Here is a 51,359-nt window from a genome sequence, read left to right on the forward strand (position 1 = left end):
CGTCGACTCCACCGGGACGTCGGACTGGGGCTCGCTCTTTGCCATGTCGACGCTGACGGTGCTGCCAATCTTCATCCTCTTCATGCTGTTCCAGCGACTGCTGATCGAAGGCATCGCGACAACCGGCATGAAGCGCTGACACCAACTGGAATTGAGAGATAGGGACGGAAACGATGACGACGCTGGCTTTGAGCAAGATCAAGAAGAGCTTTGGCAATCTCGACATCATCCGCGGCGTCGATCTGGCGATCGGCTCCGGAGAGTTCGTGGTTTTCGTCGGCCCATCGGGGTGCGGCAAGTCGACCCTTTTGCGCATGATTGCGGGGCTCGAGCCGATCAGCGGCGGCGAACTTTCCATCGGCGGCGAGCGCATGAACGAGAAGGAGGCGAGCCAGCGCGGCATCGCCATGGTCTTCCAGTCCTATGCGCTCTACCCGCATATGAGCGTCTACAAGAACATGTCCTTCGGTCTCGAAACGGCAAAGATGCCGAAGCCGGAGATCGACAAGCGGGTCCGCAAGGCCGCCGACATCCTGCAGATTACCCATCTGCTCGACCGCAAGCCGAAGCAACTCTCTGGCGGCCAGCGGCAGCGCGTAGCGATCGGCAGGGCAATCGTGCGCGACCCGAAGATCTTCCTGTTCGACGAGCCGCTGTCCAATCTCGATGCGGAGCTTCGCGTCCAGACGCGCGTCGAGATAGCCAAGCTGCACAAGGATATCGGCGCGACGATGATCTACGTCACCCATGACCAGGTGGAGGCAATGACGCTTGCAGACCGCATCGTCGTCTTGCGCGCCGGGGTCATCGAACAGCACGGCACGCCGCTCGAGATCTATAACCGGCCCGCCAACCGCTTCGTCGCCGGCTTCATCGGCTCGCCCAAGATGAATTTCCTCGATGCCGTCGCACGCGACATCCGCGACGGCGGTATCTCGATCGATGTTGCCGGCAGAATTGCGCGGCTCCCGATCGAGGAGCGCATCGCGGTTGGCACAAAGGTCAGCCTCGGCCTGCGGCCCGAACATATCGGTATCGACGCGACCGGCGGGCTCGAACTTGGCGCGCTGACGGTCGTCCATGTCGAGCATCTCGGCGGTCAGACCATCGTTTACGGGCGGCTCACCGACGGGCAGTCGCTGACGGTTGCTCTCGATGGCCAACGCCCGATCACTGCCGGCTCAACGCTGGACGTCCGGATTGCCGCGGAAAACTGCCACCTGTTCGACGGGGCCGGCGACCGCGTCGGCCATTGATCGCAAAGAGAGATCTCAAGGAACAAATCATGGAGGAGGAGAACATGATCAACAGACGCCATTTTTTGCGTAACGCCGCGCTTTTCGGGGCCGGCGCCACGCTCGCGACGATGCCCGCGATCCGCGCCTTTGCGGAGGATTCCATGCGCCTTTATTGGTGGGGTACACCCAGCCGCGCCGAGCGCACGCTTGGCGTTGCCAAGCTCTTCGAGGCGGCGCATTCCGGCGCCAAGATCGTCGGCGAAGTGGGCGGGAGCGATTACTGGGCCAAACTGACGACGATGATCGCCGGTGGGAACGCCCCGGACATTTTCCAGCTCGAGCCCAGCCGCTTTGCCGATTATAGCCGCCGGTCCACCAACCTGCCGCTCAACGACTATCTCGGCAAGGTCATCCGCACGGACAAGCTGGTGCCAGGTGTGCTCGATCTTGGAACGGTCGACGGCAAGGTGACCGGTATGCCGTTGTCGCTGAACGCCTTTGCCATGATCTACGACGCTGATGCGGTCACGAAAGCCGGGCTTATCCCGCCTTCGGCCAAAACCACCTGGGACGACTTCGCCAAGTTCTCGATCGACCTTACCAAGGCAATAGGCAAGAAGAACGTCTGGGCGGTTGGAAACGCGTCGCGCTACACATACGCCTTCGAGGCGTTTTTGCATCAGCGCGGCAAGAAGCTCTACACGGAAGCCGGAAAGCTCGGCTATGAGGCCAGCGATGCGGCCGATTGGTTCGGCTATTGGGAGAGCCTCACCAAGAACGGCGGCTGCGTCTCCGCCGAGATACAAGCGCTCGACAAGGTGCTGGTCGACAGCAACCCGCTGGCGACCGGCAACGCGGCCATCGCGATTGCCTTCTCAAACCAGCTCCCTGCCTTCCAGAAGATCTCCAAGAGCACGCTCGATATCACGTCGCTGCCGGTCAGCAGTGCGGATGGTCCCTCCGGGCTTTTCTATCGCCCCGGCTTGCACTGGTCGATCGCAAGCACCGCGAAGAACCCGGAACTCGCAGCGCAATTCATCGACTTTTTCGTCAACGACCTGGAGGCCGGCAAGATCCTTCAGGTCGAGCGCGGCGTGCCTGTAAACACCGACGTGCAGACCGCCGTTCTTCCCTCGATCGACGCCACGGCGAAAAAGACGGTCGACTATGTCAACGGCATTGCGGATCGCGTCGGCACCTACCCGCCGGCCGTGCCGCTCGGTGCTGGTGAACTTGACGAGCGCGTCTTCCGGCCGCTCGCCGACAAGGTCGCCTTCGGCCAGCTGACGCCGGCGGAAGCAGGCAACGAACTCGTCTCATCGGCCGACCGCATTCTCAAGGCCTGAGCATCCGCTCCACTTTGCCGGGCCGCGCGGGAAGTCATCCCCCCGCGCGGCAATGTTCGAACGGAAACCTTTGGCATGACCGACATGATCTTCCCCGAAACCCTGTTTAAACCGTGGGCGGGCAATCCGCTCAAAAGCCGCGCCGATGTCGAGGCCGCGCTCAAGGCGCTGGTGGAGCCGGTTGAACAATATCGGTCTGCCGGCGGCGCTCGCATCCGGCTGGATGCGCATGCGGCACATTTCGACCAGGCGTCCGCCGACTTGGAGGGCTATTCCCGTCTGCTCTGGGGCCTGGCACCGGCCGAGGTCGGCGGCGCAACGTGGATCGATTGGACGCCGATCGCGCGCGGTCTTGCCAATGGCTGTGATCCGGCCCATCCGGAATACTGGGGCGACCCGTTCGACCGCAGCCAGCGCCTCGTGGAACTCGCAGCGATCGGATTTGCACTGAGGCTCGTTCCAGACAAGCTCTGGGCGCCCCTGTCTACGGCCGAACGGCGAAACGTTGTTGCCTATCTGCTCAAAGGCCATGCCTGCGAATATAGCGACAACAATTGGAAGTTCTTCCGGTTGCTCGTCAGCATGGGTTTGAGACATGTCGGGGTCGATTGTGATCGAGAACTCGACGACCAGTACCGGCAGGAACTCGACGCGTTCTACCTCGGCGATGGCTGGTATCACGATGGGGATACGCGCCGCGCCGACCACTACATTCCCTTCGCCTTTCACTTCTATGGCCTGATCCTGGCGGCCCTCGATGGCGGCGACTGGACGAAAAGGTATCGGGAGCGGGCCCGACTGATCGCCGGAGACATGGCGAGATGGTTTGCCGATGACGGACCGGCGCTCTGCTTCGGTCGCTCGATGACCTATCGTTTTGCCATTGCCGGCCTCTTCGGCGCCATGGCGCTCGCAGGCGACGAGGAGATCCCCTTCGGACAACAGAAGGGTTACTTCCTGCGTCATCTGCGCTGGTGGGCGAAGCGCCCCTTCGCCGCGCGCGATGGCGTGATGCCCGTCGGCTACGCCTATCCCAACCTCATCATGTCGGAACCGTACAATTCCGCGCAATCGCCCTATTGGGCGCTGAAGGCCTTCCTTCCGCTGATGCTGCCGGCGGACCATCCGTTCTGGGCGAGCGATGAGGACGCCTGCCCACAGCGATCCGCCGTCTCCACGCAGCGCCATATCGGTTTCCTGATCGCCAATCCGGCAGGGGATGCCATTGCGCTCTCCTGTGGCCAGCACACGAGCGCCGAGAACACCTTCATCCGCTTTGCGCCTGAGAAATACGCGAAGTTCGCCTATTCGGGGCGATACGGCTTCAGCATCGAGAACGATCTCTGGCGGTTCGACAATTCCGTGATCGAATCCATGATCGGCTTCAGCGATGACGGCGTGCATTTCCGCGTGCGCGAAACCAACGAAGAGGCGCTCGTCGCCGACAACCTTCTCTATGCGCGTTGGCGGCCCTTCGCCGATGTCTTGGTCGAGACCTGGCTTTACTGGGACGGCGATTACCAGGTTCGGCTTCACCGCATCGACACGCCGCGGACGCTCGCCACGATCGAAGGCGGCTTTGCAGTCGGGCGAGACGCCGGCGAAGTTTGCAAACAGGGTGCCGGCCGCGCTGTCGTTGCCACGGCGACGGACCTGTCAGCCATCCTCGACATCGGTTCGACGAACCCTCGTGAGGGCCGCTGCCATATCGCTGCCCCAAACACCAACCTGGTTTCCGCAAAAACCTTGGTTCCGCAATTGCGCGGTACTGTTCCAGTCGGCGTCAGCACGCTCGCCGTCGCCGTGCTTGCGCAGGCCGATGCGACAGAGGGGACAAGGAAACTATCCCGCTTGCCTGCAGCACCCGACGTCGGAGCGCTGCGACGGCGCCTGTCCGAGACGGGGACAACCGTAACGCTGATGCGCGGCGTACCGCTCTGACATCCTCGATCCTGCCACAACGACCGAAAGACTTGATATGACGATCCCCGATTTTACATCCCGCCACGCCATCGATCCGCTTGCTGCCGCAGCGATGGGAACCGACGAGCTGCGTCACAATTTCCACATTGGCGGTCTGTTTGCGAGCGATCGCGTCAACCTCACCTATACCCATTACGACCGCATGGTGATCGGTGGGGCGATGCCGGTCGAGGCGGAGCTAACGCTCGAAGCCATCAAGCCGATGGGAACGAAGACGTTTCTCGAGCGCCGCGAGCTGATTGCCGTCAACATCGGCGGGCCGGGGCGGGCCGTCGTTTCCGGAAAGAGCCATGTGCTCGGTCCCCGTGACATGATCTATGTCGGCATGGGGTCGGACGTGGTGTTCTCGTCGGACGACCGGTCGAAGCCGGCAAAGTTCTATCTGTTGTCAGCCCCCGCGCACCGTACTTACCCGACAGCGCTTTTGACGATCGCGGGCGCGAAACGTCTCGATCTCGGCAGCCTGGAAACATCGAACGAACGATCGATCTTTCAGTTCACCAATGGGATCGAGACCTGCCAGCTGGTCGTCGGAATGACGGAACTGAAAGAAGGGTCGGTGTGGAACACGATGCCGGCGCACATCCATGATCGACGCATGGAGGTCTATCTTTATTTCGACCTTCCGGAGCCGGCGCGGGTTTTCCATTTTTTCGGAGAGCCTTCCGAAACCCGCCATATCGTGATGGCGAACGAAGAGGCGGTGCTGTCGCCGGTGTGGTCTATACATTCCGGTTGCGGCACCTCCAGCTATGCCTTCATCTGGGCGATGGCGGGGGACAATGTCGACTACACCGACGCCGACCCGGTCCCGATGGAGACGTTGCGATGAGCGATCTCTCGGCCTTCAGCCTCGACGGCAAGCGCGTGCTGGTTACGGGTGCCAACACCGGGATCGGCCAAGGCATCGCGGTATCGGTGGCCCGGGCTGGCGGCGAAGTGGTCGCGGTCGGACGCTCGTCCATGGCCGAAACAGTCGAAAAGGTCGAAGCGGCGGGCGGCCGGATCCAGCCGTTTGCCTGCGATCTTGGCGATGGAGAGGCGGTCAAAACGTTGCTTGACCGCGTCTGGGGACAGTGCGGCCCATTGGATGGACTGGTCAACAATGCCGGCATCATTCGTCGGTCGGCCTCCACCGAGCTCTCGGAGGCCGACTGGGATGACGTGATCGACCTCAATCTCAAGGCGGCCTTTCTTCTTTGCCAGGCCTATGGCCGAAAACTCCTGGACGAAAAGCGAGCCGGGCGGATCGTCAATATTGCCTCGTTGTTGTCCTTCCAGGGCGGCATTCGTGTCGCATCCTATACCGCCTCAAAACATGGAGTGCTGGGCATTACCCGCATCCTTGCCAACGAATGGGCAAGCAAGGGCATCAACGTCAATGCGATCGGGCCTGGCTACATCGTCTCCAACAACACCGAGGCGCTGCGCGCGGATGCGAACCGCTCAGCGGCAATCCTGGACCGCATCCCGGCCGGTCGCTGGGGCACGCCCGATGATATCGGCGAGGCTGCCGTTTTTCTCTTGGCGCCGGCATCCCGCTACATGCATGGCGCGGTCGTCCCGGTTGATGGCGGCTGGTTGGCGCGATGAATTGCGTTGCTGCCGTCCGGGTAGCGATCAGGCCGGCGCAGAGGTTAGCCTGCGGGCAATGTCGAAAAAGGCGCTGACCAGTTTCCCGTTGCTGCGCTCGCGCAAACAGATGAGTGCTTCGTCCATCAGCATCTCGGGCGCTTCGATCTCGATGGGAATGAGGCGGCTGTCTTGCCCGAACTCCGCCGACGAAACGAAGCCGACCCCGCCGCCGGCGGCGACGATCTCGCGCACCGCCTCACGACCTTCGGCTTCGATGAGCGGCGTCAGTTGCACGCCACATTGCTGCGACATCGTTTCGAGCTTTTGGCGGGTCTTGGAGCCTTGCTCGCGCATGACCAAGGGGTGCTTCACGAGTTCAGCGAAAGTCACCTTTTTCTTGCCTTGCAGCGGATAGTCACGGCTCGCAAAGGCTATGATCGGCGTGGAGTTGAGTTTCAGGATGTCGAAGTCGCTCGATTGCGGGATCTCGCCGAGAACGCCGATGTCTGCCTCATAGGCGTGCAGGCTGGTGATGACGGTTTCGGTGTTGCCGGAATCGATCGACACCTGGACGGTCGGATAGGTGCGCCGGAAAGCGGCAAGGATATGCAGCAGGTGATGGGCGGCATCGGCAACGATCCGTAGTTTTCCCGCTCTCAGCGCCCGTGATTCCGACAAAAGATCCAGGGCCTGCTGCTCGACGTCGAACATGCGGCGGGTGACTTCCAGGAGCTGTTGGCCCGCCTGGGTCAGCGTCACCTGCTTCTTGTTCCGGTTGAAGAGGAGGACATCATATTCCTCCTCGAGCTTGCGCACCTGATCCGAGACTGCCGGCTGAGTGAGGAAGAGCGCTTCGGCGGCACGCGAGAAACCGCCGTGGATGGCCACGTTATGAAAGGCGCGGAGCTGGACATAGCGCATGCGTACGACGCCTTCTTGAATAGATTTGAACGATAGTTTGATTAAAACGAACGATTTGATTTATGTAAAGCGGGCGCGGATAGTTTTCGGATTCCACCTGTATCCGGAGCGCGCCTCATGAACCTCCCGGCCGTCGTCCTCGAGCTTGCCGCCGCCACCGTCCTCTTGCTCTACGCCGTCAGCCTCGTGAAGAAAGGTGTTGAGGCGGCGGCAGGCGACATCGTCGCGCGTACCGTCGGTGGCGCCGGTGGACGACCGCGTGCGGCCATCTGCGGCTGCGCGGTTGCCATTGCGCTGCAAAGCTCGACGGCGGTCGCCATGCTTGCCGCCGGTTTTGCCGTCAGCGGCGCGCTGGCGCTTGATACCGGCCTGGCGGTGCTGCTTGGCGCCGATCTCGGCTCGGCGCTTGTCGTCAAGATCCTATCCTTCGACTTGCATTGGCTGGCGCCGCTTCTGATCGCCGTTGGCGGTCTCGCGCATCTGAAGGCATCGACCCGCAAGTCCGTCGAGACCGGGCGTGCAGTGCTCGGCATCGGTCTGCTGCTCCTCTCGCTGCAGATGATCGGCCATGCGACGCAGCCGCTCTCTCAGAGCCCGATGCTGCCTTCCGTCGTCGCTTTCGTCGGCAAGGATGCCTTGAGCGTGATGATCCTTGCCGCCTTCTTCACTTGGGCGCTGCACTCCAGCGTGGCAGCGATCCTGCTGATCCTGACCTTTGCCGTGAAGGGCATCGTGCCCCTGGACGTCGGCATTCCCCTGGTGCTCGGCGTCAACATCGGCGGCGGGCTCATCGCGCTGTGGCTGACCCGCGGTCTGCCGGTCGAAGGCCGACGCCTGCCGCTTGGTAATCTCCTCTTCCGCGCCCTGTTCGCCGCAGCGATCTTCGGACTCTTTTCGCTGCATTCCCCGTTCGACTGGCTTCCTGGGGAGACTGTGGCCGGCAAGCTGGTCAATCTGCATGTGCTCTTCAACGCTGCCCTGGTTCTCGTCGGGGTGATTTTCTGCGGCCCGATGGCGCGCCTCGTTCGGTTGCTCATGCCGGAGGCCGCCGGTGCCAATGATCGTGCGGCTCATGTCAGCGCGCTCGACCCGGCGCTGATCGACAAACCGGCGCAGGCGCTCGCGGCCGCGGCACGCGAGGTGTTGCACATGGGCAATCTTATCGCCCGGATGCTGGAGCCCGTCATGACCGTCATTCACGCGCCGACACCGCAGGCGGTCAAGGCGCTCAGAAGCATCGATGGCGACATCCACGTGGCCCATAGCGCAATCAAGCTCTACATCGCCGCCGTCAACCGCGGCATCCTGACCGAAGAGCAATCGCGGCGCGGCATCGAACTCACCGAGGCAGCGATCCATCTCGAATATGCCGGAGACGTCGTCGCAAAGAGCCTCCTGCAAATGGCCGAGGAGCGGCTTGCGGGCGCAGGGACCTTCTCGCAGGAGGGATGGCGTGAACTCACCTTGCTGCATGCGGCCGTGTCTTCCAACGTCAGGCTGGCGGCCAATCTTCTCGTCTCCCCGGACCCGGTGATCGCGCGCGAAATGGTTCGGCAGAAGGAACATGTGCGTCGCCTGGTCGAAGAAAGCAGCAAGTGCCATCTGGAGCGGCTTCGGCAGGGCATCGCGACCAGCATCCTGTCGAGCGACATGCATCTCGAGATCGTTCGGGCGCTGAAGGAGGTCAATTCGCTGGTGACGACGATGGCCTATCCGCGCCTGCGCGAGAGCGGGGACCTCCTGGAAAGCCGGCTCGTACCTGCTGCGTAGACATATAAATTCAAGCGATAGGTTGATACAAAAGAACGATTTTACAGATAGATGTTTCCGCCCCATTGTCGTTCTCGAACACGCCAACCGCGAGGACGGACAATGCCAAACACCGCTTCTGAAAGAACCATCGCGCCCCTGGAAACACCGAGGCTGGGCGAGCCTTATCTCTTGACGCCCGGCCCGCTAACCACGGCCTATCGGGTGAAGGAAGCCATGCTGCGGGACTGGGGTTCCTGGGATGGCGATTTCCGGGCAATGACCGCCAAGCTTCGCCAGGAACTGCTCGAGATTGCCGGCGATGCCAAGGGCGAGTTCGATTGCGTGCCGATGCAAGGCAGCGGTTCGTTTTCGGTCGAGGCGATGCTCGGCAGCTTCGTCCCGAAGGACGGGAAGGTGCTGGTGCTGATGAACGGCGCCTATGGCAAGCGCATCGCCCAGACGCTTTCCTATCTCGGTCGTGACCATGTGACGATCGACAAGGGCGACTACATGCCGCCACGCGGTCCGGAGGTTGCAGCAGCGCTCGATGCCGACCCTGGGATCACCCATGTCGTGATCGTCCATTGCGAAACGAGCTCCGGCATCCTCAACCCGTTGAAGGAGATTTCCGACACAGTCTATTCCCGCGATCGTAAGTTGCTCGTCGACTCCATGAGCGCCTTCGGCGCAGTGCCGGCCGGTATCGGCGATTTCCGCTACGAGGCGATCGTTTCTTCCGCCAACAAGTGCATCGAGGGTGTGCCGGGCTTCGGCTTCGTTATCGCCCGCAAGAGCGAGCTGGAGGCAGCCAAGGGGCGCAGCCATTCACTCAGCCTCGATGTGCATGCCCAGTGGGACTACATGAACAAGACCGGCCAGTGGCGCTTCACGCCGCCGACCCACGTTGTCGCGGCTTTCCTGGAGGCCTTGCGTCTGCATCGGGAAGAGGGCGGTGTCGCCGGTCGCGGAGCCCGTTATGCCCGCAACCGCGACGTCATGGTCGCCGGCATGCGCGAGGCCGGTTTCGAGACGTTGCTTGCCGACCAGTGGCTGTCGCCGATTATCGTCACCTTCTTCAGCCCGGCCCACCCGGCCTTCGCCTTCGACCGCTTCTACGACCTGATGAAGGACAAAGGCTTCATTATCTACCCGGGTAAGCTGACGGTGGTCGACAGTTTCCGCGTCGGCTGCATCGGCCGCATGGACGAGCATGTCATGCGCCGCGTGGTCGAGGCCGCGCGCAACTCACTCTCCGAAATGGGCGTCGACAGCGCCGCTCCCCCGGCCGTCGCCCTTGAAGAACGTCGCCGTCTCGCTGCCTGAACTGAGGAAATTACGATGAACAAGATGTCCAAGATCACCGTTACCGCCAACCGTCGCACCTATCCCTGGCCGAATGTCCCGGCCATCGCCATCTGCCTCGACGGCTGCGAGCCGGCCTATCTCGACGAAGCCATCAAGGCCGGGCTGATGCCGACGCTCGAGCGCATCCGCAAGACCGGGACGGAGCGCACCGCGCTCAGCGTTATCCCGAGCTTCACCAATCCGAACAACCTTTCCATCGCTACCGGCCGGCCGCCGGCGATCCACGGCATCTGCGGCAACTATCTCTACGAACCGCAGACGGGTAACGAAGTGATGATGAACGATCCACGCTTCCTGCGCGCCCCGACCATCTTCAAGGCTTTCTACGATGCTGGTGCGAAGGTCGCCGTGGTGACGGCGAAGGACAAGCTCAGGGCGCTGCTCGGCCACGGGCTGAAGTATGACGAGGGCAGGGCCATCTGCTTCTCGTCTGAAAAGGCGGACAAGACGACCGAGGCGGAAAACGGCCTCGACAATGCCTCGGCCTGGCTCGGTCGCGCCGTACCGGAAGTCTATTCGGCCGATCTCTCCGAATTCGTCTTTGCCGCCGGCGTCAAGCTGCTCAAGGAATTTCGGCCGGATGTCATGTACCTGACGACCACCGACTATGTGCAGCACAAATATGCGCCGGGCGTACCCCAGGCGAACGCCTTCTATGAGATGTTCGACAAGTATCTGACCGAACTCGACGCGCTCGGCGCGGCCATCATCGTCACGGCCGACCACGGCATGAAGCCGAAGCACAAGGCGGACGGTTCGCCGGATGTCATCTACGTGCAGGACCTGCTCGACCAATGGCTCGGCAAGGACGCCGCGCGCGTCATCCTGCCGATCACCGACCCCTATGTCGTGCATCACGGCGCGCTCGGCTCGTTTGCCACGGCCTATCTGCCCGAAAGCGCGGACAAGGAGGAGATCATCGAGCGGCTGCAGGCGATCGAAGGCATCGACGTCGTGCTCTCCCGCCCGGAAGCCTGCGTACGCTTCGAGCTGCCCGACGATCGGATCGGCGATCTCGTGCTGATCTCCTCGGAAAACAAGACGCTCGGCACCAGCGAACATCGCCATGATCTGGCGGCGCTGAACGAACCGCTGCGCTCGCATGGCGGCCTGACCGAACAGGCGGTGCCTTTCATCGCCAACCGCAAACTGCCCGAATTGCTGACATCCGCGTCGTTGCGCAATTTCGATGCGTTCTACTACGCGCTCGTCGCAGCCGCCCAGACAACGCACTAGGGAGGGAGCGATGACCAAGGTGGAAACAGCATTTGCAATTCGCCACGAGCCCATGCGGATCGCCGGCAAGACAGTCGATACCGAAGGGCGCATCGAGGTGCGCTACCCTTTCAACGATGCGGTGATCGGCACGGTGCCTGCGGGCAGCGCCGAGCATGCGCGCAAGGCCTTCGAGATCGCGGCCGCCTACCAGCCGAAGCTGACGCGTTACGAGCGTCAGCGCATCCTGCTCAAGGCTGCGGACCTGCTCGTTGCCCGCAAGGAGGAGATCTCTGATCTGATCACGCTGGAGCTCGGGATCTCCAAGCAGGACTCGCTCTACGAGGTCGGCCGCGCCTTCGACGTGCTGACGCTCTCGGGCCAGATGTGCATTCATGACGACGGCGAGATCTTCTCCTGCGACCTCACACCACACGGCAAGGCGCGCAAGATCTTCACCACGCGCGAACCGCTCAACGCCATTTCGGCGATCACGCCGTTCAACCATCCGCTCAACATGGTGGCACACAAGGTCGCGCCGGCGGTTGCGACGAACAATTGCGTTGTGCTCAAGCCGACAGAACTGACGCCGATGACGGCGCTTATCTTCGCCGACATTCTCTATGAGGCCGGCCTGCCGCCGGAAATGCTCTCGGTCGTGACCGGCTGGCCCGCCGATATTGGCATGGAGATGATCACCAATCCGAACTTCGACCTCATCACCTTTACCGGCAGCGTTCCAGTCGGCAAGCTGATCGCGGCCCACGCCCACTACAAGCGGCAGATCCTGGAGCTCGGCGGCAACGACCCGCTGATCATCCTCAACGATCTGTCGGACGACGATCTCGCAAGAGCCGCGGATCTGGCCGTTGCCGGCGCGACGAAGAACTCCGGCCAGCGTTGCACCGCTGTGAAACGCATCCTCTGCCAGGAGAGCGTTGCCGACCGCTTCGTGCCGCTGGTGCTCGAGCGAGCGAAAAAGCTGAGGTTCGGCGATCCGATGGACCGGGCGACGGACCTTGGCACGGTCGTCCATGCCAAGGCGGCGGAAGTCTTCGAGCGGCGGGTGCACCGGGCAGCGGAAGAAGGGGCGGAGATCCTCTACGATCCCGGCCGTAAAGGCGCCCTCTTGCCGCCAATCGTTGTCGACCGCGTTAAGCATTCGAGCGAACTGGTGATGGAAGAAACCTTCGCGCCGATCATACCGATCGTGCGCGCGCCCGATGATGACGACGCGCTGATCGCGCTCTCGAACTCAACCGCCTTCGGCCTTTCTTCCGGCGTCTGCACCAATGACTTCCGGCGAATGCAGAAATACATCGCCGGGCTGAAGGTCGGCACGGTCAACATCTGGGAAGTGCCGGGTTACCGGATCGAGATGAGCCCCTTCGGCGGCATCAAGGATTCCGGCAACGGCTACAAGGAAGGCGTCATCGAGGCGATGAAGAGCTTTACCAACGTCAAGACATTCTCCTTGCCATGGTGATTTCAAGCGTTTCCCCCGCTGATTCACCCCTCTGGGAGCCGCCATGGCGGCTCCCTTTTTATTTGCTCCCGCAGCGTCGCGGGGCTCTGCGCGACGCGCAATCGTAGATCTGCTCCTTCATCCGGCAGATTGTGCGAAATCGTATCGAAACCTGCCGCCGCCTTGGTCAAGCGCGGTTTCCATGCCCAGTTCTGCGGCAGAACATCCATAGTTTTTTTCTTCTAATCGATAAGAATAATAAATTTTACTTACAGGAAACCGCTGCGCAGAATGTTTCCCGAAGCCGATCACAACAGGGCAACGACAAGATTGTCCGCCGCGCTTCCCCGGTTTTACCAGGACCTCAGAGGAGAACTTCAATCATGAACAGACGCATGCTCTTTGTGCTTGCCGGCGCCGTTTCCGCTGTGCTTCCTGCCATCGCTGCCGCTGAAACGCAGCTCACCGTCTACACCGCCGTCGAAGCCGTCGACCTCGACCGCTACAAGGCGACCTTCGAAAAGGCCCACCCGGACATCAAGATCAACTGGGTGCGCGATTCCACAGGCGTCATGACCGCCAAGCTGCTTGCAGAAAAGGACAATCCGCAGGCCGATGTCGTCTGGGGGCTCGCTGCAACCTCGCTGCTTCTCTTGAAGACCGAAGGCATGCTGGAACCTTACCAGCCCAAGGGCGTCGAGACGCTCGACCCGAAATTCGTCGACAAGGACACGCCGCCGAGCTGGGTCGGCATGGACGCCTATGTCGCGGCTCTTTGCTACAACACGGTCGAGGGCGAAAAGCTCGGCCTCAAGCCGCCGACGAGTTGGAAAGACCTGACGAACCCCGAATACAAGGGCCACGTGGTGATGCCGAACCCGGCATCCTCGGGCACCGGTTTCCTCGACGTCTCCGGCTGGATGCAGATGTGGGGCGAGGAGAAGGCCTGGGACTACATGGACAAGCTCCACGAGAACATCTCCGCCTACACCCATTCCGGCTCCAAGCCGTGCAAGATGGCAGGCGCCGGTGAAGCCGTCATCGGCGTGTCCTTCGAGTTTCCGGGCGCCAAGGCCAAGAGTGCCGGTGCACCGATCGACATCATCTTCCCCGCCGAGGGTTCGGGCTGGGAGGCCGAGGCAACCGCAATCATCGCTGGCACGGCAAACCTCGAAGCCGCAAAGACGCTCGTCGACTGGTCGGTCACCAAGGAAGCGAACGAAATGTACAATGCCGGCTATGCCGTCGTTGCCTATCCGGGCGTCGCCAAGCAGGTCGAGCACCTGCCCGACGACATCGCTTCCCGGATGATCGTCAACGACTTCGAGTGGGCCGCAAACAACCGCTCTGACATCCTCAAGGAATGGCAGAAGCGTTACGACGCCAAGTCTGAACCGAAGAGCTGAGCCTGATCGGCCGGGCGCAGCGCCTTTGCGCTGCGCCCGATCGCATTTCTCGGAAAGAAAATCCCTCAAGCCAGCGGAGCTTGCAGATGAGGCATGCCCTGTCGATCGAACCGACGCCCACCAGCCGTCAGCACTTCGCCGATGACGCGGCCGCGGAGCCGGCCCCCTACTTGCAGATCTCGGATCTCTGGAAGACCTATGGCGATTTCGTCGCGCTTCGCGACATTTCGCTGTCGATTGCCAGGGGCGAGTTCGTCTGTTTTCTCGGCCCGTCCGGCTGCGGCAAGACGACGTTGCTGCGAGCCATCGCCGGTCTCGACCTGCAGACGCAAGGCACCATCCTGCAAGACGGCCGCAATATCTCGACGCTGCCGGCTTCCCGCCGCGACTATGGCATCGTCTTCCAGTCTTATGCGCTCTTTCCCAATCTGACGATCGAGCAGAACATCGCCTTTGGCCTGGAAAACACCGGCCGATCGAAGGCGGGGGTCGCATCCCGGGTCGCCGAACTCTTGGAAACGGTCGGCCTTTCGGCGCACGGCAAGAAGTATCCGGCCCAGCTTTCCGGTGGCCAGCAACAGCGCATCGCGCTTGCCCGCGCCATCGCCATCTCGCCGGGGCTATTGTTGCTCGACGAGCCGCTGTCGGCACTCGACGCCAAGGTTCGCGTGCACCTTCGCCATGAGATCAAGGCGCTGCAGAGAAAGCTCGGTGTGACGACCATCATGGTGACGCACGACCAGGAGGAGGCCCTCGCCATGGCCGACCGGATCGTCGTCATGAACCACGGCGTCATCGAGCAGGTCGGCTCGCCGACCGAAATCTACCGTCATCCCGAAACGCTGTTCGTCGCCGACTTCATCGGCGAGACCAATCAGTTCGAAGCCCGGGTTCTTGGAGATGGCGAAGTCGAGATCGGCCACTCCGCCTTTTGCTGTTCGACGGAGGATTTTTCCGCCGGCCATGCGGCAACGGCGGTCGTCCGCCCGGTTGACATCATTCCCCACGGAGCCGATGCCCATGCCGTCAACGCCAGCGACCGGCCGGCCACACCGCAGAACCTGATCGATGCCGAGGTGCGCGAGATGGAGTTCCTCGGCATGTTCTGGCGCACGCGCCTGACGGCCCCGCGTCTCGGCGAGCGCACGCTGGTTGCCGACTTCTCCGTCAACGCGGTGAGACGCCTCCGGATCGAAACCGGCGGCGCCATCCAGGTGGAGATCCCGCGCGAACGCCTGCTGCTCTATCCGAGGGGGGCTGGACGATGAACATGGTTCTGGAAGCACCCCACCTTCCCCTGATCGGCAAGCGGCTGCGCCAGGAATCCTCCAAAGACGACCGCATCAAGCTCGGCTTCATGGCGGTCATCGGGCTATATCTGGTCGTCGCGCTTGGCGCGCCGCTCTTCGTCATGCTGTCGAAGTCGCTGTCGACCTACCGGTTCGAGCTTTCGGCTTTCGAGTTCCAGGTGAGCGACGAGACGGGGGCGAACTGGGGGCCGGTCGTCACCGCCGAAGACCTGAACCGGGAACTCGGGGCGGTGACGGAAGCCGAGCTTTCCAGCAGTTCCGACGGACGGCTCACGGCCACAAAATTCTTCCCGGATTTCAAGTTCCGCAGCCCCGTTCACTACCGTATTCGCGGCACGAACGACGATGCCGCCTTCCTGGTCGGCTCCACCCTCGAAAAGGGGACTGAGTGGCGGGACTATGATTCCGGTACCTTCCGGCGCGTCGTGCTGCGACCCGCGCGCGCTCTGGGTTTTACGAACTTCACGACCTATTTCTCGACGCCGGCGCTTGCGCAGTCGATCTACAATTCCGTGCTGATGGCGGTGATCAGCACGGTGTTCACGATCTCGGTCGCCTTTGCGCTTGCCTACGGCCTGACGCGCAGCTGCATGCCGCTCAAAGGGCTTTTCCGCGGCATCCTGACGATCCCGATCCTGGTGCCGTCACTCTTGCCGGGCATTGCACTCGTCTATCTCTTCGGCAATCAGGGCATCTTCAGGGATTGGCTTTTTGGCTATTCGATCTACGGGCCGATCGGCATCGTCATAGGCTCTGTTTTCTTCACCCTGCCGCATGCCTTCCTGATCATCCTGACGGCGCTCTCGATTGCCGATGCTCGCCACTATGAGGCGGCCGCATCGCTCAAAGCCAGCAAATGGCGGACCTTCACGACCGTCACGGTGCCCGGCGCGCGCTTCGGCATCGTCTCTGCGGCCTTCGTCGTCTTCACGCTTGTCATCACCGATTTTGGCCTGCCCAAGGTGATCGGCGGACAATACGGCATGCTCGCCGTCGACATTTACAAGCAGGTGATCGGCCAGCAGAACTTCGAGATGGGCGCGGTCGTTTCCGTCATCCTGCTGGTGCCGGCGGTGCTTGCCTTTTACGTCGACCGGCACATGCAGAAGCGGCAGGTAGCGCTTCTGTCGGCGCGCGCCGTGCCCTATCAGCCGAAGCCCAATGCCCGCATGGACGGTCTGTGCTTCACCTTTGCCTGCTTCGTCAGCCTCTTCATCCTCGGCATGATCGCCATGTGCCAGATCGCAGCGGTGGTGAAGTTCTGGCCCTATGACCTGACGCTGACAGCCAAGAATTTTGCCTTCGACCTGATGGACGGTGGCGGCTGGGCCGCCTATGGCAACTCGATCCGGCTCGCGCTTTTGACGGCACTCTTCGGTTCGATCGTCGTCTTTGCCGGCGCCTACATGGTGGAGAAGGCCGATGGCTTCCGCTTCGGCCGTGGCCTCTTTCACTTCCTGGCGATGATGCCGATGGCGGTGCCCGGCATGGTGCTCGGCCTTGCCTATATCTTCTTCTTCAACAACCCGGCCAATCCGCTGCACCCGATCTACGGCACGATGACGATCCTCGTCGTCTCGACCGTGACGCACTTTTATACCGTCGCGCACCTGACCGCGCTGACGGCGCTGAAGCAGATGGACCCGGAGTTCGAATCCGTCGCCGCGTCGCTGAAACAGCCCTTCCACCGGCTGTTCTTTCGGGTCACGGTGCCGGTCTGCCTGCCGGCGATCCTCAACATCGCTATCTATCTCTTCGTCAATGCGATGACGACCGTCTCGGCGGTGGTGTTTCTCTACTCGACCGACACCAAGCTCGCGTCAGTCGCCGTGCTAAACATGGACGACGCCGGCGATATAGCGCCGGCCGCGGCCATGGGCATGATGATCTTTTACACTAATGTTGCGGCCAAACTTGTCCACGCGCTGATCGCGCGCGGTCTGCTCGCGCGCACCCAGGCTTGGCGCTAACCCGCAACCAGCCCTTCGCAAAGCGCCGCCGTCCTTCGTTCTGAAGGACGGCGGCGCTTTTGTCCGCGTCACTCTACGCCACCCGGAGCTCCGCCATCACCACTTTGCGGTCGTTTCCTGCGCGCAGGCGCTCCATCTCGTTGAGACGCGAACGCTGCGGCGTAAGGCCGTAGCGTTCGCGGTAGGTGCGGGAAAAGTGCGAGGCGGTGGAAAAGCCGCAGGCGACCGCGATTTCGATGACCTGAAGCGACGAGGTTATGAGCAGCAGGTGAGCGCGCTCGAGCCTGAGGTCGAGATAGTAGCGCGCCGGCGTGCGCCCCATTTCTCTTCGAAACAGGCGCTCGATCTGGCGCCGGGAAAGTCCGGTCGAGGGCCACATGTCGGCGAGCTTCAATGGCTCGGCAAGATTTGCCTCCATCTTTTCGATGACACGAATCAATAGAGGGTTGTCGATGCCGAGACGTGCCTGCAACGGTAATCGCTGGCGCTCGCCGGTCTCACGCAGCCGCTCGCAGAGTGCCGCCTCGCAGATACGGGTGGCCACGTCCCGACCAAGGTCCTCTTCGATGATGTGCAGGAACATGTCGAAGGGCGCGTTGCCGCCGGCGCAGGTATAGATCCCGCCGTCGATCTCAAAGGCGGTCTGGCGCGGGTCCGCGATGAAGAACCGCTCGGAGAAGTCTGGAAAGTGTTCCCAGTGAACGGCGCAGCGACGCTCATCGAGCAGCCCCGCGCGCGCTAGGCAGTAGACGCCGCCGCCAAGCCCGGCGAGGCGCGCGTTGCTGCGAGCGCCTGATCGCAGCCAGGCCTCCAGGGCCCTGTCGGCCGATGGCTTCTTGCGGCCGCCACAGATGACGATGAAGCCCGGATCTGCATCGCGGCCAAACCGGTTGCGTTCGGCCGAGAGCGGCGCCGCTACCGGAATGCCCGTGCCGCAGGATGAAACGGCGGGTGCTCCATCCGCCGCTACAAGGTGCCACCCGTATACCGGGCGGCCGGCCACGTCATTGGCGAGGCGTAGCGCTTCGATCGCCGCGGAGAAGCCATGGAGGGTAAATCCATCGAGCAGGTAGAAGGTGAAGTGGCGAGCCTGCGTACATGGCTGTTGCATTGTCTCTTCCTGAGGGCGTCGAAGTGGTGCGCGGAAAGAATAGTTACATTATGCAACATATTGGACCGTTGCCAATCCCGTTAAAACGAGGATCCGAAGAAATCCGCTCGAAATCCGTGCGGATGAGGGGCCACTACGCGTGCGCTGCGGCGTGGACAGCCGTTGCAGCTTGTCAAATGGACAAAAATGGACACAGATAGGCACATGTCAGAACAACAAAACGCCCGCGCTCTTGCTCCACGCCGTCACGGCGAGATCCTCAGGCGGCTTGCAGCCGACGGTACCGTTGGTATCACCGAGCTTGCGGATTTCTTCGATGTTTCGCGTCAGACCATCAGGCGCGATCTGAAGCTTCTTGCCGATCGCGGCCAGCTCGATCTTGTCCATGGCGGCGCCACCCTGTTCGAGCCGACGGAAGCGGCCTTCGTCGAGCGGCGGGAGGAGAATGCCGGGCCAAAAGCGCTGATCGGTCGTGCAGCAGCAGGTCTCGTGCGCGACGGCATGGTGCTCTTCCTTGATTCCGGCACGACGACGCTTGCTGTGGCCCATGCCCTGACTGGGCGAAAAAACTTAACGATTTGCACGACTTCGCTATCGATCGCCTTGCTGATGTGCCGACAGCCCCAGGTGCGCGTTCATATGCTCGGCGGCGAAATCGATCCGGATGAAGAAGCGGCCATCGGTATCGATGCGCTCGAGGCGATCAGCCATTTCCGCGTCGACGTCGCGTTCTTAGGCGGCGGGGGCCTGTCGCCCGATGGAGAGGTGACCGACTTTACCCGCAGCGGCGCCGAGCAGCGCTCGCGCATGGTGGCAACGGCGGCCAAAGCCTATTTCGTACTCGACAGTTCCAAGTTCGGACGGCTGACGCCGCTTCGCATTCCCCGCTTCGAAGCCGCCGCCGGAGTGATTGTTGACCGACATCCGCCGGAGGCGATCCGCGAGGCGCTCGAGCGCAAAGGTCCAGCCCTGGTCGTTGCAGAACAACAAATGTAATCTTTTGTACCTTTTTGTCTTGTCCTTTGTCCGCGTTTTGTTACCGTGCGGCCTTCCATGGGTTCGGGAGGTCGTTTCATGGCGCAGGAATTTCCAACACAGGCACAGGTCGTCATCGTCGGCGGCGGTATTATAGGCTGCTCGGTCGCCTATCACTTAACCAAGCTCGGCTGGAACGACGTCGTTTTGCTGGAGCAGGGGCAGTTAAGCGGCGGCACCACCTGGCATGCGGCTGGTCTCGTCGGTCAGTTGCGCAGCCACGCCAACATGACGGGCCTCATCAAATATTCGACCAAGCTCTATAGCGAGCTTGAGTCCGAGACCGGCCTTGCCACGGGCTGGAAGAATTGCGGTTCGCTCTCGGTTGCCCGCACGCAAGACCGCATGACCGTGTTGAAGCGCACGGCGGCCTCTGCTCGCGCCCAAGGCGTCGCGATCGAGGTGATCTCGCCGAAGCAAGCGCAGGAGCTCTGGCCGGTCATGGCGATCGACGATCTCGTCGGCGCCGTCTGGCTGCCGGGCGACGGCAAGGCCAATCCAACAGACCTCACGCAGTCGCTCGCCAAAGGCGCCCGCAATCGCGGCGCCCGCGTGATCGAGCGCGTCCGGGTCACAGGCATTTCGACCAAAAACGGCGTCGTCACCGGCGTCGAAACCGATCGGGGGGCCATTGCCGCGGAGATCGTCGTCAACTGTGCCGGTCAATGGGCACGCAAGGTCGGCCAGATGTGCGGCGTCACCGTGCCGCTGCACTCGGCCGAGCACATGTATATCGTCACCGGCCGCATCGAGGGCGTACATCCTGACCTGCCGGTCATGCGCGATCCGGACGGCTACATCTATTTCAAGGAGGAAGTCGGCGGGCTCGTCATGGGTGGCTTCGAGCCGGAAGCCAAGCCCTGGGGCATGGCAGGCATTCCCGACGATTTCGAGTTCGCCCTCTTACCTGACGATTGGGATCAGTTCGAAATCCTGATGCACAATGCGCTGCAGCGCGTGCCGCAGCTTGAAACATCCGAGGTGAAGAAGTTTTACAACGGCCCGGAGAGTTTTACCCCGGACAACAATTTCATTCTCGGCGAGGCGCCCGAACTGAAGAACTTCTTTGTCGGCGCAGGCTTCAACTCCATGGGGATTGCCAGCGCCGGCGGGGCAGGTCGAGCCCTTGCCGAGTGGATCGTAAACCGCGCGCCGACCATGGATCTTTGGCCGGTCGATATCCGTCGCTTCGCGGGCTTCAACAACAATCCGCGCTGGCTTCACGATCGCGTCAAGGAAACGCTCGGTCTGCACTATGCGATGCCTTGGCCGAACCGGGAGCTGGATACGGCACGCCCCTTCCGCCGTTCGCCTCTCTACGATCGGCTTGCCGCCAAGGGCGCGTGCTTCGGTTCGAAAATGGGATGGGAACGGGCCAATTGGTTTGCTGCGGAAGGCGAGCGCCCCGTCACCGAGTATTCCTTCGGTCGGCAGAACTGGCATGAAGCGGTCAAGCGCGAGATGAAGGCAACGCGCGAGGACGCCGGCATTTTCGACCAGACCTCCTTCGCCAAGCTGCTTGTGCAGGGGCGGGATGCGGCAGCAGCGCTTAACCGCATCTGCGCTGCCGACATCGACGGCGAGATCGGCCGTTCCGTCTATACCGGACTATTGAACGCGCGGGGCGGCTACGAGAGCGACCTGACCGTCATGCGACTTGCGGCCGATCGCTTCATGCTGATCACAGGTTCGGCCCAAGCGGTGCATGATGCGGACTGGATCCGCAAGAACCTTGCCGCGGACGCCCACGTGACTTTGACCGACGTGACGTCGTCCTATGCAGTCCTGGCGCTGATGGGACCGAAATCGCGCGACATCCTCTCGAAGCTTACCTCGGCGGACATCTCGAACGAGGGCTTTCCCTTCGCGACCATTCGCGAGATCGATATCGGTTACGCCACGGCCTTTGCCAACCGCATGACCTATGTCGGCGAACTCGGCTGGGAACTGATCGTGCCGACAGAATTCGCTGTCGGTGTTTACGAGGCGCTGCACGAGGTCGGTCGCGCCTTCGGCCTGACGGATTGCGGCTACTATGCGCTTGAGGCTTTGCGGCTGGAGAAGGGCTACCGCGCCTGGAGCCGGGAACTGACGCCCGACATCAACCCCTACGAGGCTGGTCTTGGCTTTGCGGTTGCTCTGGGAAAACCCGGCGGCTTTGTCGGCCACGATGCGCTCGTGGCCGCAAAGACCAAGGGCCTGCCCTCGCGCCGCATCGTTCAGTTTACCCTGGACGATCCCTTTCCCATGCTTTGGGGCGGCGAACTGATCCTGCGTGCGGGAAAACCGGTCGGCGAGGTCCGCTCCGCCGCCTACGGTCACACGCTTGGGCGTTCGGTCGCACTCGGCCTGCTTGAAAACCCTGAAGGCGTGGACAAAACGTTCCTCGAGGGGGAGCGCTTCGAGATCGATCTTGCAGGCATTCGCTATGCCGCGACGGTGCATCTGGCACCGGCATATGATCCGCGTGCGCTGAGGGTCAAGATTTAGACCATCTTTTCGCGATGCGACGAATTGCGCGTGTTGATCTTCCCGCGAGCCCGTCTAGGCGGGCTCGCGTTCCAGCAAGAGCTTTGCCGTTTGCCAGAGGTCCTCGACCCTGCGGCTGCGCGTCGCGGCGTGACGGTAAAGGCGAATTTCGAGGTCGAGATTCCAGCCCTTATCCGCAGAGGCGGGTACGAGGCCACCGGCATCGATCGCGTCACGGGCAAGGCTTTCGGGCAACCAGCAGACGCCGGCACCCGACATCGCCATGTTCATCAGTCCGGCACTGATCGTGTTTTCATGCGTCGTGCGGCGCCGGAAGGGCGGGCGCCGCAGCATGAGACGCGAAAGGGCGACCCCGAAGAACGAATTGAACCCGTAGCTCAGATAGGGAATGGCGAGCCGCGGCTGCGCCACAGCCCGGTCGAGAATATTCAGCCCCGGTAGCGTACCATCGGAGATAGAGACGTGTGCGGCGGCGAGCGGGATCAGCCGATCATGGGCGATCGTTAGCGACGAGAATTGTGCGCGGTCGAGATGGAATGGCACCTCCGAATGCGCATAAGTCAGGAAGAAATCCGCCTCGTCACCGATGAGGGCGTCAAGATTGGCCTCGATGCCGCCGCGGTCGGGCATCAGCGAGGTGCTGAAAGCGCCAGCTGCGTTTTCGAGCAGTTTGAGCCAGCCAGGGAAGATCGTTACCGTCAGCGTATGGAGCGCGGCAAAGCGGATGAGGCCTTCTTCGTGAGACGGGCGTAGCGATTCGCGCGCTGCATAGAAGGTTCGGATCGCCTCCTGCGCGATGGGCAGGAAATTGCGACCTGCCGGCGTCAGTTCCGCCGGCATGGTGGCGCGGTTGATCAGCGTTGCCCCGAGCCAACGCTCCAACTGTTTGATGCGGCGGCTGAACGCCGGCTGGGTCACGTTGCGCAACTCGGCAGCGCGCGAAAAACTCCACGTGTCGGCGAGGGTCACGAAGTCCTCCAGCCACTTGATCTCCATGCCCAGATCTCCCCTGCGTTGCAGCTGAGGGGATCATAAGTCGTTGGAAAGAAATCGCTATGCCGATATTGCATCAGCCTTTGCTAAAAGCGAATTAGCCAAACCCCGACAAACCTTCCACGTTGCGCCCAAGGCAAACAGTTCTGATTTCGAGGCAGCGAGGAGGCTCACGAAATCAGGCTGATAACAAAAGGGGGATTGTTAATGGCCTTCCAGCTTCACGCTGATCTTATTCTGCACAACGGCCGAATCTGGCGAGGCAGGGAGGAGGGGATCAGCGAGGCCGTTGCCATTTGGCAGGGCAAGGTTCTGGCCACCGGCAGCGATGCCGAGATGGCGAGCCTCAAGGGGCCCCATACCAAGGTGATCGATCTCGAAGGCCGTTTTGCCAGCCCCGGTCTTATCGACAATCACCTTCACCTGATCTCCACCGGCATCACCATGGGCTGGGTCGACGCGACCCCTGCCGCTGCGCCGACGCTTGCCGCCCTTATGGAGAAACTTGCCGAACGCGCGGCCGTCACGCCGAAGGGCGCATGGGTGCGGGCACGGGGCTATGACCAGGTCAAGCTCGATGTCGGCCGGCATCCGACCCGCGAGGAACTCGACCGCGCCGTACCGGATCATCCCGTGCTGCTGACGCGCGCCTGCGGCCATGTGGCCATCGCGAATTCGCTGGCGCTGAGCCTGGCGGATGTCGCCGAGGCGATGCCGGTGCCGGACGGCGGCGTAATCGGCACCACGGACGGGCGCCTCAACGGGTTCCTGGCGGAAAACGCGCAGAACCTCATCAAGACGGCTATTCCCGAGGTGATGACGGAGGAGTTGATCGACGGCATCGAGCGGGCAGGGCGCTATCTTCTGTCGCTCGGCATTACGAGCTGCATGGACGCGGCGGTCGGCCAACTTGCCGGCTTTGCGGAAATCCAGGCCTATGAGATGGCCAAGCTTTCCGGCCGCCTGCCGGTGCGCGTCTGGCTGACACTGCTCGGCGATCCCGGCGTCTCGATCGTCGAGGACTCTTGGCGTGCCGGGCTCATTTCCGGTGCGGGCGACGACATGTTGCGCGTCGGGGCCGTGAAGATCTTCCTCGACGGCTCGGCCGGCGGGCGCACCGCATGGATGTCGAAGCCCTATCTTGGTGAGCCCGACAATATCGGCGTACAGATGCTGCCGGATGCCGACGTCGAGGCGATCGTCAAATCCTGCCACGACCGGGGCTATCAGATGGCTTGCCACGCCATCGGCGACGGTGCGATCGAGCAGCTGATCACGGCCTACGAAAAGGCGCTGGCCGGTAATCCCGATCCGGATCGGCGCCATCGCATCGAGCATTGCGGCTTCTCGAGCCCGGAGCAAGATCGGCGCATGAAGGCGGCAGGCATCCTGCCGGCGCCGCAGATGGCCTTCATCCACGATTTCGGCGACAGCTACGTTTCCGTGCTTGGTGAGGAACGGGGCAAGGCCTCCTACCAGATCGGCACCTGGATGCGCATGGGTCTCAAGCCCTCGACCGGCTCGGATTCGCCCGTCTGCTCGCCCGATCCCTTCCCGAACCTTCACGCCATGATCACGCGCAAGACCGGCAAGGGTACCGTGATGGTGGAGGCGGAAAAGCTGAGCCGCGAGGAAGCGTTGCAGGCCTACACGGAATACGGCGCCTATTCTCAGAAGGCCGAAGACGTGAAGGGCAGGCTTGTGCCGGGACAATGGGCCGACATCGCCGTCTTCGACAACGACCTCTTGGAGGCACCGGCCGATACCATTCTCTCAGGCACACGCTGCCTGATGACCCTGCTTGCAGGCCGCGTCGTGCACGACGCACGCTGACGACCTGAAAGACCAATCAACACAAAGCCGAAAACGGCACGAGAGGGAAAACAGCATGCTGAAAAGATTGACATTGGCCGCAATGCTCGGCCTCGGGGTGGCAACCGGAGCGCTGGCTGCCGGCGAACGCCACGGCGGAACGCTCGTCTTTACCGCACCCTATGGCTCGAGCTTCGCCACGCTCGACGTTCAGGCAAGCCCGAACACCCAGGAGGAATTCATCACCCAGGCGATCCACCGCGCGCTCTACAGCTGGGATTCGATCCAGAACAAGCCGGTCCTGGAACTCGCTAGCTCGGAAGAGGTGTCCGAGGATGGTACGGTGCACACCTATCGCCTGCGCGAAAATGCCGTCTTCCACAACGGCAAGCCACTGACGGCCGACGACATCATCTACAGCTACAAGCGCATCGCCAACCCGAAGAACGCCTTCCCGGGCGCAAGCTACATTGCCGTCATCAAGGGTGCGGATGCGTTCATCGCCGGCAAGGCTGAGGAGATTTCCGGTCTCAAGAAGATCGACGACCACACGCTGGAGATCACCTATACCGGACCGATCAACCCCGGCTTCCCGCTGATGCAGAACACGACGGTGATCTATCCGTCTGATGTCAAGGATGAATCGAGCTTCGCCAAGACCCCCGTTGGCCTCGGCGCCTTCGTCTTCAAGGAGCACGTGCCGGGATCGCAGGTCGTTGTCGAAAAGTTCGACAAGTACTACGAAGAGGGCAAGCCCTATCTCGACCGCATCAACATCGTGCTGATGGCCGAGGACGCCGCGCGCGACGTCGCGTTCCGAAACAAGGAAATCGATGTCTCGATCCTTGGCCCGACCCAATATCAGGCCTATCAGGGTGAAGACGCCTTGAAGGATCACCTGCTCGAAGTTGCCGAGGTCTATACGCGCAACATCGGCTTCAACCCGGCCTTCGAACCCTTCAAGGACAAGCGGGTCCGCCAGGCGATCAACCATGCGATCAATGCGCCGCTGATCATTGAACGGCTCGTCAAGAACAAGGCCTACCCCGCCTCCGGCTGGCTGCCGCTGTCTTCGCCGGCCTTCGACAAGGACAAGGTGCCCTACGCCTTCGATCCAGAGAAAGCGAAAGCACTCCTGGCGGAAGCAGGCTATGCCGATGGCTTCGAGTTCGAAGTCACGGCGAGCCCGAACGAAAGCTGGGGCGTGCCGATCGTTGAAGCCATCCTGCCGATGCTGAAGAAGGTCGGCGTCACCGTGAAGCCGAAGCCGGTCGAAAGCTCGGCGCTTGGCGATGCCGTGACGTCGAACAACTTCCAGGCCTTCATCTGGTCGAACCTGTCCGGTCCCGACCCGCTCAATGCACTGCGTTGCTTCTATTCCAAGACGGCGCAGTCCGCCTGCAACTACGCGAGCTATGCGAGCCCGGATTTCGACAAACTCTATGAGGCGGCCCAGCAGGAACGCGACCCTGCCAAGCAGAGCGATCTGCTGCGCCAGGCCAACAACATCGTGCAGGACGATGCGCCGGTCTGGTTCTTCAACTACAACAAGGCGGTCATGGCCTACCAGCCCTGGATCCACGGCCTTGTCCCGAACGCCACGGAACTGGCGGTCCAGCCCTATGACGAGATCTGGATCGACGACACGGCTCCGGACGCACGCAAGTAAGCCCTGAGAGGTTCGGGGCGGTTTCGGCCGCCCCACACATCAGTTGTCCCACCCATCCGGGTGGCCAAAATGGAACCGCTCATGCTTCGTTTTACCCTGCGCCGCATTCTGCAGGTCGTCCCGACGATCGTCGTGGTGGCGCTGCTGATCTTCGTTATCTTCTCCGTCGTCCCCGGTACCTTCGCGGCCAGCCTCTTTGCCGACGGAAAGCGTGCCGCCGATCCGCAAATGATCGCTCGCCTCAATGAGGAATTCGGTCTGAACAAGCCGCTGATGGAGCGCTTCGTGACCTATGTTACGGATCTCGCCCAGTTCGATCTCGGCACCAGTTTCCGCACCCGCCAGCCGGTCATTGACCTCATCAACGACCGCATGGGCGCCTCGCTTCAGCTGGCCGTCGCCGCCATGGTCTTCGCCATCGTCGTCGGCGTGCCGCTCGGCTTTCTTGCAGCACTCAGGCCCGGTTCGATCCTCGATACGCTGACGATGATCGGGGCGGTTTCGGGCCTCTCCATGCCGCAATTCTGGCTCGGCCTTCTGATGATGTATCTCTTCGCCCTGCAACTGAACTGGCTGCCCAGTTTCGGTTACGGCGACGGCTCGTTTCGAAACCTCATCCTGCCGGCCGTGACCCTCGGCGTCACGCCGCTCGCGCTGCTGGCGCGCACCACCCGGGCGGGCGTGCTCGACGTTTTGAACGCCGACTTCATTCGCACCGCCCATTCCAAAGGCATGAGCGAGGCGAAGGTGGTGCGCTGGCACGTGGCGCGCAATGCGCTGGTGCTGATCGTCACCACGGTCGGCCTGCAGTTCGGCTCGCTGATCGGCCAGGCCGTCGTCATCGAAAAGCTGTTCGCCTGGCCGGGCATCGGCTCGCTGCTGGTCGATAGTGTGGCGATCCGCGACATTCCCGTGGTGCAGGGCACGATCCTCGTCATCGTGCTGTGGTTCCTGATCATCAACACCGCCGTCGATCTGGTCTATGCCGCGATCGACCCGCGCATCAAGCAGGAGTGACGACCGTGCGCCTCGGCTTCAACTTCTGGCTCGGTGCGACGCTGACTGCGCTCGTCATCTTCGCCGGTGTCCTTGCCCATTGGATCGCGCCCTTTGACCCCGTGCTCGATGCGGACTTGATGAACTCCGAACTGCCGCCGGACGCCACCTTCTGGTTCGGCACGGACGGGCAGGGACGGGACGTCTATACCCGCATTCTTTACGGCGCGCAGATCTCGCTGACTGTTGGCATCGTGTCGCAGGTGATCAACTCGATCATCGGCGTCACGCTCGGCATGACGGCCGGCTATTGGGGCGGCTGGTGGGACGATCTGGTCAACGGCCTGACCAACGTCATGCTCGCCATCCCCTCGTTGATCTTCGCGCTTGCCGTCATGGCGGTGCTTGGCCCCGGTCTGCCGTCGCTCTTGATCGCGCTTGGCCTCACCAACTGGAGCTGGACCTGCCGCATCGCCCGGTCTTCGACGCTCTCGCTGAAATCGCAAGGCTACGTGCAGGCGGCCCAGACGCTGGGCTATGGCGACCTGCGCATCATGTTCACGCAGATCCTGCCCAACATGATGGGGCCGATCCTCGTCATGGCAACGCTCGGCATGGGCTCGGCGGTGCTGTCAGAGGCGGCGCTCTCCTTCCTCGGCCTCGGCATCCAGCCGCCATTCCCGAGCTGGGGTTCGATGTTGACCGATGCCCGCCAACTCATCCAGCTCGCCCCCTGGGCGGCGCTCTTCCCTGGCCTTGCCATCTTTCTTTCGGTGCTCGGCTTCAACCTTCTCGGCGATGGTCTGCGTGACAGCCTCGATCCGCATATGAGGACGCGCAAGCCATGACCGCGCCGCTTCTCGACATCAAGAACCTGCAGCTTGGCGTTTCGCTCGGCCGTTCCAGCTACCATCCACTGCTCAAGGGCGTCTCGTTCCAGATCATGCCCGGCGAGGCCTATGGCCTCGTGGGCGAATCCGGCTCCGGAAAATCGGTCACATCGCTTGCCGTCATGGGCCTTTTGAAACGGCCGCTTGCCGTTACCAGTGGCGAGATATTGTTCAAGGGGCAGAACCTGCTGGCGTTGCCGAAACGCGAGATGCGGCGCCTGCGCGGCAATCGCATCGCCATGATCTTCCAGGAGCCGATGACAGCGCTGAACCCGCTTTCAACGGTCGGGCGACAGATCGCCGAGATGTTCGTGCTACATCAGGGAAAAAGCTGGGCGGAAGCCGAAAAGCTCGCCGTCGAAGCGCTCGGGAATGTCCGCGTGCCCAACCCCGATCGGCGCGCCAGGAACTACCCGCACCAGATGTCCGGCGGACTGCGCCAGCGGGTGATGATCGCGATGGCGCTTGCCTGCAGCCCGGACCTGTTGATCGCCGATGAGCCGACGACGGCACTCGACGTAACCGTGCAGGCCGAGGTGCTGCGCCTCATCAAGGAACTCTGCGCGGCGCGCGGGACGGCCGTCCTCTTCATCAGCCACGACCTTGGCGTCATCGCCAGCATCTGCCAGCGCGTCGGCGTGATGTATTCGGGCTGCCTCGTCGAGGAGAACGAGACGCGGGCGCTCTTTGAAAGCCCGCGGCACGAATACACCCGCGGCCTGCTCGGCGCCCTGCCGCGCCTTGGCAGCCGCAGCGAACATGGGCGGCAGCGGCTCGTCGACATCGACAGCATCATCGCCGACCGCTCGAAGCTGACGGAAAGCCGCTTCATCGCGCCACGCGAACGGGAAGGGAGCCAGCCATGACCGCGCCGCTGCTTCAGGTGGACGATCTCCATGTCCGTTTCCCCATTTCCGGCGGCGGCCTGCTCGGCAAAGGACGGCGTACGCTTCACGCCGTCAACGGCATCAGCTTCGAGCTTGCCAAGGGCGAATGCCTGTCGATCGTCGGTGAATCCGGTTGCGGGAAATCGACGACGGCGCTTTCCATTCTCGGCCTGCAGGAACCGACTGAGGGCATGATCCGCTATCGCGGTCAGCCGCTCGCGGGGCCCGCCGCGCCGCAACGGATGGACCGGGCGAAAGCGGTGCAGATGGTGTTCCAGGATCCTTATGCCTCGCTCAACCCCCGCCAGTCCGTGCGCACCTCGCTCGCAGCACCGCTGCGGCTGCACGGCATTACCGCCGCCTCGGAAATCGAAGGCCGCATCGAGGCGATGCTCAAGAATGTCGGCCTGACGCCCGAACAGGCCAAACGCTATCCGCATGAGTTCTCCGGCGGCCAGCGCCAGCGCATCGGCATCGCCCGCGCGCTGATCCTCGAGCCTGAGATCGTCGTGCTCGACGAGCCGGTCTCGGCCCTCGACGTGTCGATCCGCGCGCAGATCATCAATCTGCTGCTCGACCTTCAGGAAAAACTCGGCCTCTCCTATCTGATGATCAGCCACGATCTGAGCGTGGTGGAACACATGAGCGACCGGGTGCTGGTGATGTATTTCGGCGAAGTCGTGGAAGAGGGCGGCTGGCGCGAGATTTTCGAAGTCCCCACCCATCCCTACACGCGCCGCCTGATCGCCGCCATTCCCGATCCGGATGCTGCGCTGAACCCGGCGGAAAGGCAGGCGAGCGACGCCACCGTGCCGCAACTTGCCGGCCGCAGCTTCGTTTCCGATGGCAGCACCGCGCCGGATGTTTTTACCGCGCCTGTTCGATCCGAACTGATCGAGATCGGCGGGAATCATAGGGTTCGGATGGCTTTGGCCTAACCGATGGAATGCGCTGAGCGAAGCCCCGTTCCGCCCCGCGGCAAAGATAGGCTAGGTTGCTCAACGTCCGAACTTGGAATCATTGAAATCTAGGATGAACCCGATGAAACGCATGCCGAAGATCGCCGTGATCATGGATGAAAACACCAGTGCGGGCGGTGGACGCTATGACGTCTCGAGAAATTACTTTTCCGCCCTGCGCCGCGCCGGCGCCTTTGCCTTCGGCATCCCCTATGTTCCCGATCTCGTCGACCAGGTCGTCGAAGATTTTGATGGGTTCTTAAGCGTCGGCGGCCGCATCAACTTCCCGAAAAGCTGGTATGTCGAAGGAGACCAATCCCAGTATCCGCCCTCGGATCGGCTAGCCGTCGACATGGCATTGATGGAAAGTTTCCTTGCGCGCGACAAGCCTGTGCTCGGCATCTGCAACGGCATGCAGATGCTCGGCTGCCTCAACGGTTGCCGGATGGTTTCCGATGTCCATTCGTCGTGGCCCGACGCGCTCAATCACGACCAGGCCAATTTCTCGCATGACGTCAGCGTTGTCCCCGGCACCAGAATGGCCGACATCCTCGGCATCGAAACATTCACCGTGAACACGTTTCACCGCGAGGCGATCGTGGAGGTATCGGGCGCGGTGACCGTTACGGCCCGAGCCCCGGATGGTGTCGTTGAAGCGATCGAGATCGGCTCGCAGACCTTTGCCATGGGCCTTCAATGGCACCCCGAAATGCTGGATGCCGACAGCCATCCGGGCGCTCGCGTCTTCGACGCCTTCGTCGAGGCGTCAAGCCGACACCTTCGATAACCTGTTCCAAGGCCCTGCTGCGTTCTGTCGGAAGCACATTCTGCCCTCTCCCGATTGACGTTGGCGGCTCCAGCAAATAGGGCCAAGCCGACAAGCGTGCCAAACGCCAGCAAGACAGCAACAGGAGTGTATAGTGAGCGAACCGACCGTAGCAGAGGCAACAGATCGCATTTACGCATCGCTGCAGGCAGACAATGCCGACATCGATCTTCATATCGCGACCCTCAAGGCAGCATTGATGCGGGCAGGTTTGAAAGAGGCCGTATTCGACCCGACCAGGCTCGTGCAAAACAACCGTTCCGGACGGAAGCTGATGCAGGCGTACTTTCGGCAGCGCGGCGTAACGGTGAAATTCTCGGCCTAGCAAGGTCGTTCAATGATGCCAGAAAGGCCGCAGTCGGGTGGCCGAATGGGTGCCTGCCTGGTCGGACTGCGGTGGCTCACCGGGCTCAGCGATCCCGGTTTCCGCTCGTCGGCTGGCTGCCAAGGTGAACCTCTCGGCGCGCGACCCTTTCAACCGGTCAGGTCGCGCGCAAATGGGCTCTGGCCGCCTTTCGAAGCGGCAGTCCGGTAAGCTCACCAAGTTCGTGCTTCAACTCCGCGCTTTGGCGATGGCGTCCTTCAGTCCTTTTTCATCCAGAACGCCGGGAATGATCGCCGAACCGATGACGAAGGATGGCGTGCCGGCGAAATTGAAGGCGAGTGCCTGACTGTAGTTGCGGTCGAGCAGCCCGGAAATCTTGGCATTGTGCGTGTTCACGGCTGCGGTCAGCTCCTTCATCGAAAGACCCGCCCCGGTCAGCGCCTTCTCGATGTCGTCCTGCGACAGCCTCGCCTTGGTTTTCATCAGCGCCTCCATCGCCGGCTGGTATTTGCCGATCTGGGCGGCTCCAAGCACTGCCTGTGCGGCGAAGACGGAGGCTTCGCCCAAGATCGGCCAGTCCTTCAGCACGAGCCGCACGTTGCCGTCGGCCTTGACCACCTTCTCGACCGTCGGATGCACTTTCTTGCAGTAAGGGCACTGATAGTCGAAGAACTCGACGATGGTGACATCGCCCTTCGGATTGCCAAGGACGGGCGCGTCCTTGTCGAAAAACACCTCCTCCTTGGTCAATTGCTGGGCGAAGGATGATCGGCCTCCGACAAGCACGGCGGCGGCGGTCGCGACCGTGGCCGTCAGAACGGTTCTGCGGGTGAACATCAGATTTCTCCTTGTGCGAATGGATTGGGGCCGAGAGCGACGGCGCGTGCGGCGATTTCGAGGATCATGCCGCGCAGGCAAACGACGAAAGTCGGAAAGGCCGGGGCTGTCATTCTGCCTGCTTCCTGTCCTCAGATGCAAAGGCGGCGAGCCGTTCGGCGATTGCCTCGCGGGAGATTTCGCCGAGATGGGTGGCGGCGAGCGTACCGTCCGGGTTGATGAAAAGTGTGGCAGGAAGGCCGATCGCGCCGTAGTGCCGGGATAGGCCCGAGAAAGGGTCGAGAAGGATGGTTTCCAGGTCGACGCCTGTTTGGCGCAGATAGGATTCTATCGCCGCGCGGCTTTCGCCCTGGTTGGCGAAGAAAAAGTCGACCTCAGGATTCCTTTCGGTCATCTCCGCCATCATCGGCATTTCCCGCCGGCAGGGCGGACACCAGCTTGCCCAGAGATTGAGAACCGCCGGGCGGCCCTTGCGCTCGGCGATGGCGAGGCTCTCGTTACGTGCGAGAACGGCATAGGACGTTTCCGGGGCACGGGGTGCAGCGCCGCTATCGGTGAGGGTTGTGGCGACGACCCAGACGAAGAGGCCGGCCGCAAGCGGCAGGATCGCCCAAGGAGCGGCTTTCGGTGCGTTTCGCCAGAGCATCACTGCGGCGAGGAAAACACCGAGGAATCCGCCCGTCGGGGAAAAGCCGCCCTGCCAGATGGCGAGAACTCGCAACGGCTCCTGCAGGAAGCTCTCGGCATGGATGAGCACATGCCCGGCGCGCGCGCCGACAACGCCGAAAAGTGTGGCAGCCGTCGTAAAGGTGCCAAGCCGGTTGTGGATGCGGGCGGCAAGGAGCGAGCCGACAAGCATGAAGACGATCAACCCGGCGATGACCGAAAAGCGATCGGCGGAAAAAGCGAAGGGACCTATTGCGACGGCGTTCATTGCGCGCTGCCCTTGGCCATCCGTGCCGCCTCCGCAAGCGAGCCGGCCGTGATTTCTCCGACGAGGCGCGTACCGGGGGCCTCCTCTTTGCTGCGGTTGAAGAAGATCATAGTCGGCGGGCCAACGACGGCAAGTGATCGCATCAGTGCGCCATTCTCCGCATCGAGGGTGCTGACGTCGAGGCTGACCAATCGGATCCCGTCAAGGCTCGCCGCGACATCAGGCTTTGTCAGAACGGACCGCTCGATCGTGCGGCAGGTGACGCACCAGCCAGCGGTGACATAGACGAGGGTGGGTTGCCTCCCGGAGGCTGCGGTGTCGAGAAGGCGGGAGAGTGCGCCGGCCGAGCCGACCTTGGTAAAATCCGACTTCTGGATGGCGGCTGTTTGGTCAACACTCGCCGCCCTCTTGAGCGGGCCGAGCGGAGTGAGCGGATCGCTGGCTCCAAGGCCGAAGCCCACCAGCAGCAGACTACCCCAAATGAGCGAGACGACGGCGGTCAAGCGCGTCAGTACGCCGTAGCCGCCTGTGGACCGCAGCCCGTCGGGAGCGACCGCGTAGATGCCGAAGGCAAGGGAAAACACGGCCCAGGGCAGGAGGACGAAGCGCTCCGGCACAAGCGGCGTCGCAAGCCAAATCGCCGTTCCCAGGAATGCGAAGCCGAAGACGTGCCGGACACGTTCCATCCACGCGCCGGCGCGTGGAAGCGCCTTGCCGCCGATTGTCGCCATGATGATGAGCGGGATGCCCTTGCCAAGGCCAAGGGCGAAAAGGGCGAGTGCGCCGACCGCAATGTCACCGGTCCGGGCGATGTAGAGGAGGGCGCCGGCAAGCGGCGCGGTTACGCAGGGGCCGATGAGGAAGGCGGAGGAAAGACCGAGCAGGGCGGCGGCGGCGACCGAGCCGCCCTTCTGCCGGCCGCCGCTCAGGCGGTTGCCGATCACTGCCGGCAGCTTGATGTGGAAGAGCCCGAAGCTGGAGAGCGCCAGCAGGACGAACAGTGCCGCGACCACGCCGACAGCGACGGGCGATTGCATCACGATCTGCAGGTTTTGCCCCGACCAAGCGGCCACGATGCCAAGGAGACCGAAGGCGGACGCAAGGGCCAGCACATAAGCGGAGGCGAGCATGAAACCGCGTCGTGCCGTCAGCCCCTCTCCCTCGCGCGTGAGCATGGCCGCGACGATCGGATACATCGGGAAAACGCAGGGCGTGAAGGCGAGCAGCAGTCCGAAGCCGAGGAAGCCTGCAAGAAGCAGCGCAAACCCGCCACCGGTCATGAGCCGGTCGACCGCCGTTTCTCCGCCGTCAGCTGCGATGGAAAAACCTGTGTCCGGCGCTTCCACGGGCCGTGCGTCCTTGGCAGGCGCAAAGGCAAAACCACCGACCGGTTTGCTGATGGTCATCGCGGCGGTATCGATCGTCCGCGTTGTCGGCGGATAACAAAGCCCGCCATCCTGGCAGCCCTGATAGGTGAGGCGAATGAGCGGAGGCGCATTCGCGATCCGGGCCGAAGCCTTTTGGTAATAGACCTCGGTTGTGCCGAAGCCCGGATCGTCCTTGACTGTCCCCGGTTCGGTTTGCAGGGTGATCGGCCGGTTACCCTCATCTTCTGCTGCCAGGAAGTCCCTGTAGAGATAGTAGCCGTCAGCAATCGTCCATGTGATCGCCAGCCGGCCGTCGTCTTGCCTGGCGATCCCAGGTACGAAGGCCTCGTCCATCGGCAGGGGCGCCTCGAGCGCCCGGGCTGGCAGGATGGCCGCAATCAAAACCCAAACCAGCGCCAGCAGACTTGCTTTCCGCATCGTTCTTGCGTCCTCGTCTTCAATCGAGGGCGGAGCGATCAGGCCGCTACCTTAAGGCAGCCTTAAAATGATTGTCCAAGGCGAAGGATAGAAACGGGCCGCGCAAGTTAATCCGCTAGGACCTTGGCGCTGGCTCTCGGTGTAATTCCGGAAGTAAAGGCCGAACGATGGTGGGGCAACCGGCGCTGCCGGTTCACCTGCTTATGGACACCGGCCCTTTGGCCGGCGTCCAGACTTCATTGCCTGTGTTCCCTAGTGGGTTGCGCCCGACCCACCGGCTGCGACGATTGCGAAGGGTTGTCCCTCGACCGCGATCGTGCGGGTCTCCTTCAGTGTTTCCGTGTCGATCACGCGTACCAGGCTTTGGCGCGGATCAGTGATGGCGAGGTGATTGCCGGCGACGGCGAGGCGGGGCCTTGCGTCGCGCCAGTGGCCATCTTTGCTGTAGGGCTCCGTGACGATTTCCGATTTGGTGATCACGCCATCCACGACGTCAAGGAGGTGAAGCTTGCCGTCCTCCGTCAGGATATAGGCGTTGCGTGACTTTGCTGGATCGAGGATGAAGTCCACCCGCCGCAGCGGCAGTTCGACGAGGCGGTAGGGTTCCTTCGCGTCGGCGTCGATCAGTACGACCTTGTCTTCTCCGTAGTTCCCAAGGAAGAACTGCATAGAAGTGCCGCCGAGCAGTGTGGATACCTTGCCTTCCGGCAGCTTGTCGCCATAGGCGAGCATCTCGAGCTTGGGGCCATCGAGCCCACCTGGGCGTGCGACCAGGACGCCCTCGGCGCAACCGAAGGCGGCCAGGCGGGCGGACGTCGCTTCACCGTGGAGCCCCGTGCAGGTTGCGACATCGCCGACCTGCTTGCCCTCCTTGTCGAGAACACGCAGGCCCAGGCGGGGAGGAAGCTCACCTTCCTTTACCGTCGCTTCGAGGTTCGGGACCGAAACGAGAAGATGGTTGCCGGTCGAAACCGCGACGCCATGGTGTGCGGCGGTAGTATCGTAAGCCTTGAGCTCCGCCTTGCCGTCCAGAAGCGCGCTTTCGCCAAGCAGATCGAACTTGCCACCGCGATCGTAGAAGATGGCGAGATCGTCACCATGGGCAACCACGTGGCCGGGCTTTTGTCCGCGAATGGTTTTCTCAAGCAGCCTCGGCTCCTTGACCTCGATGTCCCGGTGCTCGCCGTGATCGGAAAGCGCTATGCCGGTGTCGATGGCATGGATCAGGTTCTGTTCGCCCTGGACGGCAAAGACGGTTCGTCCGGTGTCGCTCAGGGAAAGGGCGGCGTAGCCTTCAAGGTCAAAACGGCCGATTTCCTTGTCCGTTTCCAAATCGATGGCGCGGACCACGGGCTGGGTGTGGTCGGCAATGAACAAACGCCAGGTCTCGCGCTGCTGTTCTTCCTCGGCATGAGAGGTCAACGGAAAGGCGAGGGTCGCGAGAATGGTGGTGGCGAAAAGCGCGGGCAAACCGGAGCGGGACATGAAATCTCCTATAATGTAATAACGTAACATGTGTTGTGTTATAGCGTTACATTCGCCTTGTCCAGCGGCAACAAGCTGACGTTTGCACATGCGTCAACGAAGCCGTCACAGGCGGCCCGCGACGGCGGCCTACGTGGCTCGCTGGCGTTAAGGAGTGTGAAGCTCGGTCCTGACGGACCGATTGGCATTCCGCGACTTCGCCTGGAGCGGCGGATGGCGGCATGTGTTGCCGCCACCCTTTGAAATGCTCGGTTTCTCCGTTGGTGGGCTTCGCCGATTTTCAGGGCTGGGGGGCTTTGGGCGAGATGGACCAAAACCCGCCATAGGGCCTTCATCAGCGACGAAGGCCGCCAAACGCGGCGGGACCCGGTCATCCTGCTACTTCGCTGTGCCTTCGTTCAGGGGCAGCTTGCTCCCGCGACGCTGCGGTAGGCGGCCGTTCAGAACGATGTAGGCGAGAAGGCCGATCACCAGGCCCCAGAAGGCCCCGCCGATCCCGAGCAGCTTGATGTTGGCGGCGGAGGCCAGGAACGTGATGAGCGCCGCTTCGCGGCAGGCCGGGTCGGCTGTTGCTGCAGCAAGGCTGCCACCAATGGTACCGAGAAGGGCGAGGCCCGCTAGCGTGGCGATGAAGGTCGCAGGAAACGCCATGAACACGGCCGCAAGCGTAACGCCGAACACGCCGACGAGCACGTAGAAAAAGCCCGCGGCGATACCCGCGATCCAGCGCCTGGAGGGGTCTTCGTGGGCCTCCTTGCCGGTTGCGATCGCCGCCGTGATTGCCGCGATATTGAAGGCGTGCGAGCCGAAAGGCGCCATGATCAGCGAACCGAAGCCAGTCGTCGTCACGATCGGGTTGGCGCTGGTGTTGAAGCCGTCATTCCGCAGCACCAGCATTCCCGGCATGTATTGGCCGGTCAGCGTGATGAGAAACAGCGGCAGTGCGACCGAAAGCAGCGCGTTCAGCGAGAACAACGGCATGGTGAAAATGGGCGCCGCGAACTCCAACTTCAGACCCGACAGGTCGACCCGGCCCTCCGCGAGCAGGAACAGGAGCCCGAGAACGAGGATGCCGACCACGGCATAGCGGGCGGAGAAGCGCTTCAGGACGACGTAGGCGACAATCAGCAGGCCGACGAGCAACGGATCGACGCTTGCGCCGCCGAACGCGCCGATGCCGAACTGCAGCAGGATACCGGCGAGCAGGCCCGCGGCGATGCCTGGCGGGATCAGCCGGATGACCTTCTCGAAATAGCCCGAAAGCCCGAGTGCGACGAAGGCTAGAGCCGAGATCATGTAGGCGCCGATGGCCTCGGCATAGGGCGTGGTCGCAAGCGCAGTGACGAGAAAGGCTGCGGCCGGCGTCGACCAGGCGGTGATGATAGGCTCGCGATAGCGCCAGCTCAGCCAAAGCCCCGTCATTCCCACGCCGATCGAGACCGACCAGACCCAGGAAGCCGTCAACTCGGGGCTGAGCCCAGCCACTTTCGCGGCTTGAAAGACCAGGATGAAGGTGCCGCCATAGTTGACGATGACGGAGATCAGACCCGCGACAATGGGATGGGCAAGGTCGTTGAAGCGAAGGGATGACGGGAAAACATGTGATGACATGATCTATCGGGGCTCCTGAAATTTCGGGGAGGACTGGCAAGCCGCGTTGACAAATAGCCAGTCATTGGCCCGATATGCCCATCCATTTCGCTGAAGAGGATCAGACCATTTGTTCAAGCATTCCCAACTCGAGTCCGTGAAGGCATGGATTGCCCAGCCCGCCCAGGCTGGGATGCCGCTTCATGCGCGCATCCAGCGGGCGATCCGGCAGTTGATCCTCGACGGTGCGCTTGGGCCGGGAAAGCCGCTTCCAGCTTCGCGCGTGCTCGCCAAATCCCTCGGCGTATCGCGCGATACGATCGAAGCGGCCTATGGCCAGCTTCATGCCGAAGGCTTCATCGACCGTCGCGTCGGGAGCGGCAGTTTCGTGGCCGAGGTGAAGGAGTTTGCACCCGGCAGGCGCCTGTCTCCAAGGCGCGCGCAGTCGCCCAACCAGGCAGCGGCTTTGAGCAGGCGGGGCAATGCCATGTTCGGCAGCGGCGGCGTCAGCGAACAGCTGTTGCCCCGCCCCTTCGCCCATGGCGTGCCGGAGACGCGCACTTTTCCGCTCGCGCTGTGGGAGCGCCTTGGACGGCAGGTCTTGCGCGAAACCGGCAGAAGGGCGCTGCTTCACGGCGACCCGCAAGGGATCGAGGAGCTGCGCCGTGCCATTGCCGACTATGTGAACCTAGAACGCGGCGCCCGTACCACGGCCGAACGGGTGCTGATCCTCACCAGCTCGCAGCAGGCGCTGACATTGTGCGCAAACATGCTGCTCGATCCCGGTGACCGCATCTTCATCGAGGATCCGGCCTATTACGGCGCGCGCAAGGCGTTCGATGCGGCGGGGCTCGAATGCGTCCCCATCCGCGTCGACCGCCATGGCATCGCCGTCAACCAGATCAAGGCGGAGACGCGCAAGGTCAAGGCCGTATTCCTGACGCCCTCGCATCAGTTCCCGGCCGGCGCCACGCTGACGCTCGATCGCCGCCTTGCGCTGATCGAATGGGCGAGCCGCCATCAGTCCTGGATCCTCGAGGACGACTACGACAGCGAATTCCACTATGCCGGCAAACCAACGGCCTGCCTTCAGGGCCTCGATCCGCACGACCGGACGATCTACATCGGCACCTTCACCAAATCGCTCTTTCCAGGGCTTCGGATCGGCTATGCAGTTCTGCCGCCTGAGCTGGTCAAGCCTATGACCGTCGCGCGTACTCTGCTTGACGGGCACTCCGCTCCGATGGCGCAAATGACACTCGCGCGCTTCATGGAAGGCGGGCATTTCGGCGCCCATGTGCGCACAATGCGCAGCATCTACGCCGACCGGCTCGACCTTTTGGCGATGCTTGTCATAAAACATCTGCCGCATTTCCTTGAAGCGCGGGTGCCCGATGGCGGCCTGCAGATGCCGTGCGCGCTGACAGGTGCGATCTCGGAGGCCGCGGCCGTCGATGCGGCACGACGTGTCGGGATCGAGATCATGGGATTGTCCGCGCTTCACGCCGGCGGCAAGCCCGAGCCCGGGTTCCTCATGGGGTTTGCCGCTTATACGCCAAGCGAGATCGAGGGGGCGGTGCGGAAGCTGGCTGGTGCCTTCCGGGCCGCGGCGACGTCATAGGTCGTCCAAGCGTCGCCCGCAACGGCTCGCCATTCAGTCCTGGATGACGAGCTGGAACCAGGTGTCGAGAGATCTGCTGCGCTTGACGGCGTCGAGATAGGCGAGCAGCGATAAGCAACCGAACGTCGCACCTCGCCGGGCAGACGCCGGAAAAACGATTCCCGTTTTGGTGCATTTTTTGCGGAGAACCGGCGCACTGCATAAAGTTGTAGGTACCATCGAAATGGAAAATCCATAAACTCGCGCTAGACCGATCGTCATTCGTGAATCGGGAGCGAGGCATGCAAAGAGACGTGCAGTTCAACGGGCAGAAAGATTGGCGGATCGCGCGATATGCCATCGGCGGCATTGTTGGATTCGCCGTGCTCGCCCAGCTCCTGGTCTATCTCAGCCTGGTCGCCCTGGTCGACCAGCCTTATGCGGCTGCCATGGTCGGTGCCGCGCTAATCTCCCTGCTGATGGGCGTGCCACTGATCGTCGTGGCAGCGACGCAGTTTCGCCGGGCGCAGCGCCTGCGCAACCAGATCAATCATGTTGTCGCCCATGATGCCACGACGGGCTGCGTGACCGGTCGCGGGCTCGTACAGCAGGTCAATGGCCTCGAACGCCGCCGCCAAAGCGCCGGCGAGGAGCTGCATGGCGCGCTCATTCATCTGCGTATCAACAATCTCGATGACGTCGGCGCTGCTTTCGGCCCGGCCTGGAGCGAGGAGCTGCTGCAATTCGTCGCTTCGACGATCAGCACGTCCGTGCGTCGCGACGATATCGTCGCCCGGACGGGCCCAGCCAGTTTCGACGTCCTGCTCGTCGGCGCAACGGAGACGGATGCGGAACATGTCTCAAACCGCCTGACGACGGCGCTGTCGTCCGCCCATTTCTCTGCCGATGGCAGCAAGGTCGACCTCGAACTCAGCGTCGGCGGAGCTTTGTTCGATGGCAGTGTCGATCTGGAACGCTTGCGCCGGGCAGCTGCCTCCGAGACGGTCATAGTTGCCAGCGAGGGCACCCGGCCTGTCGATTTCGTCCGCCTGCCTTCGGCGTGAATGACTGGCGATAACGTTGCTTGTGCCGGAGTCGTATGCAACGATCGCTCGCGGCGGCTGAGGGCCAGTTCGTTTGTCGCTTTAGGGTTGTGTTGCGCTGGGCCCCACTGTTGCAAAGGGTTGCCTGTCATCTGCAGTACTGTAGTGGAGCTTATTTCAATTCAATAGGTTACTGGAATCTTTTGGCGCAACACCGTTGTTCCATTTTTGCAACATAGCCGTGCGAAAGCTTGGGCCTATCAGGGACCACCCCAAAATTGGTCCCTGCTTTATATTACCTCTGTATTATCTGTCGATAAATAAGGCAGTTGCGACGTACGTTTGGATTAACCAGCATGTCGTACTGATTGCGAGGGGGATAGAGTTGAAAGTGGGGAAATTTATTGGAGGCGGGCTGCTTTCTATTCTGCTCGCGTCGACGGTGTTTGCGGGTGGTGCTGCGGAAGCGATGACGCTGAGGGAAGCGCTTCAGATTGCGATGGAATCGAATCCGGAAATCGGTCAGTCGATCGAAAACCGTGAGGCAATCGAATTCGAACTGCGGCAGGCGCGCGGTCTCTATCTGCCGAGCGTCGACGTCGAAGCATCGACTGGTGTGCGCCACCTCGAAGACAGCAGCCGTCGCCTTGCCTCGATCGAGAACGATCCGCTCTATCCTTCCGACGTCGGGCTGACCATCACGCAGAAGCTCTTTGATGGTGGTGGCCGTCGCGCCGAACTCGAGCGTCAAGCAGCGCGCGTCGATAGCGCCTCCTTCCGGGTGCTGGAGCGTTCCGAGACGATCGGCTTGCAGATCGTTCGCGAGTATTTCGAATATATTCTCCAGCAGCAGATCGTTGCGGAAGCGCGCAAGAACGTCGGCGTGCACCAGTCGATCTTGTCGGATATCAGTTCGTTGATTTCGGGCGGCGCTCTCACCGAGGCAGACCGTCAGCAGGCAAGCGAACGGCTGCTGGCGGCCAAGGCCCGCCTGCAGGAAGCGGAAGAGGCCTTCGATACGGTCAAGATCAGCTTCAACCGCCTGGTCGGACAGCCCCTCACCAATCCATCCATGCCGAAGTCGGTCGCCGGCGCGCTGCCGAAGACACTGGAGACGGCGATCGGCATTGCGCGCACCAACAATCCGCGGATCAAGGCTGCCGACTCCGACATCAATGTCGCGGACTCGCAGGTCAAGGCGGCACGCTCGAACATGCTGCCCGAAGTCTTCGCCGAGGGCCGCGTGCGCTCAGGCAACGATATCGACGGCTCGACCGGCAACACCTGGGACGCACAGGGCCGGATCGTCGCGAAGTGGAATCTCTATCGTGGCGGCATCGATGTCGCCAACGAGCAGGAGCAGATGCGCCGCGCAAGCGAACAGCGCCTGGTCTTCCATCAGGCGCACCGCGAGGTCGAGGAAGCCGTGCGCATCTCCTGGGAGCGCCGCGGCAGCCAGTACGACATCGCCCGCACGCTGAACCAGCAGGCGCAGATGAACGTGCAACTCGTCGAATCCTATCGCGAGCAGCTCAAGGTCGGCCAGCGTTCGCTGCTCGACGTGCTCGGCGCGCAGAATTCGCGTTTCAACGTCAGCGTTCTCGCAAAGACCGCGCAGTATGCCGCGCTTTTTGCCGAGTACCGGCTGCTGGCAGCAACAGGCCAGCTGCTGCCGACCATGAAGATCAAGGCGCCGGCGCAGGCGGAAGCCTATGCGCGCAATGAGTTCAATGTCCCGGATGCGCCGGCCACGGAAACCTATCGTCGTGTGCCGTCGCGCCAGACGAACGACTTGCCGCTCGACCTGTTGGCGCCGATCCGGCAGAAATGAATAGTCCTCGTCAGGGTGGACACAACCGGTGGTAATGCAAGGCATTGACAGGCATGTGCAGATTGGCCCGTCTCTGACCGGCTTTTCCGAGGCGTTCAAGGAGATTTGCATCTTCTTGAACCGCCCCTCGTCAGATAGTGTGCTCTATTCGGACGTGCCCTTCGACCCTCGGTTGCCGAGCGCCGAGGACGTCTCCCGTATTGCCGAGCGGGTCGGCCTGGAAACGGAGCTCGTTTCCGCGCGCGCGATCGGCAATCGTGATTTCGTCTACCCTCTGCTGCTGGTCTTTCGCGATGGCAGTGCCATGGCGCTTCTGGAAGAGGCGCCCGACGGCACGCTAAGCCTCTCCAACAGACTGGCGGCGCCCCGCGAGATGCCGATCACCCTGTCCGACCTTGAGGTCGGCGGGCTCGCCTACGCCTTGTCTTTCTCGGCCACCTACCTCAACACCGCGACTGGCCGCGGCGTCGGCGAGGCGCGCAACATCGACCGCCGCCATTGGCTGACCGCCACGGTCAAGCCGTTCTGGCAGGCCTATGTGCAGGTCGCGGTCGCCGCGTTCTTCATCAACGTGCTGGCGCTTGCAGCCCCGCTCTTCACGATGAACGTTTATGATCGCATCCTGCCGAACAAGGCTATCGCGACCCTCTGGGTGCTGGCGCTCGGGATCAGCACCGCCATTCTCTTCGACTTCCTTTTGAAGACTGTGCGTGCGGCGCTGATCGACTATGCCGGCCGCAAGGCGGACCTGAAACTCTCCTATATGCTGTTCGAGAAGATCCTGCATGCGACCATGGCGTCGCGACCGCCTTCGACCGGCGAATACGCCAACCGGGCGATGCAGTACGAATTCGTTCGGGAATTCTTCACGTCGAACACGCTCAGCACGATCATCGACAGTCTTTTCGTCTTCGTCTTCATCGCAGCCGTCTATGCGGTGGCGGGCTGGATCGCCATTATCCCGGCGGTCGCCTTCATCTTCAGTCTCCTGATCGGTTATGTCGCGCAATACAAGATCGGCAACCGCGTCGCCGCCGCGTCGAATGAATCAGCCCAGCGTCAGGCGCTGCTGGTCGAAACGATCAGTGCGATCGAGACGGTGAAGACGCTGCACTCGGAAAAGCAGTTGCTTCGCCGCTGGAACGAGCTCGCCAAGCATTCCTCGAACACGTCCGAGCAGATCAAGGAGATTTCCTCCTGGGCCTCGCATGCGACGCAGTTCGTGCAGCAGCTGGTCACGGTCTGCATCGTCGTTGCCGGCGCCTATGAATTTACCGAGGGCAAGATTTCATCCGGCGCGATCATTGCTGCCAGCATGCTTTCCGGCCGGGCCGTCGCGCCGCTCGGGCAGATCGCCATGACGCTGGCGCGACTGCGCCAGGCCATTCTGTCGCTGCGGATCCTCAATGCCGTGATGGAGCAGCCGGAGGACCGACCGGACACGATCGGCTTCGTCAACCGCGAGATCCGCAACGGCAGCATCACCTTTACGAATCTCGACTTTGCTTACCCGCAAACGGACCACAAGGTGGTCAGCGGTATGAACGTCACGATCAAAGCGGGCGAGCGCGTCGGCATCATCGGCCGCATCGGTTCGGGCAAGACGACAATCGGCCGCCTTCTGGCGGGTCTCTACGCGCCGAGCGCCGGACGAATCCTGCTCGATGGTGTCGATATTCGGCAGCTACACCCCTCCGTCGTCCGTTCGGCCGTCTCGTTCGTGTCGCAGAATTCCGACCTCTTTTCCGGGACCATCAAGGAAAACCTGCTGATGGCGAACCCGACCGCCAGCGACGAAGAGGTGGTTGCGGCAGCGAGACTGGCCGGCGTCGATGAGTTCGTCTCGCATCATCCGCGTGGTTATGACATGCCGGTCGGCGAACGCGGTTCCCAGCTTTCGGGTGGACAGCGCCAGGCGGTCGCCATTGCCCGGCTGCTACTGCGCAAGCCGAAGGTGGTGTTTCTGGACGAGCCATCCGGTGCGATGGACCTCGCCAGCGAGCGCGAGTTGATCAACAAGCTTTCCAATGTCTTCAGCGGCGACGTCACGCTTTTGATCTCAACGCACCGCCATAGCATGCTGAGCCTTGTCGACCGGCTGCTGGTTCTCGACCGAGGGCGCATCGTCGCCGACGGACCGAAGGCTGCCGTTATCGAGCAGTTGCAGCGACGTTCCGGTCCCGCCGGGCCGGCAGAAGGGGCGGGGCTATGATCCACCCTTATCTAAATGACGATGAAGCAATGCCGGTCCCCGCGTTTCGGAGGGCGCCGAGATGACTGAGAAACCGCCGCTGGCCGCGCGCGCTGGACTGTTGGTGATCGGCCTTTTGATCAGTTCCTTCGTCGCCTGGGCGGCGATCGCCGAGGTCGACGAGATCGCCCGCGGCGAAGGCAAGGTCATTCCCGTCTCGAAAACGCAGATCATTCAATCGAGCGAGCCCGGTATCGTGCGCGAGATCGCCGTGCAGCCCGGCCAGGTCGTGCGCCGCGGCGACCTGATCCTGCGCCTCGATGATACGGCAAGCGGCTCGTCGCTCGGCGAGCTCGAAGCCAAGGCCCGCTCGCTGCGGGCGCAGATCGCACGGCTGGAACTCGAGGAGACCGGGGCCTACGACAGCAAGTACATCTGCCCCGAGGATATCGCCAAGGTTGCCCCGGCAATCTGCGCCAACGAGGAACAGTTGCTTCAGGCCAAGGCCGGAAACTTCAACAACAAGCTGTCGGTGATGCAGGCCCGTGAGGGACAGCGCCAGCAGGAATTGGCGGAAGCGGAGGCCAACATCACCCGGCTGAGCGAGAGCATGCAGGTGACCGAGCGCGAGCAGGAGCTGCTCGCGCCGATGGGCAAGCGCAAGCTCGTCGCGCAAACCGAACTGCTTCGGGTCGAGAAGGAACTGACCGACACCAGAGGACAGCTCGCACTCTGGAAAGAATCGGTCGGCAAACTCGAGGCGGCGCTCAGGGAGGCGTCGCTGCAGGTGACGGAGCTCTCGCTGCAACTGAAGCAGGAGGCGCTGGCCGAAAAAACCGAGGCGCTTTCGCAGCTTTCGGTGATCGATGAGACCATTCGCGGCGCCACAAGCCGGGTTGCCAATACCGACATTCGCTCGCCGGTCGATGGCATCATCAATACGCTCGATGTCAACACCGTCGGCGCCTATGTGACGCCCGGAGCGGTGATCGGCGGCGTCGTTCCGACGTCGGAGACGCTGCTTGTCGAGGCGCGGCTTTCTCCGCGGGATGTCGCCTTCGTTCGCACCGGACAGGCGGCGCTGATCAAGATTTCTGCCTATGATTTCTCGATCTATGGGGGGCTCGGCGGAATTGTCGAGACCGTCAGCGCTGACAGCCTCGTCGACCAGAGCAACGGTGAGACCTACTATCTCGTGCGCGTCAAAACCGACATGGCCGCCCTCGTGAAGGACGGGCGCGAATACGCGATCATGCCGGGCATGATTGCCTCGGTCGACATCATGACCGGCAAGAAGACGATTCTTGCCTACCTGATGAAGCCGATCAACAAGGCCCGCGAGGAAGCGCTGCGGGAGCGCTGACCGATGAACGAGACGCCGCCTCTGGCAGATGAAGAGGACATGAGTGCGCTTCGGTTCCGCGTCGTTACCGTCGGCGGTCAACGCCGCGGCATCAAGCTCGAGGAAATCTACTGGCACTGTCTGGGCGAGCTTGCCGCACGGAATGGCTGTCGGCTTGCCGATATCGTTGCGTCCTGCGAAAGGGAACTCGAAGGCGACGGCAATCTGACCGCACGTCTGCGCTATGTCGCGACCCGCCACTTTCGTGATCAGCTTGAGACGGCCAGAAAGCGCGGCAGCCTGGCGGCCGTCGCCAGCCAGGTACGCGCCAGCCCGTCGCCAGCTTTTGCGCTCACGGGCAGCAAGCACATCGTCGCCTACAACGCGGCCTTCCTCTCCTTCGTTCAGACGCGCGTATTGCGCTCCCAGCAGCCGCAGGCGGCGCGTGGCTTGAGGCTTTCGTTCGACGTTCAGTTCGTCGATCTGGTCCAGCGCTTGAAAGCGGCTCCGGGCGAGCCGCAGCCGGCGGGCTTCACCATCGGGGTGCAGGGGCAGGTTACGCGCGGCAAGCTCAATGCTGCACTCGCCCCGCTCGTGGATCAGGACGTGATCATCGGCTTCATTCTCGGTTGACTGAGTAGTGGTCGCTGCTAACCACAAGGCCGTCAGCCAAGTCGAGCCTGGCGGGCACAGTCAGCGAACGGCGATGCCTTCTCCGGGCATGACGTCGGCAAGCGGTGCGGTGGAGGCGACCTTGTCGCCGGTGCTCTTGATGCCGTGGATCCAGGAACGCTCGGCGCTGACCGAAAACAGCGGCTGATAGCTCGGCAAGGCGGTATCGAGCTTCACCTCGTCGCTGAGGTTATCGAGGATGAAGTGGCCCTGGCTCGTCGTGATCGCGAGGACCGCGTGATATAGGTTGCGCCTGACGTCACGCAGAACCACGATCGACATCGCCTCCGACGGCAGTCCCGCCGCCTTCAACGCGGCCATCTTCAAAATGGCATAGTCTTCGCAGTCGCCCTTGCCTCGGGCAAGAATTTCGTCCGGCGTCGCCCAATAATCCTTGGCCCCGTAGTTTTCCGCGTCCGGCTGGTAGCGAACGATCCGGTTCACAGTCCGGTTGATGCCGCTGATCTTCTGGCGAAAGGCAAGACCATCAGCGTTTTCGATCGCCTGGCCGAGAATGTCGCGGGCGGCGCAACCGCTCTTTTGTGCGCAATCGTTGAAGTCCGCAGCCACCACTGCCGGGTAGACGGTCTTCCACTTGCGGGCGACCGGGATCGCTGACACCCGGAACGCAACCGAGTGGAAAACGGCGGATGGTTCCGACTGTGCGGACGACTGGGGCCGGAGATCAGGGCGGGTCGCCAGCGCCACTTGCTGCACGTTCTGGCGCCGGAGGGCTTCGGAAGCCTGCTTTGACCAGGTGTCGATGGTCTGCGTTGCGATGGCGGCGAGCGGGCTTGCCAGGCTCACCATCTGATGCAACAGGCCGGGGCCGAGCACGGCCGGTTGGCCAGCCTGCGTAGGTGTCGTTGCGAAAAGCGACGCAAGGCCGATCGCGAAGACCGAAGTCTTCAGGTATTTCCTGCCGTGCTTCCAATGCGTCTTATTCATCGCCGTGTCTCTCGGTTTCTTGAGGACACTGTACGAACGAAAAGACAAATGCCGGTAAAGCGGTATGTATTATTTAGAGTGTTTCGAAGAGATACGTTTTATCTAAAATTTTATTCAAATTTTATACTTGTGTATTCTTTCGGCTCAAGCCACTTCTATATCGGGGACGCCGTGGACTTGCTGACCTTGCTGATGAGGACGGTGGCCGATCACATTCGCCTGTCTCGGAAAAGGCTTGCGCTGGCACCTGGCGATATAGACGTCCACGTCATTGAATGACGCACGTTTTGCCGTGGCAGCATCGCGGCGCTGATCCAAAAGCAGGGTTGGTTTCCGAACGATGACCAGAAATACTAAATTTGTACTAACGTCACCAATTTTGGGTATTAGCATAATATAGTATGCTGTTTTAGGTGAGGCTCTTCAGTGCCGATTGCGCTCTCGCAGGGTTGATGTTTTCGTCGCCCGCAAAGGTCGAGGGGTATTTCCATGGCAACCGAAGGCACCGCAATTTCCAACGACGCCGCAGCTCTGTCGGCAGAGGCAATCGAATTCCGCAACGCGCCCGACGGCAAGGCTGACCGCCTGGTTGCGCAGGCCGCTCCCGCAGGCGAGCCGGAACTCATCGACCCCGCGACGGGCGCTCCCGTGAAAGGCGCCGAAACCGTGCCCCAGACAGCGCCCATGCCGACGGAAATCAGCGCCGATGCTTCGAATATCGTGCATTTGCCTGTGGGCGCGTCGATCGAAAAGATCAAGGTCGTTGGCAGCGATATCGTTTTGGAACAGCCTGACGGCTCCACGATCACCATTCACAACGCGGCATTGAAGGTCCCGACCTTCCTGATCGGTGACGCCGAAATCCCGCGCGAAACCCTCGTGGCGGTGCTCGGAGAAAACGGCATCAACGTCGCGGCCGGCCCGGACGGCAGCATCAGCGTCGTTTCGAACCAGAGCAGCGGCGGCGACTTCGCAGGGGCTAATGGCGATATCGGCGAGGCCGGACCGGTCATCAACTTGCTGGCGCCGACCGCGCTGCAGTTTCCGACGCTTGAGACGACCGAGCTTCTGCCGCCGACCCTCGATCCCAACGACGCACCGTCGATCATTCCCGACGGCAGCAGCGGCCCCGGCGGCATCTTTGTCAGCGACCGGCAGGTCGATGAAGCGGGCCTCGCCAGCGGTTCGCGCGCCGGTGACGGCAGCGCGTCGGTCAAGGGCATCTTCACCATTTCCGATCCGGATGGTGCCGGCGATATCGCCAGCCTGACGATCAACGGCCGGACCTTTCCCATCGGCGGCCTGGTCGGCCAGTCGGTTGCGGGCCAGTTCGGCGTGCTCACCATCACGGCCTACGATCCCGCGACCGGTGTCGCGCAGTATACCTATGAACTGACGAGCGCCATCACCAGTTCGGGCGTCAACCCTGGTGCCAATGTCGAGCAGGACCGGGATATCTTCACCCTTACGGTCACCGACGGTGACGGCGCGACCGGCACGGCCACGCTGCGCGTGGATGTCGTTGACGACATTCCTGTAATCGGCATCACGAATCCCGAGACGGCTCAAGTTGCCGAAGGGCAGACACTTTCCGGCAACTGGACGCTGACGGGAGGTGCCGACGGCGTCGGCACGGTGGACGTGACGGTTGGCGACACCACGCAGACGCTGACGTTGACCGCAGGCCAGAAGGTGGACTTCACGCACGCCGAGGGTACGCTGACGGTCAATGCGGACAAGACCTGGTCGTTCACGGCAGCAAGCAATCTTAACAATGCCGGCGGTCTCGACGTGACGTTCTCGCTGTCGGCCAGGGACGGCGACAACGATGCAACGAGCGACAGCCAGACGATCAAGGTGGTGGACGGCGCAGGTCCGTCGGTTGATCCGCTTGCCGCGTCCGCAGCGCTGACGCTCGATGACCAGAACCTTGCCAATGGCTCGACGCCGGTCGGTGGCGCCGAGACGAGCAGCGGCACGATTGGCTTTGTCGCGGGTTCGGATGCGATCGCGACGATTGCGTTCGGTGACACCAGCGGGCTGACTGGCGTGCTGGTCTGGGACCGTGTTTCCGATACGCAGATCGTTGGCCGGGCCGGCGGTGCGACGCTTGTCACGCTCGACCTGGTTCGCGCAGGCGACAGCGCCACGGTAACGGCGACTTTGAACGGCAACTACGCCAGCCATCCCGGCATCAATTCCGACGACCTTGCGAATCTTGGCCAGGTCAAGGTGGTTGCGACCGATATCGACGGCGACAGGGCCGAAGGCACGGTGACGGTCGCGGTCTCTGACGACATGCCGGTCGCTGCCGCCGACACGGACAGCGTGTCCGAAGATGGCGCCGTCTTTGCAGATGGCAACGTGCTGACCGGTTCGGGAGGTGCGGATGAGAACGGCACGGACGGTGTCAAGGATATCGCAGGGGCAGACGGCGTATCGGTGACGTCCGTTTCATTCGGGAGCACAACAGGTCTGGTCGGCGGTTCGACGGCAGGTCAGTTCGGCACGTTGGTGCTGAATTCCGATGGCAGCTATACCTACACGCTCAACAACGCGACGGCCGGTGTGCAAAGTCTCGCCGCGGGCCAGATGGTGACGGATACGTTCACCTACGAGATCACTGACGGAGATGGTGATAGGTCGTCGACGACCGTCACAATCACAATCACCGGCACGAACGATGCCCCGGTCATCACGACGGGCCCGCAGAGCGGCAAGGTCGCGGAGATTGGCGACAATGCCGCTGGCGAGAACACGGTTACGCACACGCAGGGCGGCGCGGTCGGCTTTTCCGACGTCGATACGCTGGATCAGCACAGCGCCAGCTTCACGGCAGGTGGCGACGGCTATCTCGGCACCTTCTCGCTCGGGACGGTCGATCAGGCCGGTGACAAGGTTGGCTGGAATTTCGAGATTGCCGACAGCGTTCTCGACTCGCTTCAGGCCGGCCAGATCCTGACCCAGACCTATGACGTGACCGTCGATGATGGCAACGGGGGGACGGCGACCCAGACCGTGACGATCGTGATCACCGGCACCAACGACGCACCGGTCATCACCTCGGGCGTGCAGAGCGGTTCTGTGACGGAGATCGCCGACAAGGCGACGGGTGAGAACACGGTCACACACACGCATGGCGGTGCGGTTGGCTTTAGCGATGTCGATACGCTCGACACCCACAGCGCCAGCTTCAAGGCGAACGGCGAAGGCTATCTCGGCAAGTTCGCGCTCGACCCGGTCAGCCAGTCGGGCAACTCGGTCGGCTGGACCTTCAAGGTTGCTGACGGTGTCATCGACTCGCTGCAGGCCGGCCAGTCGCTGACGCAGACCTATGATGTGACCATCAGTGACGGTCATGGCGGCACGGCGACCCAGACCGTGACGATCGTGATCACCGGCACCAACGACGCACCGGTCATCACCTCGGGCGTGCAGAGCGGTGCGGTCACGGAGATCACCGACAAGGCGACGGGTGAGAACACGGTCACACACACGCAGGGCGGTGCGGTTGGCTTTAGCGATGTCGATACGCTCGACAC

Annotated in this window: 39 protein-coding genes (1 of these 39 cut by a window edge); 30 read left to right on the top strand and 9 right to left on the bottom strand. The window is 62.3% G+C overall.

From position 1 onward, the window contains the following. From BLU15_RS27695 to kduD, 6 genes are all read left to right on the top strand, one after another. On the top strand, positions 1–139 hold the final stretch of the coding sequence (locus BLU15_RS27695; RefSeq protein ID WP_034794776.1) for a carbohydrate ABC transporter permease. 755 nt of this gene lie to the left of the window's left edge; 139 of the gene's 894 nt are visible here — the last part of the coding sequence; the start codon falls outside the window, past its left edge; it ends in the stop codon at positions 137–139. A gap of 34 nt (positions 140–173) precedes the next feature. Beyond that, a complete protein-coding gene (locus BLU15_RS27700) occupies positions 174–1,256 on the top strand; it encodes an ABC transporter ATP-binding protein (RefSeq protein WP_090299816.1) in 1,083 nt (360 codons plus the stop codon). Between the two features lie 44 nt (positions 1,257–1,300). Next, complete coding sequence (locus tag BLU15_RS27705; protein ID WP_034794917.1) at positions 1,301–2,584, top strand: ABC transporter substrate-binding protein; 1,284 nt, start codon at positions 1,301–1,303, stop codon at positions 2,582–2,584. A gap of 84 nt (positions 2,585–2,668) precedes the next feature. Beyond that, the gene (locus BLU15_RS27710; protein ID WP_371590105.1) at positions 2,669–4,525 is read left to right on the top strand and encodes a DUF2264 domain-containing protein; all 1,857 of its coding nucleotides are present in this window, start codon (positions 2,669–2,671) and stop codon (positions 4,523–4,525) included. 37 nt (positions 4,526–4,562) lie between these two features. Continuing rightward, positions 4,563–5,399, top strand: a complete 837-nt coding sequence (kduI, locus tag BLU15_RS27715) for a 5-dehydro-4-deoxy-D-glucuronate isomerase (protein ID WP_090299820.1) — start codon at positions 4,563–4,565, stop codon at positions 5,397–5,399. Then, the gene (gene kduD / locus BLU15_RS27720) at positions 5,396–6,160 is read left to right on the top strand and encodes a 2-dehydro-3-deoxy-D-gluconate 5-dehydrogenase KduD (protein WP_090299822.1); all 765 of its coding nucleotides are present in this window, start codon (positions 5,396–5,398) and stop codon (positions 6,158–6,160) included. Before kduI ends, kduD begins: the two co-directional genes overlap by 4 nt. A gap of 27 nt (positions 6,161–6,187) precedes the next feature. Here the strand turns inward: kduD and BLU15_RS27725 are convergent, their stop codons facing one another. Continuing rightward, positions 6,188–7,063: a LysR substrate-binding domain-containing protein gene (locus tag BLU15_RS27725; RefSeq protein ID WP_034794762.1), complete on the bottom strand. Its 876-nt coding sequence runs from the start codon at positions 7,061–7,063 to the stop codon at positions 6,188–6,190. A 117-nt stretch (positions 7,064–7,180) separates the two neighbouring features. Here BLU15_RS27725 and BLU15_RS27730 point away from each other — a divergent pair, with 117 nt between their 5' ends. The 7 genes from BLU15_RS27730 to BLU15_RS27760 all read left to right on the top strand — a co-directional run bounded on the left by BLU15_RS27730 (position 7,181) and on the right by BLU15_RS27760 (position 17,546). Beyond that, a complete protein-coding gene (locus BLU15_RS27730) occupies positions 7,181–8,833 on the top strand; it encodes a Na/Pi cotransporter family protein (protein WP_090299823.1) in 1,653 nt (550 codons plus the stop codon). A gap of 102 nt (positions 8,834–8,935) precedes the next feature. Then, positions 8,936–10,138, top strand: a complete 1,203-nt coding sequence (locus BLU15_RS27735) for a 2-aminoethylphosphonate--pyruvate transaminase (RefSeq protein ID WP_090299825.1) — start codon at positions 8,936–8,938, stop codon at positions 10,136–10,138. A 15-nt stretch (positions 10,139–10,153) separates the two neighbouring features. After that, on the top strand, positions 10,154–11,416 hold the full coding sequence (gene phnA / locus BLU15_RS27740) for a phosphonoacetate hydrolase (RefSeq protein ID WP_034794753.1): 1,263 nt from the start codon (positions 10,154–10,156) through the stop codon (positions 11,414–11,416). Positions 11,417–11,426: 10 nt separating this feature from the next. After that, entirely contained in the window at positions 11,427–12,881 is a 1,455-nt protein-coding gene (gene phnY, locus BLU15_RS27745) for a phosphonoacetaldehyde dehydrogenase (protein ID WP_034794751.1), read from the top strand. 362 nt (positions 12,882–13,243) lie between these two features. Then, on the top strand, positions 13,244–14,266 hold the full coding sequence (locus BLU15_RS27750; protein ID WP_034794747.1) for a putative 2-aminoethylphosphonate ABC transporter substrate-binding protein: 1,023 nt from the start codon (positions 13,244–13,246) through the stop codon (positions 14,264–14,266). 86 nt (positions 14,267–14,352) lie between these two features. After that, positions 14,353–15,534 (top strand): putative 2-aminoethylphosphonate ABC transporter ATP-binding protein, encoded by a 1,182-nt coding sequence (locus tag BLU15_RS27755; RefSeq protein WP_113504540.1) that lies wholly within the window; start codon positions 14,353–14,355, stop codon positions 15,532–15,534. 2 nt (positions 15,535–15,536) lie between these two features. Then, entirely contained in the window at positions 15,537–17,546 is a 2,010-nt protein-coding gene (locus tag BLU15_RS27760) for a putative 2-aminoethylphosphonate ABC transporter permease subunit (protein WP_090299827.1), read from the top strand. Positions 17,547–17,619: 73 nt separating this feature from the next. Here BLU15_RS27760 and BLU15_RS27765 read toward each other — a convergent pair whose 3' ends face one another. After that, a complete protein-coding gene (locus BLU15_RS27765; RefSeq protein WP_034794738.1) occupies positions 17,620–18,657 on the bottom strand; it encodes a GlxA family transcriptional regulator in 1,038 nt (345 codons plus the stop codon). A gap of 204 nt (positions 18,658–18,861) precedes the next feature. Between BLU15_RS27765 and BLU15_RS27770 the strand changes: the two genes are divergently transcribed. Together BLU15_RS27770 and BLU15_RS27775 are read left to right on the top strand one after the other, a co-directional pair. Then, complete coding sequence (locus tag BLU15_RS27770) at positions 18,862–19,653, top strand: DeoR/GlpR family DNA-binding transcription regulator (protein ID WP_090299829.1); 792 nt, start codon at positions 18,862–18,864, stop codon at positions 19,651–19,653. Between the two features lie 78 nt (positions 19,654–19,731). Further along, positions 19,732–22,182, top strand: coding sequence for a GcvT family protein (locus BLU15_RS27775; protein WP_090299831.1), 2,451 nt, complete (start codon positions 19,732–19,734; stop codon positions 22,180–22,182). Positions 22,183–22,236: 54 nt separating this feature from the next. Here the strand turns inward: BLU15_RS27775 and BLU15_RS27780 are convergent, their stop codons facing one another. Beyond that, positions 22,237–23,178 carry a LysR family transcriptional regulator gene (locus BLU15_RS27780; RefSeq protein WP_090299833.1) on the bottom strand — a complete coding sequence of 314 codons (942 nt, stop codon included), beginning with the start codon at positions 23,176–23,178 and terminating at the stop codon, positions 22,237–22,239. Between the two features lie 204 nt (positions 23,179–23,382). On the opposite strand from BLU15_RS27780, the gene BLU15_RS27785 reads away from it, so the two are divergent. The 8 genes from BLU15_RS27785 (at position 23,383) to BLU15_RS27820 (ending at position 31,539) form a co-directional block, all read left to right on the top strand. Next, positions 23,383–25,008 carry an amidohydrolase gene (locus BLU15_RS27785; RefSeq protein ID WP_090299836.1) on the top strand — a complete coding sequence of 542 codons (1,626 nt, stop codon included), beginning with the start codon at positions 23,383–23,385 and terminating at the stop codon, positions 25,006–25,008. Between the two features lie 55 nt (positions 25,009–25,063). Continuing rightward, complete coding sequence (locus BLU15_RS27790) at positions 25,064–26,656, top strand: ABC transporter substrate-binding protein (protein WP_060516616.1); 1,593 nt, start codon at positions 25,064–25,066, stop codon at positions 26,654–26,656. Positions 26,657–26,737: 81 nt separating this feature from the next. Further along, the gene (locus BLU15_RS27795; RefSeq protein WP_090299838.1) at positions 26,738–27,673 is read left to right on the top strand and encodes an ABC transporter permease; all 936 of its coding nucleotides are present in this window, start codon (positions 26,738–26,740) and stop codon (positions 27,671–27,673) included. A gap of 5 nt (positions 27,674–27,678) precedes the next feature. Then, a complete protein-coding gene (locus BLU15_RS27800; RefSeq protein WP_034794912.1) occupies positions 27,679–28,500 on the top strand; it encodes an ABC transporter permease in 822 nt (273 codons plus the stop codon). After that, positions 28,497–29,408: an ABC transporter ATP-binding protein gene (locus tag BLU15_RS27805; RefSeq protein WP_034794704.1), complete on the top strand. Its 912-nt coding sequence runs from the start codon at positions 28,497–28,499 to the stop codon at positions 29,406–29,408. The genes BLU15_RS27800 and BLU15_RS27805 overlap by 4 nt, the downstream gene beginning before the upstream one ends. Continuing rightward, a complete protein-coding gene (locus BLU15_RS27810) occupies positions 29,405–30,367 on the top strand; it encodes an ATP-binding cassette domain-containing protein (protein WP_090299840.1) in 963 nt (320 codons plus the stop codon). Before BLU15_RS27805 ends, BLU15_RS27810 begins: the two co-directional genes overlap by 4 nt. Positions 30,368–30,470: 103 nt before the next feature. After that, positions 30,471–31,175 carry a gamma-glutamyl-gamma-aminobutyrate hydrolase family protein gene (locus BLU15_RS27815; RefSeq protein ID WP_082566434.1) on the top strand — a complete coding sequence of 235 codons (705 nt, stop codon included), beginning with the start codon at positions 30,471–30,473 and terminating at the stop codon, positions 31,173–31,175. A 130-nt stretch (positions 31,176–31,305) separates the two neighbouring features. Continuing rightward, a complete protein-coding gene (locus tag BLU15_RS27820) occupies positions 31,306–31,539 on the top strand; it encodes a hypothetical protein (protein ID WP_034794697.1) in 234 nt (77 codons plus the stop codon). Positions 31,540–31,767: 228 nt separating this feature from the next. Here BLU15_RS27820 and BLU15_RS27825 read toward each other — a convergent pair whose 3' ends face one another. The 5 genes from BLU15_RS27825 to BLU15_RS27845 form a co-directional block, all read right to left on the bottom strand. Next, the gene (locus BLU15_RS27825) at positions 31,768–32,376 is read right to left on the bottom strand and encodes a DsbA family protein (protein ID WP_034794695.1); all 609 of its coding nucleotides are present in this window, start codon (positions 32,374–32,376) and stop codon (positions 31,768–31,770) included. A 109-nt stretch (positions 32,377–32,485) separates the two neighbouring features. Next, complete coding sequence (locus BLU15_RS27830) at positions 32,486–33,310, bottom strand: TlpA disulfide reductase family protein (RefSeq protein WP_034794693.1); 825 nt, start codon at positions 33,308–33,310, stop codon at positions 32,486–32,488. After that, positions 33,307–35,115, bottom strand: a complete 1,809-nt coding sequence (dsbD, locus tag BLU15_RS27835) for a protein-disulfide reductase DsbD (RefSeq protein WP_090299842.1) — start codon at positions 35,113–35,115, stop codon at positions 33,307–33,309. Before dsbD ends, BLU15_RS27830 begins: the two co-directional genes overlap by 4 nt. Before the next feature lie 252 nt (positions 35,116–35,367). Next, positions 35,368–36,600 carry a metallochaperone AztD gene (locus tag BLU15_RS27840; RefSeq protein WP_034794689.1) on the bottom strand — a complete coding sequence of 411 codons (1,233 nt, stop codon included), beginning with the start codon at positions 36,598–36,600 and terminating at the stop codon, positions 35,368–35,370. A 378-nt stretch (positions 36,601–36,978) separates the two neighbouring features. Continuing rightward, positions 36,979–38,211 (bottom strand): benzoate/H(+) symporter BenE family transporter, encoded by a 1,233-nt coding sequence (locus tag BLU15_RS27845; RefSeq protein WP_090299844.1) that lies wholly within the window; start codon positions 38,209–38,211, stop codon positions 36,979–36,981. 109 nt (positions 38,212–38,320) lie between these two features. On the opposite strand from BLU15_RS27845, the gene BLU15_RS27850 reads away from it, so the two are divergent. From BLU15_RS27850 to BLU15_RS27875, 6 genes are all read left to right on the top strand, one after another. After that, positions 38,321–39,811, top strand: a complete 1,491-nt coding sequence (locus BLU15_RS27850; protein WP_034794685.1) for a MocR-like pyridoxine biosynthesis transcription factor PdxR — start codon at positions 38,321–38,323, stop codon at positions 39,809–39,811. Positions 39,812–40,092: 281 nt separating this feature from the next. After that, the gene (locus BLU15_RS27855; protein WP_034794682.1) at positions 40,093–40,854 is read left to right on the top strand and encodes a GGDEF domain-containing protein; all 762 of its coding nucleotides are present in this window, start codon (positions 40,093–40,095) and stop codon (positions 40,852–40,854) included. Between the two features lie 448 nt (positions 40,855–41,302). Continuing rightward, a complete protein-coding gene (locus BLU15_RS27860) occupies positions 41,303–42,664 on the top strand; it encodes a TolC family outer membrane protein (RefSeq protein WP_082566420.1) in 1,362 nt (453 codons plus the stop codon). Positions 42,665–42,698: 34 nt separating this feature from the next. Then, positions 42,699–44,876 carry a type I secretion system permease/ATPase gene (locus BLU15_RS27865; protein ID WP_051659312.1) on the top strand — a complete coding sequence of 726 codons (2,178 nt, stop codon included), beginning with the start codon at positions 42,699–42,701 and terminating at the stop codon, positions 44,874–44,876. A gap of 61 nt (positions 44,877–44,937) precedes the next feature. After that, positions 44,938–46,218: an HlyD family type I secretion periplasmic adaptor subunit gene (locus BLU15_RS27870; protein WP_090299846.1), complete on the top strand. Its 1,281-nt coding sequence runs from the start codon at positions 44,938–44,940 to the stop codon at positions 46,216–46,218. A 3-nt stretch (positions 46,219–46,221) separates the two neighbouring features. Further along, on the top strand, positions 46,222–46,830 hold the full coding sequence (locus BLU15_RS27875; protein WP_090299848.1) for a ribbon-helix-helix domain-containing protein: 609 nt from the start codon (positions 46,222–46,224) through the stop codon (positions 46,828–46,830). A 60-nt stretch (positions 46,831–46,890) separates the two neighbouring features. On the opposite strand, the gene BLU15_RS27880 is transcribed toward BLU15_RS27875, so the two are convergent. After that, positions 46,891–47,817, bottom strand: coding sequence for a transglutaminase-like cysteine peptidase (locus BLU15_RS27880; protein ID WP_244546834.1), 927 nt, complete (start codon positions 47,815–47,817; stop codon positions 46,891–46,893). 489 nt (positions 47,818–48,306) lie between these two features. Here BLU15_RS27880 and BLU15_RS27890 point away from each other — a divergent pair. Further along, on the top strand, positions 48,307–51,359 hold a 3,053-nt coding region (locus BLU15_RS27890; RefSeq protein WP_143034271.1), incomplete at its 3' end, for a beta strand repeat-containing protein.

Source organism: Ensifer sp. YR511 (assembly GCF_900103045.1).
Classification (GTDB): Bacteria; Pseudomonadota; Alphaproteobacteria; order Rhizobiales; family Rhizobiaceae; genus Ensifer; species Ensifer adhaerens.

Excerpts from the sequence above, each read along its gene's own strand:
- kduI (WP_090299820.1), top strand. The coding sequence starts at position 4,563 with ATGACGATCCCCGATTTTACATCCCGCCACGCCATCGATCCGCTTGCT.
- BLU15_RS27760 (WP_090299827.1), top strand. The coding sequence starts at position 15,537 with ATGGTTCTGGAAGCACCCCACCTTCCCCTGATCGGCAAGCGGCTGCGC.
- BLU15_RS27725 (WP_034794762.1), bottom strand. The coding sequence starts at position 7,063 with ATGCGCTATGTCCAGCTCCGCGCCTTTCATAACGTGGCCATCCACGGC.
- BLU15_RS27790 (WP_060516616.1), top strand. The coding sequence starts at position 25,064 with ATGCTGAAAAGATTGACATTGGCCGCAATGCTCGGCCTCGGGGTGGCA.
- BLU15_RS27810 (WP_090299840.1), top strand. The coding sequence starts at position 29,405 with ATGACCGCGCCGCTGCTTCAGGTGGACGATCTCCATGTCCGTTTCCCC.
- BLU15_RS27880 (WP_244546834.1), bottom strand. The coding sequence starts at position 47,817 with ATGAATAAGACGCATTGGAAGCACGGCAGGAAATACCTGAAGACTTCG.
- BLU15_RS27755 (WP_113504540.1), top strand. The coding sequence starts at position 14,353 with ATGAGGCATGCCCTGTCGATCGAACCGACGCCCACCAGCCGTCAGCAC.
- BLU15_RS27780 (WP_090299833.1), bottom strand. The coding sequence starts at position 23,178 with ATGGAGATCAAGTGGCTGGAGGACTTCGTGACCCTCGCCGACACGTGG.
- BLU15_RS27785 (WP_090299836.1), top strand. The coding sequence starts at position 23,383 with ATGGCCTTCCAGCTTCACGCTGATCTTATTCTGCACAACGGCCGAATC.
- phnA (WP_034794753.1), top strand. The coding sequence starts at position 10,154 with ATGAACAAGATGTCCAAGATCACCGTTACCGCCAACCGTCGCACCTAT.
- BLU15_RS27815 (WP_082566434.1), top strand. The coding sequence starts at position 30,471 with ATGAAACGCATGCCGAAGATCGCCGTGATCATGGATGAAAACACCAGT.
- BLU15_RS27730 (WP_090299823.1), top strand. The coding sequence starts at position 7,181 with ATGAACCTCCCGGCCGTCGTCCTCGAGCTTGCCGCCGCCACCGTCCTC.
- BLU15_RS27840 (WP_034794689.1), bottom strand. The coding sequence starts at position 36,600 with ATGTCCCGCTCCGGTTTGCCCGCGCTTTTCGCCACCACCATTCTCGCG.
- BLU15_RS27710 (WP_371590105.1), top strand. The coding sequence starts at position 2,669 with ATGATCTTCCCCGAAACCCTGTTTAAACCGTGGGCGGGCAATCCGCTC.
- BLU15_RS27865 (WP_051659312.1), top strand. The coding sequence starts at position 42,699 with ATGCAAGGCATTGACAGGCATGTGCAGATTGGCCCGTCTCTGACCGGC.
- BLU15_RS27775 (WP_090299831.1), top strand. The coding sequence starts at position 19,732 with ATGGCGCAGGAATTTCCAACACAGGCACAGGTCGTCATCGTCGGCGGC.
- BLU15_RS27795 (WP_090299838.1), top strand. The coding sequence starts at position 26,738 with ATGCTTCGTTTTACCCTGCGCCGCATTCTGCAGGTCGTCCCGACGATC.
- BLU15_RS27825 (WP_034794695.1), bottom strand. The coding sequence starts at position 32,376 with ATGTTCACCCGCAGAACCGTTCTGACGGCCACGGTCGCGACCGCCGCC.
- BLU15_RS27750 (WP_034794747.1), top strand. The coding sequence starts at position 13,244 with ATGAACAGACGCATGCTCTTTGTGCTTGCCGGCGCCGTTTCCGCTGTG.
- BLU15_RS27860 (WP_082566420.1), top strand. The coding sequence starts at position 41,303 with ATGACGCTGAGGGAAGCGCTTCAGATTGCGATGGAATCGAATCCGGAA.
- BLU15_RS27875 (WP_090299848.1), top strand. The coding sequence starts at position 46,222 with ATGAACGAGACGCCGCCTCTGGCAGATGAAGAGGACATGAGTGCGCTT.
- BLU15_RS27870 (WP_090299846.1), top strand. The coding sequence starts at position 44,938 with ATGACTGAGAAACCGCCGCTGGCCGCGCGCGCTGGACTGTTGGTGATC.
- BLU15_RS27830 (WP_034794693.1), bottom strand. The coding sequence starts at position 33,310 with ATGAACGCCGTCGCAATAGGTCCCTTCGCTTTTTCCGCCGATCGCTTT.
- BLU15_RS27705 (WP_034794917.1), top strand. The coding sequence starts at position 1,301 with ATGATCAACAGACGCCATTTTTTGCGTAACGCCGCGCTTTTCGGGGCC.
- kduD (WP_090299822.1), top strand. The coding sequence starts at position 5,396 with ATGAGCGATCTCTCGGCCTTCAGCCTCGACGGCAAGCGCGTGCTGGTT.
- BLU15_RS27845 (WP_090299844.1), bottom strand. The coding sequence starts at position 38,211 with ATGTCATCACATGTTTTCCCGTCATCCCTTCGCTTCAACGACCTTGCC.
- BLU15_RS27770 (WP_090299829.1), top strand. The coding sequence starts at position 18,862 with ATGTCAGAACAACAAAACGCCCGCGCTCTTGCTCCACGCCGTCACGGC.
- BLU15_RS27805 (WP_034794704.1), top strand. The coding sequence starts at position 28,497 with ATGACCGCGCCGCTTCTCGACATCAAGAACCTGCAGCTTGGCGTTTCG.
- BLU15_RS27700 (WP_090299816.1), top strand. The coding sequence starts at position 174 with ATGACGACGCTGGCTTTGAGCAAGATCAAGAAGAGCTTTGGCAATCTC.
- phnY (WP_034794751.1), top strand. The coding sequence starts at position 11,427 with ATGACCAAGGTGGAAACAGCATTTGCAATTCGCCACGAGCCCATGCGG.
- BLU15_RS27855 (WP_034794682.1), top strand. The coding sequence starts at position 40,093 with ATGCAAAGAGACGTGCAGTTCAACGGGCAGAAAGATTGGCGGATCGCG.
- BLU15_RS27735 (WP_090299825.1), top strand. The coding sequence starts at position 8,936 with ATGCCAAACACCGCTTCTGAAAGAACCATCGCGCCCCTGGAAACACCG.
- dsbD (WP_090299842.1), bottom strand. The coding sequence starts at position 35,115 with ATGCGGAAAGCAAGTCTGCTGGCGCTGGTTTGGGTTTTGATTGCGGCC.
- BLU15_RS27765 (WP_034794738.1), bottom strand. The coding sequence starts at position 18,657 with ATGCAACAGCCATGTACGCAGGCTCGCCACTTCACCTTCTACCTGCTC.